The 57,671-nt window shown below is 65.1% G+C and carries 51 protein-coding genes and 2 pseudogenes (1 of these 53 running past the window's edge); 23 read left to right on the top strand and 30 right to left on the bottom strand.

The features are described from left to right. The 5 genes from K940_RS0108595 to K940_RS0108575 form a co-directional block, all read left to right on the top strand. A protein-coding gene (locus K940_RS0108595; RefSeq protein ID WP_051407011.1) for an ABC transporter ATP-binding protein crosses the window boundary here: on the top strand, positions 1-54 show its 3' portion. The gene continues 1,143 nt to the left of window position 1, outside the view; only the last 54 of its 1,197 coding nucleotides appear in the window; its start codon lies beyond the left edge, outside the window; it ends in the stop codon at positions 52-54. Positions 55-101: 47 nt separating this feature from the next. Continuing rightward, a complete protein-coding gene (locus K940_RS0108590) occupies positions 102-812 on the top strand; it encodes an ABC transporter permease (protein ID WP_081706246.1) in 711 nt (236 codons plus the stop codon). 13 nt (positions 813-825) lie between these two features. Next, positions 826-1,800, top strand: a complete 975-nt coding sequence (locus tag K940_RS0108585; RefSeq protein WP_028477195.1) for a glycine betaine ABC transporter substrate-binding protein — start codon at positions 826-828, stop codon at positions 1,798-1,800. A 335-nt stretch (positions 1,801-2,135) separates the two neighbouring features. Continuing rightward, positions 2,136-3,122 (top strand): IPT/TIG domain-containing protein, encoded by a 987-nt coding sequence (locus tag K940_RS27480; RefSeq protein ID WP_051407010.1) that lies wholly within the window; start codon positions 2,136-2,138, stop codon positions 3,120-3,122. 248 nt (positions 3,123-3,370) lie between these two features. After that, positions 3,371-4,432 (top strand): class I SAM-dependent methyltransferase, encoded by a 1,062-nt coding sequence (locus K940_RS0108575; protein WP_028477194.1) that lies wholly within the window; start codon positions 3,371-3,373, stop codon positions 4,430-4,432. 246 nt (positions 4,433-4,678) lie between these two features. Here K940_RS0108575 and K940_RS0108570 read toward each other — a convergent pair whose 3' ends face one another. Then, positions 4,679-5,074 (bottom strand): carboxymuconolactone decarboxylase family protein, encoded by a 396-nt coding sequence (locus K940_RS0108570; RefSeq protein ID WP_051407009.1) that lies wholly within the window; start codon positions 5,072-5,074, stop codon positions 4,679-4,681. A 171-nt stretch (positions 5,075-5,245) separates the two neighbouring features. On the opposite strand from K940_RS0108570, the gene K940_RS0108565 reads away from it, so the two are divergent. Beyond that, the gene (locus tag K940_RS0108565; RefSeq protein WP_028477192.1) at positions 5,246-5,506 is read left to right on the top strand and encodes a metal-sensitive transcriptional regulator; all 261 of its coding nucleotides are present in this window, start codon (positions 5,246-5,248) and stop codon (positions 5,504-5,506) included. A 37-nt stretch (positions 5,507-5,543) separates the two neighbouring features. On the opposite strand, the gene ychF is transcribed toward K940_RS0108565, so the two are convergent. From ychF to K940_RS0108545, 4 genes are all read right to left on the bottom strand, one after another. Next, positions 5,544-6,641 (bottom strand): redox-regulated ATPase YchF, encoded by a 1,098-nt coding sequence (gene ychF / locus K940_RS0108560; protein WP_028477191.1) that lies wholly within the window; start codon positions 6,639-6,641, stop codon positions 5,544-5,546. 111 nt (positions 6,642-6,752) lie between these two features. Beyond that, positions 6,753-7,607: a carbohydrate ABC transporter permease gene (locus K940_RS0108555; protein ID WP_036528032.1), complete on the bottom strand. Its 855-nt coding sequence runs from the start codon at positions 7,605-7,607 to the stop codon at positions 6,753-6,755. A 29-nt stretch (positions 7,608-7,636) separates the two neighbouring features. Next, positions 7,637-8,539, bottom strand: a complete 903-nt coding sequence (locus K940_RS0108550) for a carbohydrate ABC transporter permease (RefSeq protein WP_028477189.1) — start codon at positions 8,537-8,539, stop codon at positions 7,637-7,639. After that, positions 8,533-9,777 carry a sugar ABC transporter substrate-binding protein gene (locus tag K940_RS0108545; RefSeq protein ID WP_081706245.1) on the bottom strand — a complete coding sequence of 415 codons (1,245 nt, stop codon included), beginning with the start codon at positions 9,775-9,777 and terminating at the stop codon, positions 8,533-8,535. The genes K940_RS0108550 and K940_RS0108545 overlap by 7 nt, the downstream gene beginning before the upstream one ends. Positions 9,778-10,049: 272 nt before the next feature. On the opposite strand from K940_RS0108545, the gene K940_RS0108540 reads away from it, so the two are divergent. The 4 genes from K940_RS0108540 (at position 10,050) to K940_RS27475 (ending at position 14,836) form a co-directional block, all read left to right on the top strand. Then, the gene (locus K940_RS0108540) at positions 10,050-12,302 is read left to right on the top strand and encodes a carbon starvation CstA family protein (protein WP_028477187.1); all 2,253 of its coding nucleotides are present in this window, start codon (positions 10,050-10,052) and stop codon (positions 12,300-12,302) included. A gap of 134 nt (positions 12,303-12,436) precedes the next feature. Then, entirely contained in the window at positions 12,437-12,595 is a 159-nt protein-coding gene (locus K940_RS34105) for a YbdD/YjiX family protein (RefSeq protein WP_369797489.1), read from the top strand. A gap of 73 nt (positions 12,596-12,668) precedes the next feature. Beyond that, positions 12,669-14,237 carry a DNA-3-methyladenine glycosylase 2 family protein gene (locus K940_RS0108530; RefSeq protein ID WP_028477185.1) on the top strand — a complete coding sequence of 523 codons (1,569 nt, stop codon included), beginning with the start codon at positions 12,669-12,671 and terminating at the stop codon, positions 14,235-14,237. Then, on the top strand, positions 14,234-14,836 hold the full coding sequence (locus tag K940_RS27475; protein ID WP_369797484.1) for a methylated-DNA--[protein]-cysteine S-methyltransferase: 603 nt from the start codon (positions 14,234-14,236) through the stop codon (positions 14,834-14,836). The genes K940_RS0108530 and K940_RS27475 overlap by 4 nt, the downstream gene beginning before the upstream one ends. Here the strand turns inward: K940_RS27475 and K940_RS0108520 are convergent. Then, positions 14,812-17,880 (bottom strand): AAA family ATPase, encoded by a 3,069-nt coding sequence (locus tag K940_RS0108520; protein WP_028477184.1) that lies wholly within the window; start codon positions 17,878-17,880, stop codon positions 14,812-14,814. The two genes, K940_RS27475 and K940_RS0108520, sit on opposite strands and share 25 nt — an antisense overlap. Before the next feature lie 31 nt (positions 17,881-17,911). Then, positions 17,912-19,096, bottom strand: coding sequence for an exonuclease SbcCD subunit D (locus tag K940_RS0108515; protein WP_028477183.1), 1,185 nt, complete (start codon positions 19,094-19,096; stop codon positions 17,912-17,914). Positions 19,097-19,219: 123 nt separating this feature from the next. Here K940_RS0108515 and K940_RS0108505 point away from each other — a divergent pair, with 123 nt between their 5' ends. Further along, positions 19,220-20,008, top strand: coding sequence for a DUF6542 domain-containing protein (locus K940_RS0108505; protein ID WP_028477182.1), 789 nt, complete (start codon positions 19,220-19,222; stop codon positions 20,006-20,008). 42 nt (positions 20,009-20,050) lie between these two features. On the opposite strand, the gene K940_RS0108500 is transcribed toward K940_RS0108505, so the two are convergent. Then, positions 20,051-21,061: a 4-hydroxy-3-methylbut-2-enyl diphosphate reductase gene (locus K940_RS0108500; protein ID WP_028477181.1), complete on the bottom strand. Its 1,011-nt coding sequence runs from the start codon at positions 21,059-21,061 to the stop codon at positions 20,051-20,053. A gap of 299 nt (positions 21,062-21,360) precedes the next feature. Here K940_RS0108500 and K940_RS0108495 point away from each other — a divergent pair, with 299 nt between their 5' ends. From K940_RS0108495 to K940_RS0108485, 3 genes are all read left to right on the top strand, one after another. Beyond that, complete coding sequence (locus tag K940_RS0108495) at positions 21,361-22,023, top strand: lipid droplet-associated protein (RefSeq protein ID WP_028477180.1); 663 nt, start codon at positions 21,361-21,363, stop codon at positions 22,021-22,023. A gap of 95 nt (positions 22,024-22,118) precedes the next feature. Further along, positions 22,119-23,357: an exodeoxyribonuclease VII large subunit gene (gene xseA, locus K940_RS27470; protein ID WP_051407026.1), complete on the top strand. Its 1,239-nt coding sequence runs from the start codon at positions 22,119-22,121 to the stop codon at positions 23,355-23,357. A 62-nt stretch (positions 23,358-23,419) separates the two neighbouring features. Beyond that, complete coding sequence (locus K940_RS0108485; protein ID WP_028477179.1) at positions 23,420-23,635, top strand: exodeoxyribonuclease VII small subunit; 216 nt, start codon at positions 23,420-23,422, stop codon at positions 23,633-23,635. A gap of 28 nt (positions 23,636-23,663) precedes the next feature. On the opposite strand, the gene K940_RS0108480 is transcribed toward K940_RS0108485, so the two are convergent. Continuing rightward, complete coding sequence (locus tag K940_RS0108480; protein ID WP_081706244.1) at positions 23,664-24,230, bottom strand: DUF4245 domain-containing protein; 567 nt, start codon at positions 24,228-24,230, stop codon at positions 23,664-23,666. Positions 24,231-24,430: 200 nt separating this feature from the next. Between K940_RS0108480 and glpX the strand changes: the two genes are divergently transcribed. After that, positions 24,431-25,474: a class II fructose-bisphosphatase gene (gene glpX / locus K940_RS0108475; protein ID WP_028477177.1), complete on the top strand. Its 1,044-nt coding sequence runs from the start codon at positions 24,431-24,433 to the stop codon at positions 25,472-25,474. 106 nt (positions 25,475-25,580) lie between these two features. Next, complete coding sequence (locus K940_RS0108470; protein WP_028477176.1) at positions 25,581-26,984, top strand: class II fumarate hydratase; 1,404 nt, start codon at positions 25,581-25,583, stop codon at positions 26,982-26,984. Between the two features lie 48 nt (positions 26,985-27,032). On the opposite strand, the gene K940_RS0108465 is transcribed toward K940_RS0108470, so the two are convergent. From K940_RS0108465 to K940_RS0108455, 3 genes are all read right to left on the bottom strand, one after another. Further along, entirely contained in the window at positions 27,033-27,890 is an 858-nt protein-coding gene (locus K940_RS0108465; protein WP_028477175.1) for an acyl-ACP desaturase, read from the bottom strand. A gap of 115 nt (positions 27,891-28,005) precedes the next feature. Next, on the bottom strand, positions 28,006-28,557 hold the full coding sequence (locus tag K940_RS0108460; RefSeq protein ID WP_036528025.1) for an LGFP repeat-containing protein: 552 nt from the start codon (positions 28,555-28,557) through the stop codon (positions 28,006-28,008). 184 nt (positions 28,558-28,741) lie between these two features. Beyond that, positions 28,742-30,061 carry a PhoH family protein gene (locus tag K940_RS0108455; protein WP_036528024.1) on the bottom strand — a complete coding sequence of 440 codons (1,320 nt, stop codon included), beginning with the start codon at positions 30,059-30,061 and terminating at the stop codon, positions 28,742-28,744. 420 nt (positions 30,062-30,481) lie between these two features. On the opposite strand from K940_RS0108455, the gene K940_RS0108450 reads away from it, so the two are divergent. Further along, positions 30,482-30,754 (top strand): hypothetical protein, encoded by a 273-nt coding sequence (locus tag K940_RS0108450; protein WP_028477172.1) that lies wholly within the window; start codon positions 30,482-30,484, stop codon positions 30,752-30,754. Between the two features lie 6 nt (positions 30,755-30,760). Here K940_RS0108450 and K940_RS0108445 read toward each other — a convergent pair whose 3' ends face one another. The 3 genes from K940_RS0108445 to K940_RS0108435 all read right to left on the bottom strand — a co-directional run bounded on the left by K940_RS0108445 (position 30,761) and on the right by K940_RS0108435 (position 33,842). Then, the gene (locus K940_RS0108445) at positions 30,761-31,183 is read right to left on the bottom strand and encodes a limonene-1,2-epoxide hydrolase family protein (RefSeq protein ID WP_028477171.1); all 423 of its coding nucleotides are present in this window, start codon (positions 31,181-31,183) and stop codon (positions 30,761-30,763) included. A gap of 109 nt (positions 31,184-31,292) precedes the next feature. Then, positions 31,293-32,588, bottom strand: coding sequence for a serine hydroxymethyltransferase (glyA, locus tag K940_RS0108440; RefSeq protein ID WP_028477170.1), 1,296 nt, complete (start codon positions 32,586-32,588; stop codon positions 31,293-31,295). A gap of 54 nt (positions 32,589-32,642) precedes the next feature. Next, complete coding sequence (locus K940_RS0108435) at positions 32,643-33,842, bottom strand: hypothetical protein (RefSeq protein WP_028477169.1); 1,200 nt, start codon at positions 33,840-33,842, stop codon at positions 32,643-32,645. 177 nt (positions 33,843-34,019) lie between these two features. Here K940_RS0108435 and coaA point away from each other — a divergent pair, with 177 nt between their 5' ends. After that, complete coding sequence (gene coaA / locus K940_RS0108430; RefSeq protein ID WP_028477168.1) at positions 34,020-34,952, top strand: type I pantothenate kinase; 933 nt, start codon at positions 34,020-34,022, stop codon at positions 34,950-34,952. Positions 34,953-35,016: 64 nt separating this feature from the next. On the opposite strand, the gene K940_RS0108425 is transcribed toward coaA, so the two are convergent. Beyond that, entirely contained in the window at positions 35,017-35,832 is an 816-nt protein-coding gene (locus K940_RS0108425) for an isoprenyl transferase (protein ID WP_051407006.1), read from the bottom strand. Between the two features lie 120 nt (positions 35,833-35,952). On the opposite strand from K940_RS0108425, the gene K940_RS0108420 reads away from it, so the two are divergent. After that, the gene (locus K940_RS0108420; protein WP_369797488.1) at positions 35,953-36,636 is read left to right on the top strand and encodes a hemolysin III family protein; all 684 of its coding nucleotides are present in this window, start codon (positions 35,953-35,955) and stop codon (positions 36,634-36,636) included. 17 nt (positions 36,637-36,653) lie between these two features. Here K940_RS0108420 and K940_RS0108415 read toward each other — a convergent pair whose 3' ends face one another. The 6 genes and pseudogenes from K940_RS0108415 to abc-f form a co-directional block, all read right to left on the bottom strand. Further along, the gene (locus K940_RS0108415; protein ID WP_081706229.1) at positions 36,654-38,258 is read right to left on the bottom strand and encodes an NAD(P)/FAD-dependent oxidoreductase; all 1,605 of its coding nucleotides are present in this window, start codon (positions 38,256-38,258) and stop codon (positions 36,654-36,656) included. Between the two features lie 63 nt (positions 38,259-38,321). Next, positions 38,322-38,426 (bottom strand): annotated as a pseudogene (locus K940_RS32255) (IS5/IS1182 family transposase); the annotation flags it as partial. Between the two features lie 55 nt (positions 38,427-38,481). Next, positions 38,482-39,165, bottom strand: coding sequence for a hypothetical protein (locus K940_RS0108405; protein WP_028477164.1), 684 nt, complete (start codon positions 39,163-39,165; stop codon positions 38,482-38,484). Next, entirely contained in the window at positions 39,162-41,483 is a 2,322-nt protein-coding gene (locus tag K940_RS27465) for a hypothetical protein (RefSeq protein ID WP_051407004.1), read from the bottom strand. The genes K940_RS0108405 and K940_RS27465 overlap by 4 nt, the downstream gene beginning before the upstream one ends. Continuing rightward, entirely contained in the window at positions 41,483-41,791 is a 309-nt protein-coding gene (locus K940_RS27460; RefSeq protein ID WP_051407003.1) for a hypothetical protein, read from the bottom strand. Before K940_RS27460 ends, K940_RS27465 begins: the two co-directional genes overlap by 1 nt. 169 nt (positions 41,792-41,960) lie before the next feature. Beyond that, on the bottom strand, positions 41,961-43,598 hold the full coding sequence (abc-f, locus tag K940_RS0108390; RefSeq protein WP_036527981.1) for a ribosomal protection-like ABC-F family protein: 1,638 nt from the start codon (positions 43,596-43,598) through the stop codon (positions 41,961-41,963). Positions 43,599-43,733: 135 nt separating this feature from the next. Between abc-f and K940_RS0108385 the strand changes: the two genes are divergently transcribed. After that, positions 43,734-44,393 carry a TetR/AcrR family transcriptional regulator gene (locus K940_RS0108385; protein WP_028477162.1) on the top strand — a complete coding sequence of 220 codons (660 nt, stop codon included), beginning with the start codon at positions 43,734-43,736 and terminating at the stop codon, positions 44,391-44,393. Here K940_RS0108385 and K940_RS0108380 read toward each other — a convergent pair. The 3 genes from K940_RS0108380 to K940_RS0108370 all read right to left on the bottom strand — a co-directional run bounded on the left by K940_RS0108380 (position 44,390) and on the right by K940_RS0108370 (position 48,103). Continuing rightward, positions 44,390-46,444 carry a thioredoxin domain-containing protein gene (locus K940_RS0108380; protein WP_028477161.1) on the bottom strand — a complete coding sequence of 685 codons (2,055 nt, stop codon included), beginning with the start codon at positions 46,442-46,444 and terminating at the stop codon, positions 44,390-44,392. The genes K940_RS0108385 and K940_RS0108380 overlap by 4 nt on opposite strands. A gap of 163 nt (positions 46,445-46,607) precedes the next feature. Continuing rightward, positions 46,608-46,931, bottom strand: a complete 324-nt coding sequence (locus K940_RS0108375; protein ID WP_028477160.1) for a restriction endonuclease subunit S — start codon at positions 46,929-46,931, stop codon at positions 46,608-46,610. After that, complete coding sequence (locus tag K940_RS0108370) at positions 46,874-48,103, bottom strand: N-6 DNA methylase (RefSeq protein WP_028477159.1); 1,230 nt, start codon at positions 48,101-48,103, stop codon at positions 46,874-46,876. The genes K940_RS0108375 and K940_RS0108370 overlap by 58 nt, the downstream gene beginning before the upstream one ends. An 81-nt stretch (positions 48,104-48,184) precedes the next feature. Between K940_RS0108370 and K940_RS0108365 the strand changes: the two genes are divergently transcribed. From K940_RS0108365 to K940_RS0108355, 3 genes are read left to right on the top strand one after another with little or no spacing between them, the layout of a single operon-like run. Further along, the gene (locus K940_RS0108365) at positions 48,185-49,714 is read left to right on the top strand and encodes a class I SAM-dependent DNA methyltransferase (RefSeq protein ID WP_028477158.1); all 1,530 of its coding nucleotides are present in this window, start codon (positions 48,185-48,187) and stop codon (positions 49,712-49,714) included. Then, entirely contained in the window at positions 49,711-50,934 is a 1,224-nt protein-coding gene (locus K940_RS0108360) for a restriction endonuclease subunit S (protein ID WP_028477157.1), read from the top strand. The genes K940_RS0108365 and K940_RS0108360 overlap by 4 nt, the downstream gene beginning before the upstream one ends. Further along, positions 50,931-54,380: a DEAD/DEAH box helicase family protein gene (locus K940_RS0108355; RefSeq protein ID WP_028477156.1), complete on the top strand. Its 3,450-nt coding sequence runs from the start codon at positions 50,931-50,933 to the stop codon at positions 54,378-54,380. Before K940_RS0108360 ends, K940_RS0108355 begins: the two co-directional genes overlap by 4 nt. A 138-nt stretch (positions 54,381-54,518) precedes the next feature. Here the strand turns inward: K940_RS0108355 and K940_RS27455 are convergent, their stop codons facing one another. The 5 genes and pseudogenes from K940_RS27455 to K940_RS0108325 form a co-directional block, all read right to left on the bottom strand. Further along, positions 54,519-55,427, bottom strand: coding sequence for a nucleotidyl transferase AbiEii/AbiGii toxin family protein (locus K940_RS27455; RefSeq protein ID WP_051407002.1), 909 nt, complete (start codon positions 55,425-55,427; stop codon positions 54,519-54,521). After that, positions 55,427-56,041 carry a type IV toxin-antitoxin system AbiEi family antitoxin domain-containing protein gene (locus tag K940_RS0108345; RefSeq protein WP_028477155.1) on the bottom strand — a complete coding sequence of 205 codons (615 nt, stop codon included), beginning with the start codon at positions 56,039-56,041 and terminating at the stop codon, positions 55,427-55,429. Before K940_RS0108345 ends, K940_RS27455 begins: the two co-directional genes overlap by 1 nt. A gap of 137 nt (positions 56,042-56,178) precedes the next feature. Next, a pseudogene (locus K940_RS31505) lies at positions 56,179-56,343 on the bottom strand (DUF255 domain-containing protein); the annotation flags it as partial. Next, on the bottom strand, positions 56,340-56,780 hold the full coding sequence (locus tag K940_RS27450; protein WP_051407001.1) for a type II toxin-antitoxin system VapC family toxin: 441 nt from the start codon (positions 56,778-56,780) through the stop codon (positions 56,340-56,342). The pseudogene K940_RS31505 and the gene K940_RS27450, both read right to left, overlap by 4 nt. Positions 56,781-56,978: 198 nt before the next feature. Further along, positions 56,979-57,671, bottom strand: a 693-nt coding sequence (locus K940_RS0108325) for an IS256 family transposase (protein ID WP_028477154.1), incomplete at its 5' end; no start/stop codon positions are given.

Below are 57,671 nucleotides of genomic sequence, written 5' to 3'. Positions count from 1 at the left end.
TCGGCGCTGCGCGCCGAACACGCCGACCCGGCTGCGATGGACGGTACACCGTGACCGCAGCCACGTCCGCCGCTCCGCAGCGCGGAGCCGATCGCATCCGCATGGTCGCGCAGCCATGCCTGGTTCTCGCACTCACCGCGGGTGTCCTGGTATGGGCCTTCACCCGCGACCTCACCATTACGCAGCAAGCCAGTCTCAACGTGGACAACATCGCCACGGTCACCCGTCAGCATGCGCTGATCACTGCAACAGTGGCGCTGATCGTGGTGGCCGTGGCCGTGCCACTGGGTATTGCGCTCACCAGGACCGGATTCCGGCGACTGGCGCCAGTGTTCGTCGGTATCGCGAATGTCGGCGCGGCAGCCCCGGCGATCGGCCTGATCGTGCTGTTCTACCTCGCCACACGCACCACCGGCTTCTGGATCGGTGTCGCGCCGATCGCGTTCTATGCGCTGCTACCGGCACTGCGCAACACCATCGTTGGTTTCCAACAGGTGGATCGAACGCTCATCGACGCCGGCCGCGGCCAGGGAATGTCGCCGGTCACGCTGTTGCGCCGCATCGAATTTCCGCTCGCGGTCCCCTACATTCTGGCCGGATTGCGCACCTCGCTGGTGCTCGCGGTCGGCACCGCGACGTTGTCGTTTCTGGTCAGCGCAGGAGGACTGGGCATCCTGATCGACACCGGGTACAAGCTGCGCGACACCGTGACCTTGACCGTCGGCGCGGTACTCGCTGTCGCGTTGGCCTTGTTGGTGGACTGGCTCGGCGCGCTGGCCGAGCAGTTCCTCGGGCCGAAGGGGCTGAAATGACCGGAGGTGGCGCATGACCCGCAGGTGGCGCACGCTCGCGCTCGCGCTCGGGCTGTCGCTGGTGGCCGCGTGTGGGCTGGAATCCGGTAGCGCGGTGCCACTACAGGTGGGACCGGGGAGCATCCGCCCGGTGCCGGCACTCGAGGGCGCCCGCATCACGGTCGGTTCGAAAGATTTCACCGAACAGATCATTCTCGGATACCTGCTCGAGTTCGCGTTGTCGGCGGCCGGCGCCCAGGTACGCGACCTGACCAACATCCAAGGGTCCAACAGCGTGCGCGATGCCCAACTGCACGGGCAGATCGATCTCGCCTACGACTACACCGGAACCGGCTGGGTGAACTATCTCGGCAACGAGAATCCGGTGCCGGACGAGGTAGGGCAGTTCGAGGCGGTCCGTGCCGCCGACCTTGCCGAGCACGGCATCGTGTGGACCGCGATGGCGCCGATGAACAACACCTACGCTGTGGCGACGAGCATGCAGACCGCGCAGGAGACCGGGGTGCGCACTTTGTCGGACTACGCCGAGCTGGTCGACACCGACCCGGATGCGGCGTCGTTGTGCGTGGGCACCGAATTCAATGTCCGGCAAGACGGATTGCCCGGTTTGACCCGCGCATACGACATCGACGCCGACAGCGTGCGCAAGCAGATCGTCCAAGACCCCGTGGTCTACCAGGCGACCGCTGACGCCAAGCAGTGCCGCTTCGGCTCGGTGGCCGCCACCGACGGGCGCATTCCCGCACTAGGACTCGTTCTGCTGCAGGATGATCGCGGGTTCTTCCCGAAATACAATGCGGCGCTGGTGATGCGCAAGAGCTTCGCCGACCGGTATCCGCAGGTGAGCTCGATCATGGAGCCGATCTCGCAACGCCTCACCAATGAAACCATTACCGAACTCAACCGCCAGGTCGACGTCGATGGCCGCGAACCCGCCGAGGTGGCGCGTGACTGGATGGTCGCCGAGGGGTTCGTGACCGCTCGGTGACTCCGGTCCGGCGCCCGAGATCGCGCACGCCGACCACCGAAATCGCCACAGCGCCCACAGCGCCACAGCGCCACAGCGCCACAGCGCCACAGCGCCACAGCGCCACAGCGCCACAGCGCCACAGCGCCACAGCCACGATGCCACCGAAAGCCAGCGGCGCCACCGCCGGACGGCGGCGATGCTCCACGGTGATGTGAAAACGGACGAAAACGGAGTGCTGGGCATATTGCCCAGCCGCCGGTCCGGGGCGTTAATGGAATCAGCCGGGCCACCAACGGAATTGGGCACCCCCCGGTGCGGAGAACCCAACGCCACAGCAACAAGGAGCCGACATCATGGCCGCGCCAACCATTTCCACCATCTCCCCGACCTCGGGGCCCGCCACCGGGGGCACCAGTGTCGTCATCACCGGTACCGACTTCACTGCCTTCTCCACCGTCCGGTTCGATGCCACCGCGACTGCCTTCACCCTCGATTCCGCCACGCAGATCACCGCCATCGCGCCACCCGGACCGGTCGGTACCGCTTCGGTGACCGTCACCACGCCGGAGGGAACCAGTAACGGGGTGACCTACACCTACCTCGCGGTTCCGGTACTGACCAGCGCAAGCCCCAATCAAGGACCCACCTCGGGCGGGACGTCGGTCGTGCTGGCCGGATCCGGGCTGACGGGTGTCACCGCGGTCTCGTTCGGTGCGACACCGGCAGCCGGGTTCGTCGTCGACTCCGATACCCAGATCACGGCAACTTCCCCGGTCGGTACCGGAATCGTGAACATCACCGTGACCGGGCCCGGTGGCACCAGCAACCCGGTGGCGTTCGTCTATGTCTTCCTTCCCACCATCAGCAGCATCGCCCCCACCTCGGGACCTGCTACTGGAGGAAACAGCGTCACCATCACCGGCACCGACTTCGTCGGCCCGCTCACGGTACGGTTCGGAGCCACCGCAACCTTCTTCACCATCGACTCCGACACCTCGATCACGGCCACCGCACCACCTGGGACCGGAAGCGTTGCAGTCACCGTCACCGGCACCGGGGGAACCAGCAACGGCGTCACCTACACCTACCTCGTTGCACCGGTATTGGCCAGCATTACCCCCGCTACCGGACCGTCGGCGGGCGGAACAGTGGTGACACTCGCCGGAACCGGCTTCACCGGCGCCACCACGGTCTCGTTCGGGGCGACCGGGGTGGTTCCCACCGTGATCTCCGATATCTCGGCCACGGCCACCTCTCCGGCGGCCCCACCCGGCACAGTGAGCGTCACGATCACCAACCCGATCGCCACCAGTAACGCCCTCCCGTATACCTACACCTGACACCTGGCGTGACCGGGCCGTCGGCACACAGTGTCGGCGGCCCGGTCACGTTGTGGACGAGTCGCAGCAACCAGCGCTTCCGGAGTTGCACCCTGGGCACATCCCGTACCGGTCGGCAGGTCCGGGCCGGCTCGGTGCCGCTGCCGCGCAAACCATCTGGACAGCAGGCGCCAGCCGTGCTCGAGGTGTTCGATTACGCTGTCGCTATCCCCGGGTGGGGATATTTTTCTACACGAAGAAGGTTGAACATGAGCAGCGGCACGGTCACCACGGAGCAATTCGCCGATCGCCTGATGGCGTCGGCGCTCGGCGCCATGGACATGCTCGCGATTCATCTCGGTGACCGACTCGGGTGGTATCGAACTCTGGCCGAACATGGTCCGGTCGATGCCGCAGAACTCACCGAACACGCCGGCGGTGACACGCGCTACGCCAGAGAGTGGCTGGAGCAGCAGGCTGCTGCCGGAATCCTGACCGTCACCCCGGAGCACCGATTCGAGCTACCTCCCAGCGCCGCCGAGGTACTCACCGATCCGACCAGCCTGAGCTTCCTGGCTCCACTGGCACGAGTCCTGGCCGCGGCGGCGGCCAAGACGCCGAAGCTGGTTCACGCCTATCGGAACGGCGGCGGCGTCGGCTGGGCGGAATTCGGCGCCGACATGCGCGAAGCCCAATCCGACATGAACCGACCGTGGTTCGAGCAACGACTCGCCGCCGAGCTGGGCACCGTCGACGATATCGACGACCTGCTGTCGCGCCCGGGAACACGAGTCGCTGATATCGGATTCGGCGGTGGCTGGTCGAGTATCGCGCTGGCGAGGGCATACCCGAGCCTGGTTGTCGACGGCTTCGACATCGATGAGCCATCGGTCGCGATGGCGAAGCGCAATGCCACCGACGCCGGTCTGTCGGAGCGGGTTCGGCTACACCACGCGGACGCGGCGACCGCGCTCGGTGAAAACCTCTACGACGTGGTCTTCGCTTTCGAGTGCATCCACGACCTGCCCCGTCCGGTCGAGGTCTTGGCCGCCATGCGTCGCGCGGTCCGCCCCGGGGGTGCGGTGATCGTCATGGACGAGGCCGTGGCGCCGGACTTTCGGGCGCCCGCCGACGATACCGACCGATTCCTCTACGGGATCAGTCTGCTGATCTGCCTGCCCGATGGCCGCGCGCATCCCGATTCGGCCGGCACCGGCACTGTGATGCGCCAGGACACCCTGCGTCGCTACGCGCAGGATGCGGGATTCAGTGACGTCGAAGTGCTGCCGATCGACGATTTCGGCTTCTGGCGTTTCTATCGACTGACGTAACCACCTGCGACCGACGAGCCACCCGCCGTCCACTCGGGGCGGTGGGCCGCGAATGAGCCGTCAGCGGCTCAGTATTCGACGCAGCCAGGTGCTCCGCTCGTCGTCGCGATGACCGGAGCACCATTGCTCGGTGGGAACGAGAGCCTGGACCTGCGCGATGTGCTGGCCACAGCCGGCCCAGGTGGTCTTACCGCATGATCTGCAACCAACAGGTCGACACATGTGTAGCGCCCCTTCTCCCGATCGTCACGCCGGGCTGTCGCCGTCATCGACGGCGTCGGCGAATTCGCAGAAGGCATCATAGGCGCGGGCGCCGTGGATGGTGGCGGGACCGCCATGCATCAGGAACGTGACGCCGATGGCCTCGGCAGCCTCCTGACGGGTGGCTCCGGCGCGGGCTGCTGCCTGGCCGTGTGAGGCGATGCAGCCATCGCATCCACCGACCACACCGATGGCCAGCGCGATCAACTCTTTCGTCTTGCGGTCGAGCGCACCGGAGGTGAACGCGGCGTTGCTGAGCTCGCCGAAGCCTCGATAGACCTCCGGGATGGCGCGCCGGAGCCGACGATGTTGCGGCGAGAGCTCGCGCAGCACGGCTGTGCCATGGGTGGTGGTATGCGCGGGCTCGGTGAGTGGTGGCATCGAGTTGTCCTTTCACTTGCGCTGCGAGCACCGCGGCCCGCGCGACGACGACCAGGGCAGTATCCCCCAGGGGGGATAAGTCGAACAGTAGCATACCCCCAGGGGGATATACAATGGCCGTGCGGCGCGTAATCGATGCGGCCACTGGCCTACTGCTACGAGAGGACGACGATGCGGCTCGAACCCGAGGAGATGAAAGCTGTGATCACCCGAATGAAGCGGGCACACGGACACCTCGCTTCCGTCATACGCATGATGGAAGCGGGTTCGGAATGCGAGGACGTGCTCACCCAACTCGCCGCAGTGAACAAGGCGCTCAGTCGCAGCGGCTACGCCCTGGTCGCCACGGGCCTGCAGCACTGCATCGTCAATGATGGCCCGAACAGTGTGGACACCAAGAAGTTGGAACGGTTGTTCCTCGCCATGGCGTGAAGCCGCCAGCGATCAGCCGCTGCTGGCGCCCATGTCGTCAGCGTTTCGAGCTGGCGGCAATCCCGGTTCGGAACTCCACGACGTCGCCCTCTGCCATCACGTAGTCCTTGCCTTCCATCCGGACCTTGCCCGCGGCTTTGGCGGCTGCCAGCGAGCCGGCGGCAACCAGGTCGTCGAAGGCCACGACCTCCGCTTTGATGAAGCCGCGCTCGAAGTCGGTATGGATGACGCCCGCAGCCTTCGGCGCGGTGTCGCCTTGGTGAATGGTCCACGCGCGCGCCTCTTTCGGCCCTGCGGTGAGGTAGGTCTGCAGCCCCAGAGTGTGGAACCCGGCCCGCGCCAAAGCGTGTAGGCCGGGTTCGGACTGGCCGATGGATTCCAGCAGTTCGGCGGCGGATTCCTCATCGAGTTCGAGAAGCTCGGCCTCCACTTTGGCATCCAGGAACACCGCATCGGCCGGGGCCACCGAGGCCCGCAGCTGCGCAACCCTCGCCTCGTCGGTGAGTACCGATTCATCGGCGTTGAACACGTAGAGGAAGGGCTTGGTGGTCAGCAGCGACAGTTCCTTCAGCAATTCGACCTCGACCGCGTCACCGGCGGCGAACAAGGTGGTGCCGCTGTCGAGAATACCCACGGCGGCCTTGGCGGCCTCGGCGACGGGCCTGCGCTCCTTCTTCACCTTGGCTTCCTTGTCCAATCGGACGACCGCCTTCGCCAAGGTCTGCAAGTCGGCGAGGATGAGTTCGGTCTCGATCACCTCGATGTCGGCCGCCGGATCGACCCGGCCGTCGACGTGCACCACATCGTCGTCGGCGAAAACTCGAACCACTTGGCAGATGGCGTCGGCTTCACGAATATTGGCGAGGAACTTGTTGCCCAAGCCCGCGCCTTCGGACGCGCCCTTCACGATCCCCGCGATATCGACGAACGACACCGTGGCGGGCACGATCCGCTCGGAGGAGAAGATCTCGCCCAAGGTCTGCAGCCGGGTATCGGGCAATGGAACCACGCCGACATTGGGCTCGATGGTCGCGAACGGGTAGTTCGCGGCGAGCACGTCGTTCTTGGTCAACGCGTTGAACAACGTCGACTTTCCGACGTTGGGCAGGCCGGCGATTCCGAGGGTGAGACTCACGAGCACCAGAGTCTACGCGTCGCGTAGACTGCGATACCCCGCGCCCGCTACCACCGGTGCGGCGCTGCCCCTGCGCCGGCGTCCCCGGCCACCGGTCGCATGCCGGATCGCCTAGCGCCCACCGATGCCGGACAATGCAACGCCGCGAACGAACGCACGCTGAGCAATCGAATAGATCACTACCAGCGGCAAGAGCACGACAACTGCGGCAGTCATGAGAAGCGGCCACTGAGTGTGGTACTGGCCCTGCAGTCGGACCAGCCCCAGCGTTGCGGTGGCGATGTCGGCACGTTGGATCATGACCAGTGGCCACAAGAAGTCGTTCCACACCGTGATCCAGGTCAGGACGGCCAGCACCATCACCGCAGGACGGGCATGTGGCAGCAGGACGCGCCAGTAGACCTGCCACGGAGAACAGCCGTCGAGGATGGCCGCCTCCTCCAACTCGCTGGGCAGCGTGCGGAAGAACTGGCGCATCAGGTAGGTCCCGAACGCACTGCCGAACAGGCCCGGCACGATCATTGCCCATGGTGTGTCCACCCACCCGAACGCACGCATCAACAGGAACTGTGGGATCACCGTCACGGTCAGCGGTACCAACAGTGTTGCGAGGTAGGCCAGAAACAGCAGGTCTCGTCCGCGAAAGGTCAACCGCGCGAACGCATAGCCGGCCAGTGAACAGAAGAAGACCTGTCCTGCGGTGACGCAGAGCGCATAGACCATGGTGTTGAGCAACATCCGCCCCAGCGGCAACAACTCGAATACTTTCGCGTAGTTCGACCACTGAGGATCGTGTGGAAGCAGTGCGGCGTCGACGATTTCACCATTTCGCTTCAGCGACCCGGACACGGCCCACAGGATCGGTACGAGCGCGCACCACGCAATACCGACCAGCCCGACATACGCCGCAGTGCCCCGGACCACCCGGCGCCTGATCGCCCGGTCGGCCCGAGCGCGCGCGACCACCGCCCGCGCAGACAGCGCCGGACGGCGGGTCACGTCTCGACCTCCGCCCGTCGGGCCAGCCGCAGTTGCAGCAGGGTCACCAGGAACAACATCGCGAACATCGCCCAGGCCAACGCCGAGGCATACCCGATTTCGTAGAAGCCGAAGGCATGCTGGAACAGCATGATTCCCAGCAGGTAGGTACCGGTTTCCGGGCCACCGTTACCGCCGGTCAGCGCATAGGCCTGGTCGAAGGCCTGCACCGAGCCGATGATCGTGATGAGCAGGACGAACGACAGCGGACCCCGGATCAACGGCACGGTGATCGTACGAAATCGCCGCAGCGCACCGGCGCCGTCGAGCTCGGCTGCCTCATAGAGCGTCTCCGGCACCCCGTGCATGGCCGCGAGCAGGATCACCGCGGCGAACGGCACGCTCTTCCAGATGGTGACGATGCTCAGCGCGACCAACGCCCAGTCCGGGTCGGTCAACCAGGGCACCGCATCGATACCGATCCAGCCCAGCGCGCTGTTCACCAACCCGTCACTGGTGAACAGAAACCGCCAGACCACTGCCATGGCGACCGCCGACGCGGCCAGCGGAAGAAAGGCAATCGTCCGAAAGATCCCGATACCGCCCACGCGTCGATTCAGCACCGCCGCAACGGCGAGCCCGATCGCCACAGTGAACGCGACGGTCGAGACCGTAAAGACCGCGGTGTTGCGCACGGCGATCAGAAACAACGGGTCGGAGCCGAGCAGCCGGCGATAGTTACCCAGACCGATGAACCGCATCGGGCCGAACAGGTCCCACGAGTGAAAACTCATATAGAGGGAAAAACCCAACGGAAATACCGAGAACACTGCGACTGCAACGATATTCGGTGCGACAAACGCCCAACCGGCTCGTTCTCGCCGCCGCGCCGCTCGCAGTCGCCCCGGGCGGTTCACCATGCCCGCAGTAGAGCGTCGACCTCGGCGGCGAAACGACCGCGGAGTGACGCAGCCGTGGCGGCGCCGCGCAAGACCCGATTGCAGCCACGGTCCAGCAGGGCGGAAACCTTACCCCACGCAGGAGTCACCGCCAATGGACGCGAGTGAGCCGGACCGTCGGTGAAGACCTCGAGATTGCGGACATCACGATGCGCGGCGGCGAACCCCGGGGATTCCATGGCGGATTTGAGCACGGGAACGAACAACCCGGACGCGGCGATGATCGCCTGACCCACCGGGCCGGTCGCGAACTTGACGAACTCCCACGCCTGCTCGATCCGCGGACTGTCCGCGGCGATGGCCAAGCCGGTGCTGCCGACGTCGGTGATGGCGCCCGGACCGCCGTGCGGGCCGACGGGCAAGACTGTGACGTCGAGCGGCAGATCGTCGTGTCCGGCGAATTCGGAGAACAGCCAATGCCCGCCCAGAGCCATCGCGGCTCGGCCACTGCGGAACAGGTCCGGCGCCGAGATCGACAGGGTTTCGGCCGTCTTCGGCGCTACACCATGACGGACCGCGAGATCGGCATAGAACTGGAACCCGGCCGCGAACCGCGGATCACCCAGATTGGTCCTGGTCGGATCCACCGACGGGGTGAACCACTCGGCGCCGTTGTTCATGCCGAAACAGGCCGCGGAGAAATACGGAACCCAGGCATCCACGAAACCCCATCGGGTGCGGCCGCTCGAGTCGTACCGGGTCGCTGCGCGAGCGACCTGGAGAAACTCCTCGAACGACCAGGCGTCACGCCAACGCGAAGGTGGGACGACCCCGAGCTCGGCCAGCCGTTCCCGGTGGTAGTACACGAACACCCCCGACCACTGCTCGGGCAGAGCGTATTGACCGCCCGCATAACTGAAGGTGCGATACAGCGCCGGATAGCTGTCGGCGCGCAGTGCGGCAGCATAGTTCGGATCGCGATCCAGCAGCGTGTTCAGATCCAGGAGCACGCCGCGCGCGGCCAGTCCGGAATACAGCAGCTCCCACGCCATCAGAACGTCGGGGCACCGGCCACCCGCACAGTAGGTGAGCATCTGTTGAAGCGGATCCGGCCCGGACACGAGGGTACGGATCCTGATGTCCGGATGCCGTCGACGGAACTCGTCGATGATCCGCAGCCGTACCCGCGCTTCGTCCGGTCTGGCCTGGAAGAAGAAGGTCAGGGCATCATCGTCGGGCCCGCAGCCGCCGGCCGCCATCAGCGGAGCGGCCAGCGCCGACCCGAGTAGTGTCCGACGACGCACCCTGGCGCCGGGATCAGCCCACACAGCCCTCCTCCAGGACGGATTTCGAGCTCGCCGAACCGTATGGCAGCATACGTTCGGCTATCGATGATGACAGCCGACGTGCGCTCGATCACTATTTCACGCCGACCACTCGGCGAGCGGAATCGGCACGGCGGCGGTCACCGATCGGATAGGTTGACACGAGTTTCAGGAAGATCCTGCGCGTTTCACAGGAGAGTACGCAGATGGCGACAGTCGAATATCTGCGGACCAATGCCGATCTACCGCCCGTCGGTGTGATCGACCGGTCCCCGATCACACCGGCCAAGAAGGCGATATTCGCCGCGATCGCAGTGTTCGGAGCCATTGCCTGGGCAGTACTCGCCGTGTCGCGCGGCGAATCGGTCAATGCGGCATGGATCGTGGTCGCGGCGGTGTGCACCTACATCGTCGCCTACCGGTTCTATGCCAGGTTCATCGAGCGCAAGATCACCAAACCGCGTGACGACGTCGCCACCCCGGCCGAGATCCTGGAGAACGGCAAGGACTACCTGCCGATGGATCGGCGGGTGCTCTACGGACATCACTTCGCCGCCATCGCGGGCGCGGGTCCGCTGATCGGCCCGGTACTGGCCGCGCAGATGGGCTACCTGCCGGGGACGTTGTGGATCGTCGTCGGCGTCGTATTGGCCGGCGCGGTACAGGACTACCTGGTGTTGTGGGTGTCGATGAAGCGACGCGGCCGCAGCCTCGGGCAGATGGCCCGCGACGAGTTGGGCGTGATCGGCGGCTGGGCGGCCATCGGTGGCGTTCTCGTCATCATGATGATCCTGCTCGCGGTACTCGCGGTGGTGGTCGTCAACGCGCTCGCCCACAGCCCATGGGGCGTGGTCTCGATTGCCCTGACCATCCCGATTGCGCTGTTCATGGGGGTGTATCTCCGATTCCTGCGCCCGGGCAAGGTCGGCGAGGTGTCCACCCTCGGATTCGGTCTGCTCATCCTGGCCATCGTGGCCGGCGGGTGGGTGTCGGAAACCGAGTGGGGCGCGGACTGGTTCACCCTCTCACCGGTGACCATTTCCTGGCTGCTGATGGGCTATGGCTTCTTCGCCTCCGTGCTCCCGGTGTGGCTGCTGCTGGCCCCGCGCGACTACCTGTCGACCTTCATGAAGATCGGCACCATCGGGTTGCTGGCCGTCGGCATCCTGATCACGCTGCCGGTGCTGCAGGCGCCGGCGGTCTCGCAGTTCGCGACCTCCGGCAACGGGCCGGTCTTCGCGGGCTCGCTGTTCCCGTTCCTGTTCATCACCATCGCCTGCGGCGCGCTGAGCGGGTTCCACGCTCTGGTGTCGTCCGGAACCACCCCGAAGCTGCTGGCGAAGGAATCGCATACGCGGATGATCGGCTACGGCGGCATGCTCATGGAGTCGTTCGTTGCCGTCATGGCCATCATCACCGCCTCGATCATCGACCAGCACCTGTATTTCGCGATGAACGCACCGGTCGGGCTCACCGGCGGCACCCCGGAGACCGCCGCGGCCTACACCAACAACCTCGGCCTGGACGGTCCCGCGGTGACGCCAGCGGAACTGAGCCAGGCGGCCAGCGACGTCGGCGAAGCGAGCATGGTCTCCCGCACGGGCGGCGCGCCGACCTTGGCCGTCGGCATCTCCGAGGTGTTTCACCAGTTCCTCGGCGGCGCGGGGATGAAGTCGTTCTGGTACCACTTCGCGATCATGTTCGAGGCGTTGTTCATTCTCACCACTCTCGATGCGGGTACCCGCGTTGCGCGATTCATGTTGTCGGACACGTTGGGCAACTTCGGCGGAGCGGCGCGACGGTTCCGTGATCCCTCGTGGCGGGTCGGCGCCTGGCTGTGTTCGGCCGTGGTGGTCGCCGCGTGGGGGTCGATCCTGCTGATGGGCGTCACCGATCCGCTGGGTGGTATCAACACCCTGTTCCCACTGTTCGGCATCGCCAACCAACTGCTCGCTGCGATCGCGCTGACCGTGGTGCTGGTGATCCTGGTGAAGAAAGGCCTGGCGAAATGGGCGTGGATTCCCGGTATTCCGCTGCTCTGGGACCTGACAGTGACGATGACCGCGTCCTGGCAGAAGATTTTCTCCGCCGACCCCAGGGTCGGATACTGGAAGCAAAACGGCATCTGCCGGGCGGCCCGCGACGCCGGGGAGTTGTGTCTGACCGCGAAGTCCCCCGACGATGTCGGCGCCATTGTGCGTAATACCTTCATCCAGGGCACCCTGTCGATCGTCTTCGCGGTGTTGGTGCTGATCGTGGCGATCAGTGGCGCGATCGTCGCCTTCCGAGCCTGGCGCTCCGGAGACCGCACGACCACCGAGACACCGCAGCAGCCCTCGGAGATCTTCGCACCCAGCGGCTTCGTCGCCACAGCTGCAGAGAAAGAAGTTCAGAAGCAGTGGGACGAGTTGCTCGCGGCCGACAAGGCGCCCGTCGGCGCCGGGCGCACATCCGGATGACGGCCGATACCGAACCGTCCGCGGTCGAGGACCGGGAACAGGCACCGACCGCCGGCCGCGATGGGTGGTCACGGCCGGTCCGAGCCCGACTGCAGGCCGCGGCCGGCGCCTGCGGGACCGCAGTTCGCGCAAGTATCTGGTGGTTCGACTCGATCCTGGGCGGGCGGGACTACCAGCGTTACGCCGAGCATCTGCGCCGCCGGCACCCCGGCTGTGAGATTCCGTCCGAGCGGGAATACTGGCGCCAACGGTACGCCGAAGCCGATCGCAACCCGACCAATCGCTGCTGCTGAACCCTCGGTTTCGTTGACCGATTTTCGCTAGCATCGATTCGCCGCTGCTGCCATCGTGGTGGGGGTGAGCATTATGGCATTGGATTTCGAACGGTGCTACCGGGCGGTGTCGACCCGAGACGCTCGATTCGACGGGCAATTCTTCATCGCGGTGAAGACCACCAGAATCTACTGCCGTCCTTCGTGTCCTGCGATCACCCCCAAACGGGCCAATGTGTCTTTCGTCCCGACAGCGGCGGCGGCGCAGCAAGCGGGCTACCGCGCCTGCAGGCGCTGCCTGCCGGACGCGACGCCGGGTTCACCGCTGTGGAACACGCGCGCCGATCTTGCCGCTCGTGCGATGCGGCTGATCGGCGATGGTGTCATCGAACGCGGCGGAGTACCCGCACTGGCTTCCGTGCTCGGCTACTCCCAGCGCCAACTGACCCGGGTGCTGACCGCCGAACTGGGCGCCGGCCCCCTGGCCCTGGCTCGAGCTCACCGAGCGCACACCGCACGACTTCTGATCCAGACCACCGCGATGCCGATGTCCGATATCGCGTTCGCCGCGGGATTCGCCTCCATCCGTCAGTTCAACGACACGGTGCGCGAAATCTTCACCGTCAGCCCCACCACCATGCGTGCGGAGGCGCAGCGGACACCCTCCCGGACCGCGACGCACCCTGCGGCGTCGGTCAACGGATCGCTGACGCTGCGCCTCCCGTATCGACAGCCGCTGGACCGCGCCTGGTTGGAGTGGTTTCTGTCCACGCACATCGCCCCCGGCATGGAGTTGTGGGACAACGGTACCTACACCAGAAACCTGCGCACACCACACGGCCACGCCACTGCACGCCTGAGTTTCCAGCACCAGCACGTACGAGCGGAGCTCACCCTGCACGACATGCGCGATCTGGCCCCGACTGTGGCGCGGGTGCGGCATCTGCTGGATCTCGATGCCGACCCCGTCGGCATCGACGAGGCGCTGCGTATCGGACCCCTGTCGTCGATCGCGTACCCGCCCCTCGACGGCCCGTCGGACACCGATACTCCGACCGGTGGGCCGTTGACCAGCCACCCGGCAGTGCTCACCCCAGGGATTCGCGTGCCCGGCTGCCTCGACGCCGGCGAGTTGCTGCTGCGCACCATGATCGGGCAGCAGATCTCGGTATCGGCTGCCGCAACGCACACAGCACAGCTGGTCGACGCGTTGGGCGAACCGGTGAACGGGCCGCTGCCACTGCTGTTTCCCACACCGGAGGCGATCGCCGAACGTGGCCCCGAGGTCTTGACCGGCCCGGCACGGCGCGTGCGCGCGATCACGGCAGTCGCGGCGGCACTCGCCTCCGGTGAACTGCACCTGCATGCAGGGCGCACAGCAGCCGATCTGCGCCGCGAATTGCTCGCATTGAATGGCGTCGGGCCATGGACAGCCGACTACGTGATCATGCGACTGCTGGCCGACCCGGATGTCTTGCTCGGTACCGATCTGGTCGTTCGTCGGGGCGCGGTCCTGCTCGGCATCGACCTGGGCGACACCGCACGATGGGCGCCGTGGCGGTCGTACCTGTCGATGCACTTGTGGCGGGCGGCGCTGGGCCATCGAGTCGCCTCGTCGAACGACCTCGTTTCCACCAGTCCGAAAGGCAGTGCCGAACAGTGAACGCACGCAACGAAGACCACATCGAATTCGACGGATCAGCGGTTTCCACAGCCGATGTCGCGGTTGCCGACACCCCGGTCGGCCCGTTCACCGTGCTCGTCGACTCCGACGGGGCGGTCCTGGCCTCCGGATGGACTTCCGATGCACAACTCTTGCGCACCCTGATCCATCCCGCACTGCGCCCGACCCGGCTGCAATATCGCGATGCGCTCGGCACCGTGACTGCAGCGGTCACCGCCTATCACGCGGGCGAGGTCACCGCGATCGACTCGATTCCGGTTCGCCAGCAGTCCGGCCCGTTCTCGACGCATGCCTGGGAGGTGCTGCGCACGGTCCCGGCGGGCAGCCCACTCAGCTATGCCGAACTCGCCGCCCGCTCCGGCCGGCCGAAGGCGATTCGCGCCGCGGCCAACGCCTGTGCGCGCAACGCGGTCGCATTGTTCGTCCCGTGCCATCGCGTGCTGCGCACCGGCGGCGCGCTCACCGGCTTCCGCTGGGGATTGCCGGTGAAACGCTGGCTGCTCGACCACGAACACGAGGGTCCAGGGCAACTGATCGGCAGCGCTGCCCTGGGTCAGGTGACACTCGCCCGCAGGTGAGAGCCGGCGCGGCCGCGAACCACATGGAGTCGGTTGGGTATCCGTTGACGCATCTCGTCGACATGACTGACCACGCCGACCACCCGCCCGCCGGCGCGCAGGTCGTCGAGCACGCCCATCACGGCGTCGAGGCTGTCGGGGTCCAATCCGCCGAAACCCTCGTCGATGAACAGGGTGTCGAGCATGATGCCGCCGGATTCGGCGGCGACCGTGTCGGCCAGGCCGAGCGCCAAGGACAGCGCAGCCATGAAGGTTTCGCCGCCGGACAGCGTGTGCGCCGGGCGGACGGCGCCGGTGTAGTCGTCGCGGATGTCGAGGCCGAGCCCGCCGCGGCGACCGCGCGGCCCCGCTGCGTCGGAATGGACGAACTCGTAGCGACCGCCGGACATTCGGCGCAACCGCACCGAGCCCGCCTGCGCCACCTCCTCGAGCCGAGCAGCCAGAGCATAGGAATGCAATGACATGCGCCGATTGTTGGCACCCCGGCCGGCCACCACGTCGGCGAGGGAGTTCAATTCGTCGAATGCGTGCGCAACGGGGGCGATCCTGTCCACCGCGGCCCAGAGCTGGCTGCTGAGTTCCTCGAGCCGGTCGACCCGCGTACCGGCCTCGGCATGGGCGGCGACCGCGGTGTTCAGCGCCGCCTGTGCGGTCGCGACGTGCGCATCCAGCTCAGCCGGGTCGCCGGGCTCGAACGCCGCCACCGCCTGGATCTCCGGTTCGGCCAGTACGGCTTCGGCATGCGCTCGCGCCCGATCGGCCGACACGAGCTCGGCGTCGATCTCGTCTTGCCGCTGGGCCGTCCGTGAGGCCGCGGTCACGACCGTCGCGCAGGCGCGCACACGCGCCACCGCGTCGGTCGCCACATCGTCGGCTCCCGACACGTCCGGCTCGGGCGCCATACCCGCTGCAGCAGTGAGCTCCGCCACGCGGTCGGCCAGTATCGACACCTGCTCGCGGGCTGTCTTCGCCTGCGCGCGAACGTCCCGCACGGCGGTGGCCTCGGTGATCGAGGCGGTGAGCCGAGAGCGCCGGCGGTCGATGGTCTCGTCGGCGCCGGCCGCGGCGGCCAACCGCTCGGTGAGCTCGGTGCGCCGCATCTGCAAGGATGCGATGGTCGCGGCGGCCGCGGCGCGGCGACTCGCGCATTCGCGCAGCTCCTCGTGCAATCGCGCCTCGTCGGTACGCAAGCGAGCGAGTTCGATGGCCAGGCCATCGGCCTGATCGGCCAACGCGGCCGAGTCGTCGTAGCGCACGGTCGCCGCACGCAGCGCGGCGGCGACCGCTACGCGGTCGGTGTCGCCGCCGCGGGCGACCAACACTTCGATCGTGCGCTCGAGTTCGGCGATTCGAGCTCGCGCACGATCCCAGTCGGCTTCTGCCGAGCGCTCGGCCGCTGCCGCCTGTTGCTCCTGGTGTTCGGATACCGCTGTGGCGGCCGGCCGTGCGCGCGCGGGATGCTCCACCGAGCCACAGACCGCGCACGGTGCGTCGTCGACCAGCTCACCGGCCAGTTCAGCAGCCATTCCGGCCAATCTGCGCTCGCGGAGGTCCAGCACACGTTCCTTGGCAGTGAGATGAGCGCTACGGGCGGCATCGAATTCGGCCCTGGCCTGGTCGAATGTCTCTCGGCACATGGCCAGTTCGACTGCGGCGGTCGCAATGGTCTGCAAGCGCTCGACGTCCGCGTTCAGTCCGGGCAACGCCGCGGCCGCCTCGGTTGCTTCCCGCAGATCGGCGTCGGCCGTTGCCAGCGCGTCGGGCAACTGCTCACGACGTGCGGTGAGCTGGCGGATGCGGGTATCCAACGCCGCGTCCTCAGAGTGGAGAGCACGCAAATCGCCGTCGATGCGGGTGGCGCTGTCGGCGTCGGCACGCATCTCGTCCAGCCCACCGATCTGCCCGCTCCACCGTTGAATCGCCGCGTCGACATCGGCGTCGGCACGCACCTGGGTGTGGGCGCCGGGCTCGAGCAGTTCGCTCCCACCGAGTCCGGCACTCGCCGGTTGCGCGAGCCGGGCCGCCAAACGCTGCACGGCGTCGCGTTCTTCCCCGTCCGCGCGCTGCATGGTCCGGACGGCCGTGCGCGCCTCGTCGATGGCGGCGCCGACCTCTTCGGCGCGCCGCGCCAGGTCGAGTTCGACGCGCAGCGCCGTGCGCCGTTGCGCGCCGGCCGCGTGTTCATCGAGCTGGCGCCGCGCGGTGGTGGCACGGGTGTGCAGTTCGTTCAGTCGACGTTGCCGTTCGGCCTGTTCCCGGGTCCGCGTCACCGCTTGCTGACACCGGTCGACGTCCGCGACCGCAGTCTCCAGATCGGCGCGAGCGGCCGACAACAGATGCTGCGACCAGGTGGTGGATTCGGCCGCGCCCACTGCATCCGAGACTCCGGCGGCCGCGCCCACCTGGATGATCAGTCGTTCGATACCGTCGGTGCGCGCGTCCAGGTCGGCGCGAGCGGCGCGACGCCGATCGGCAAGCCACTGCTCGGCTGCGCCGAAGCGCGCGGTGTCGAACAACTTCTCGAGCAACTTTTCCCGGTCTTCGTTGTCCGCCCGCAGAAATCGCGCGAAGTCCCCCTGCGGCAGCAGCACCACTTGAAAGAACTGGTCGGCACTCATACCGAGCAGGCGGAGCACCTCCTCGCCGATATCGGTGATCCGAGCCAGATTTTCGCCGTGACCGTCCAGCCAGGCCAAGGTCGCTTTGGCGGGGATGGTGCGCATGCCGGTGCCGTCACGCTTGGGTCGCGCGAATTCGGGGCTGCGGGTCAGGCGTAGTCGGCGACCGCCCATGGTGGCCTCGAGCACCACCAGCGGCGGCGTCGTTTTCGAGGCGTGATCGGAGTGCAGCCGCTTGCCCTCGGCACGCGCGCCGGGCACTCTGCCGTAGAGCGCGAAGGCGATGGCATCCAACACTGTGGTCTTGCCTGCTCCGGTGCGGCCGTGCAACAGGAACAGCCCATCGGCGCCGAGCGCATCGAAATCGACGACGGTGGTGTCGGCGAACGGACCGAACGCGGTCATCTCGAGTGTGTGCAGCCTCATACTGCGCCCACCCCCGGCGTCGGTGCGACGCTCACGCGGACTGCTCTGCCGAGGCGGTCGCGGCCGAGTGTTCGCCTCCGTACTCGCCTTCGGCGACAGCAGCGCTCAGTGCGCGTTCCAGCCAGGTCACCTCGCCCGCACTCGGCGTTCGGTGCACATCGAGCAGAAAGCTTCGAGCGACATCCAGATCACGACGTCCGTGCACCCGCTCACGGTAGCGCAGTTGTGGGTGTCCCTGCGGGCGAGCCCATTCCATGTGCACGGCATGGGGAAACCGCTCGCGCAGCTTACGCATGGCATCGACCGGACGAGTGGTGTCGGTGAGCACCGCGGCGACGTAGTGGTCTTCGGCGGCAGCGTACTTCGCGTCGTTCACCAGCTCATCCAGGGTCCCGGTGAGTTTGCTCAGTTCCCGGACCGACGGCAGATCCCGCCGGCGCACCGACTGCAGGCCCGAGGCATCGAGGTCGACGATCCAGATCGCCTTGCGCTGCGCGTTCTCGGCGAACGAATACGGCAGCGGTGAACCACAGTAGCGCACCGCGTGCGCCACTGTCTGTGGCCCGTGTAGGTGCCCCAGCGCCACGTAGTCGATTCCGTCGAATGCGGCCAACGGCACCGTCTCCACCCCGCCGACCGAGATCGGCCGCTCCGATCCGGTGGCCTGGCCACCGACCACGAAGGCGTGCGCAAGCACCACGGTGCGCGCACCCGGCCGCTGCACGATGTCCGCGCGGACCCGGGCCATCGCCGCCGCCATGATCTCGGCATGCGAGCGGGCGTGCGGCACACCGAGTTCGGCGCGGGTGATCTCCGGTTCCAGGTAGGGGATGCCATAGCAGGCCACGACCCCGTGCTGGTCACGAAGAAGCACCGGGCGGTCGGCGTCGGCGACGGCAGTGCGCAGATGCAGTCCACCCGCCGCGGCGAAGCTCGCACCCGCACCCAGGCGGGCGGGTGAATCATGGTTGCCCGCGGTGACGACGATCTCGGCCCCGGCCGCGCGAATGGCCTCCAGCGCTCGGTTGCACACCGCGATCGCGGCGGCGCTGGGAATGGATCGGTCGTACACGTCGCCCGACACCAGCACCACGTCGACCGATTCCTCGGCCACCACCTGGGCGATCGTGGCGAGTGCGCGAGTCTGGTCGGCGAGCAGATCGACCCCGTGGAACGTCCGCCCGATGTGCCAGTCCGAGGTATGCAGCATCCGCATGCCGCGAACCGTAGATCAAGTCACCGACAGACTCCAGTCGTCGACCTGCTCGGCGCCGGCCGCCACCGGGCCGATCGCCGTGCCGTCCTCGTGCCGCACAGACCAGCAACTAGTGTGCACATTGTGGCTGCTTCCCAACGCGTGCGATCCCGGGTGCCCGCGCCGCACCGTTCGATCCTGCCGTCGATGCCGGGCATCCCGGCCGGTGGGGCGATCCTGCTCGCGGTCGCCTGCGCGTTCGTCGGGTTCATGATCGACGCAGCCGGCGGCGGCGGTGAACTGACCGGCACCTTTGCCGTGCTGTACACCATAGGCTGTGTGGTAGCCGTTTCCGTGGTGCGCTACCGGGGGCTGTTCAGCACGATGGCTCTGCCGCCCTTGCTGCTGTTCGTCGCGGTTCCCTCGGCCTACTGGCAGCTCACCGGACAGGCTTCGACCTCGGTGAAGGACATCCTGCTGAACCTGGCGGTCCCGCTGGTGAACCGATTCCCGACCATGATGGTGGCCACGATCATCGTCCTGCTGCTCGGCGGCGCACGCGTCGTGCTGCACCGGCAGACCGCGCCCGCGACGCCCGAGACCGGACGCAGGGCCGGACGGGGCACTGCGCGCGGCACCAAGGCCACGTCCGGCCGAACCACCAGCAACCGTGCAGCGGCTGCCCGCCGAGGCGGTCCCCGCTCGAAGGACTCGTCCCGGCGCGCCGACACTGCCACGCGCAGCACGCGTCGAACCAGCGACGCACAGCCACCCGCCCGAGCGCGCACCGGCCGCCCGCGGCCCGGCGGCGCACCGCAACAGACCCGGGCCGTGCCTCGTGCCGGCGGTGAACCAGCCCGCGGGGCCGGTCGCCGCGACCTGCCGCCGCGTCCTCAACCCACTGTGCGCTACCGCGACCGGCAGGAGCGGTAGGTAGTCGGTCTCACGACCGCCGGCAACCGCGCAGCGCCCGGTTCAGCGACGAGCGTCGCGCAGTTCTCGGGGAAGCGCGAAGACGAGGGTCTCGTTGGCCGTGGTGACCGGCTGGACATCGCCGAATCCGTACTCGGCCAACATGTCCAAGACACCGCGGACCAGCACCTCTGGAACCGACGCGCCGGAGGTGATCCCGATGGTGCGCACGCCGTCCAACCAGGCGGGATCGACCTCGCGGGCGTAGTCGACCAGATGGGCTGCCGTGGCCCCCGCCCCGAGCGCCACTTCGACCAAACGCACCGAATTCGAGGAGTTGCGTGATCCGACCACGATCACCAGATCGCATTCCGGCGCCATCGCCTTGACCGCTACCTGACGATTCTGCGTGGCATAGCAGATGTCGTCGCTGGGCGGATCCTGCAAATCGGGGAATCGCTCCCGCAGCCGCTGCACCGTCTCCATGGTCTCGTCCACGCTCAACGTGGTCTGCGAAAGCCAGATCACCTTCGATTCGTCGCGCACGCTGACCGTGGCGACCGCGTCCGGTCCGTCGACCAACTGAACATGCTCGGGCGCTTCGCCGGCGGTTCCCTCGACTTCCTCATGGCCGTCGTGACCGATCAACAGGATGTCGTAGTCGTCACGCGCGAACCGCTTGGCCTCCTGATGCACCTTGGTCACCAAGGGACAGGTCGCGTCGATGGTGTGCAGCCCGCGGGCCGCGGCGGACTCGTGCACCGCGGGGGAAACGCCGTGCGCGGAGAACACGACCACCGCGTTTTCGGGCACTTCGTCGGTCTCGTCGACGAAGATCACGCCACGCTCGCGCAGCGTCTGCACCACGTGCCGGTTGTGCACGATCTCCTTACGCACGTATATCGGCGCGCCGTGTTTGTCCAATGCCTTTTCCACGGTTTCCACCGCGCGATCGACGCCGGCGCAGTACCCGCGTGGCTCGGCGAGCAACACGCGCTTTTCTCCACCGGGGTCGGCGTTCGTGACGGCTGCCGAGCGGGCGATACCGACGTTCAAGGGAATGGCCGCTGACATGCACACAGGATACGTGCGACCCGGGCGGCCACCACGTCCGGGAGCTGCGCGTGCGGTCGTGTCGCGCCCGGGCAGATTCCGCGACCCACCGGCCCGGAGGCGTACCCCGATCTCGATGTCCACGACCACGGCGCGATGGGCCTGTGAAACGTGAAGGATATGGCCGAACGGATTATTCTCCCCCTATGATCACGGCGCCGACCAATTCCGGCCGATCCGTCGCACACCACCGCGACCGATTACCCGAACCGCGCATACACGTCCTTTGCATGGCACGCCTTTTCAGGCAGGCTAGGACCATGTTTCGACCACCCTTTCTGGCCCGCGTCGCCGTCGGCACCGCCGTATACGCGCTCGAGGAAACCCGCCGGCTACCCACGGCGGCAATGAATTTCCCGATCACGGCCGTCAGTCGGATGCTGCAGACGACGATGCACGCCCAACAGTTCGTGACCAGCCTGGCCCTGAAGGGCGATGCGGTTTTCGACCGACTCGCCGAACGCCCGGTCGAAAATCCGGAATGGGCCACATTCGACGACGATGTGTCCGACGCACCGAGTGCCGCCGCCCGTACCAGTCGCTTCGACAACTACTCGGTCGATGACGACCCCGAACCATTGCGCACCGCCGAATCCTTCCCCGTGAAAGATTCCGTTCGGGTCACCGAGACCAACGGCCACGCCCGTGCCGACACCGAGACGAAACTCACCGAGCCGACAATCGAATCCGCTCCCGAACCCGCCCCGGAACAGCCCGAAATCGCCGCACCGGAAATCGTCGCACCAGAAATCGCCGTCCGCTACGACTACGCCAATATGACCCTCGCTCAGCTACGCGCCCGACTGCGCATGCTGACCGTCGAAGACCTCGCTTCGCTGCTGGAGTACGAGCAGCACACCCGCGCCCGAGCGCCGTTCGTGACCATGCTGACGAACCGGATCGCCACTGTGCGAGCGCAGTGACCGATCCCCGGAACCCTCCGTCGTCCACGGTTGGCCGGCAGGCCCCCGGCCAACCCGTTGGCGCACCGGCCAATTCTGCCGAGCATCCCTGGCCGGTGCGCTCGGTGGCCGTCAAGGTCGCCCAGTGGATCGACCGACTCGGCAGCATCTGGGTGGAGGGGCAGATCACCCAGATCAACCTGCGGCCCGGCACACGCACCGCATTCCTGGTACTGCGCGACCCCTCCGCGGACATGTCGCTGTCGCTGACCTGCGATCCGAATCTCGTCCGCGACTCCCCCGTCCCATTGCACGAAGGCAGCCGGGTGGTGGTCTACGGCAAACTGTCCTTCTTCACCGGACGCGGCACGATTTCGTTGCGCGTCATCGAGATTCGCCCGGTCGGTGTCGGTGAACTGCTGGCCCGCATCGAACGCCTGAAAGCACTGCTGGACGCGGAAGGCTTGTTCGATCCCCGGCTCAAGCGCTCGATTCCCTTCCTGCCCGCGACGATCGGCCTGATCACCGGTCGCGCGAGCGCCGCAGAGCGCGACATCCTCGCCGTCGCGCGAAACCGTTGGCCCGCAGTACGTTTCGAGATCCGAAATACCGCTGTGCAGGGTCCCTCGGCGGTACCGCAGATCCTCACCGCGTTGACCGAGCTCGATCGCGACGCGACCGTGGACGTGATCGTGCTCGCACGCGGCGGCGGCAGCGTCGAAGACCTGCTGCCCTTCTCCGACGAGGCGCTGTGCCGCGCCATCGTGGCGGCCACCACCCCGATCGTGAGCGCGATCGGCCACGAACCCGACAACCCGCTGACCGATTTCGTCGCCGACCTGCGGGCGGCCACCCCCACCGATGCCGCCAAACGCGTGGTGCCGGACGCGGCTGCCGAACTGTCGGATGTCCGAGACCTGCGCGCCCGCGCCGCCGCGGCGTTGCGCGGCTGGGTGGACCGAGAGAACGCCACGCTCACCCACGTGCGATCTCGGCCCGTGCTCGCCGACCCGCTGCGCGATATCGGTCACCGCCACGACGAGATCGAGCGGTTGCGCACCGCAGCGCGCCGCAGCGCCGAGCTACTCGTGCGCACCGAATCCACCACCACGGCGCACCTGCGGGAGAAGCTGACCGCGGTGGGCCCGGCGGCGACGCTGGCCCGTGGTTACGCTGTCGTACAGCGCGTCACCGGCCCACAACGGCACGTGGTGCGCTCTATCGACGATGCGCCTCCAGGCAGCCAACTGCGCGTCCGGGTCACCGATGGCGCGATCACGGCTGCTGCGCTCGGCTCCGAGGCGCTCGGTGCACAGGCGGCGGGCGCAACGAACACCGATCCCGGGAGGAACTGATCGTGGCCGAGTCCGGCGAGTCCACCGATACCAGCGCGGCAGGAGCCGATCCGAGCGGTGAGCTGGCCGAAATCGCCGATTTCGGCTACGAACGCGCCCGCGACGAACTGGTCGAGGTGGTGCGACTGCTCGAACAGGGCGGTCTCGACCTGGACGAATCGCTCGCCTTGTGGGAACGCGGCGAAGCGCTGGCCAACCGCTGTGAACAGCATCTGGCCGGCGCCCGCAAGCGAGTTGCGGACGCGCTGCACCGTAGTGACCTGGAGCGACAGCAATAGCGAGCACGCCGACACCACGGCCGCAGGTTCAGGGTCGTAGCGGCTCGGCGGCGGTGATCGCCGTGGCGAGCGTGGTGAACGCTGCCTGGTCGCCCGCACCGGTGATCAGCACCCGAGACCGGCCGAAATCGGCGATCCACGCGGTCTCCGCACCCGGCTCGGCGTAGACCGTCCACTGCTGGGCGGCGATCTTCTCGGTACCGCTGGCATACCGCGACCCGAGCTCGAACCGCGACAGCGCCTCTTCGGTCGCGCTGCTCTGGGTGAATCGCATGTAGGTGCCCTGCTCGGTGAGGTATCCCACGGTGCTCACCGGTCCGCCTCCGGTCCCGCCGATGGACTCGCGGCTGCCGGAGTTGGGTGTCCATTCCGCGGGCACGACCGGATGTCGGATCGGGAACGGCAGGGTGCGCGCGTCGGCGGTGAGCGCCGCCCGCACGTCGAAGTGCGGAATCTGGCCTTGTGTCGGTCCGTTCGCCGCGAAACTGCACTGGCTGGCCAGTCCTGCGAACACCACGGCGAGCAACACCAACGGGATCAGGGACCAGAACAGATCCCGATAATCGTTCATGATGCGCGGCTTCTGGTTCGACACGCTCTCAGTATCCACTCCCCGCCAGCTGGAGGCCGAGCACCCCGTATCACTCGGAGCGGTGTACGCACCCGGTGCACTCAGGGCGCAAGCACCCGGTGCCACACAGGGGCGCAAGCACCCGGTGCCACTCAGGGGTGTACGACCGTGCCAAATCGAATGAGACAATCGATCGGTACCCACCGACACAGGAGGCACCCGCTATGACGGCAACTTCCCCGACAGCGAGCCGCCGCGAGGCGCCCGACCGAAATCTCGCGCTCGAGTTGGTCCGCGTGACCGAGGCCGGCGCGATGGCCGCGGGCCGGTGGGTCGGACGCGGTGACAAGGAGGGGGGCGACGGGGCCGCGGTCGATGCCATGCGACAGCTGGTCAGCTCGGTGTCCATGCGCGGTGTCGTGGTGATCGGCGAAGGGGAGAAGGACGAAGCGCCGATGCTGTACAACGGCGAGGCCGTGGGCGACGGCACCGGCCCGGAGGTGGACTTCGCCGTGGACCCGATCGATGGGACGACCCTGATGTCCAAGGGCTCGGCCGGCGCGATCTCCGTGCTGGCGGTCGCCGAACGGGGCTCGATGTTCGACCCGTCCGCGGTGTTCTACATGCACAAGATCGCCGTCGGCCCGGATGCCGCCGACGTCATCGACATCTCGGCTCCGATCGGCGAGAACATCAACCGGGTCGCCAAGGCCAAGAACTCGTCGAAGTCCGACCTGACCGTCTGTATCCTGGACCGTCCCCGACATGCGGAGCTCATTCAGCAGGTCCGTGATGCCGGGGCTCGCATTCGCCTGATCTCCGATGGCGATGTCGCGGGCGCGATCGCCGCCGCACGCCCGGACTCCGGCACCGACATCCTGGTCGGCATCGGTGGCACCCCCGAGGGCATCATCGCCGCGGCTGCCATGCGGTGTATGGGCGGCGCGCTGCAGGCCACGCTCGCCCCGAAAGACGACGAAGAGCGGCAGAAAGCCATCGACGCCGGGCACGACCTCGACCGCGTGCTGCGGACCGAGGATCTGGTCTCCGGGGAGAACGTCTTCTTCTCCGCCACCGGGGTCACCGATGGCGACCTGCTGCGCGGTGTGCGCTACTTCGGCGGCGGCGCCTCGACGCATTCGATCGTGATGCGCTCCAAATCGGGTACGGTCCGCATGATCGACGCCTACCACCGCTTGACCAAGCTGCACGAGTATTCGTCGGTCGACTTCATCGGCGACGAGCACGCGGTCCCGCCGATGCCGTAGATCTCGGACCCCGGGGGATGGTCCGGATTCACCGCACCGGGGCGGTAGCGCGAGTTGTTCAGGGTGGCGATCCGAGGGCCGATGGCCGCGGCATAGGGTCGGAGGTATGACCGAGCAGACGCAGTATCGCATCGAGCGGGACACGATGGGCGAGGTTCGAGTTCCGGTGGACGCGTTGTGGCGGGCGCAGACCCAGCGCGCAGTGGAGAACTTCCCGATCAGTGGACGCGGTCTGGAGCGTACGCAAATTCGTGCACTCGGCCTGCTGAAGGCGGCCTGCGCCACGGTGAACCGCGACCTGGGTTTGCTCGAGGGGGCGAAGGCAGACGCCATTGTCGCAGCGGCGAACGAGATCGCCGCGGGCATGCACGACGACCAGTTTCCGATCGACGTGTTCCAAACCGGGTCCGGCACCAGTTCCAACATGAACGCCAACGAGGTGATCGCGTCACTGGCCGAGGCGAAGGGCGTGGTGGTCCACCCGAACGACGATGTGAACATGTCGCAGTCGTCCAACGACACCTTCCCCACCGCGACTCATCTCGCGGCCACCGAAGCGATCATCACCGAGCTGGTTCCGGCGCTGGATCATCTGCGGCTGGCTTTGTTGGACAAGTCCGTCGAATGGCGCACCGTGGTGAAGTCCGGCCGCACCCATCTGATGGACGCCGTACCGATCACCCTCGGTCAGGAGTTCGGTGGGTACACCCGCCAGGTCGCCGCGAGCATCGATCGCATCATGGCGGCGTTGCCGCGCCTCGGTGAGCTGCCGATCGGCGGCACGGCGGTCGGCACCGGACTGAACGCACCCGACGGTTTCGGCGCGTTGGTGGTTGCCGAGCTGACGCGCGCCACCGGGATCGACACCCTGCGCGAAGCCGAGGATCATTTCGAGGCGCAGGCCGCGCGGGACGGCCTGGTCGAAACGTCCGGTGCGCTGCGCACGATCGCGGTGAGCCTGACCAAGATCGCCAACGATATTCGCTGGATGGGCTCGGGGCCACTGACCGGGTTGGCCGAAATCCAACTGCCCGATCTGCAGCCGGGCAGCTCCATCATGCCCGGGAAGGTGAATCCGGTTCTTCCCGAAGCGGTTACTCAGGTCGGCGCGCAGGTCATCGGCAATGACGCTGCGGTCGCCTTCGCCGGCGCCAACGGCGCGTTCGAGCTGAATGTGTACATCCCGGTGATGGCCCGCAATCTGCTGGAGTCGATTCACCTGCTGGCCACCGTCTCGCGACTGTTCGCCGACAAATGCGTGTGCGGTCTGGTGGCGAACGTCGAGCGTCTGCGTACGCTGGCCGAGTCCTCGCCGTCGATCGTCACGCCGCTGAACTCCGCGATCGGATACGAACAGGCGGCCGCGGTCGCCAAAGAGGCCCTGCGCGACCAGAAGACGATTCGTCGAACCGTCATCGACCGCGGCCTGCTCGGCGAGACGCTGACCGAAGCCGAACTGGATCGCCGTCTGGACGTGCTGGCGATGACGAAGGCGACCGAACGCGACTGAGCGCATTCCCTGGGCCGAGTGTTCCCCGGGCCGGGGCATTCGGGGCGCTCAGTCGCGCAATTCGCTCAGTTCGGCGCGCGCCAGTTCGCCCTCGGGTCCGAAATCGGTGCGGGTGAACACGTTCCACCGGCGCAACAGCGGTGCGAACACCAGCGCGCCTTCCTGCGCGCGATCGTAGACCCCGACCTCGGCCAACATCTCGTCACTGGTGCGGCCGTCGGCCAGCGTCACCGTGGGGATCTGGAAGTCGGCCACCCGATCGGCGACGGCACGCATGGTCTGGTCGGGCGCCCGGTCGAATGCCGCGGCGACCAGATCAGCGAACAACGCCGACTGAATTTCGTCATCGCGCGCAATCCGTTCGGCGATCGCGGTGACCTGAGGGTTCTCCCCGAGGGCCGCGATATTGCGGTGCCGAATCGCGCTGGCGGCCTCTTCGAACGCGCAGTTGGCGACCGCATCGAGAAGGTGCATCGCGGGGCGGCGGAAGCCCTTCGTCATGTGCACCATGCGCAGCCGCTCCAATTCCTCCGGATCGACTGCTCTGGTGACCACGAGGTAGTCGCGAATCATGATCGCGTGGCGGTTTTCCTCGGCCGTCCATCGGCCGACCCAGCGCCACCAGGGACCCGAACGCATGTGCTTTCCGACTTCACGGTGATATGCCGGCAGGTTGTCGGCCACCAGAACGGACACCGTCAGCGCGAGCTTGGCGGTATCGCTGAGCTCGGACTGCTCCGGCGTCCAGTCGTCGCCGCCGAGGAAGGCAAAGTTTCGCCCCTGGTCCCACGGCACGAAGTCGTGTGGCTGCCATCCCTCGGCGGTGTCGACATGTGTGCGCAGAATCACTTCGACGTCCACGGCCAACGTTTCGAGAAGTTCACGGTCGGTCAGGAGAGTGTGCACCGGAACAACCTAGCGGCTCGACTGGCATGACGGGAAGAAATGGACACGATCCATCGACAACCTGCACCGGAGGAGATGCGGCCGTGACCCGCGGCGGGGTATCCCCACCGCGGGGTCACAACTTCGGCCTGATGGTGATGTCGCCATCCACCCACATGATGATGCCGCCGGCGAAATCGCTGCGCTTACCGCCGGGGATGTCGTACTCGTCACTGATCGGGTGGCCGAGTTTCCCTTTCGCGCCGCCGATCTCCTCCCATGCTTTGCGAATCTCGCCCCAGACGATATACGGCTCGGCGCCCCGGGCCGCATAGATCGTGCCGCCGGCGAAGTGCTGGTATTCGCCGGCGTCGGGGCCACTCTCTTCGGCTCCCAGCGGCAGGCCGAGCGGACCTGCCGGACCGCCGCTGCGAACGAATTTGTGGTAAATATCACCTGAGACGGTGATTTCACCGTCCGCCGTCACGATCCTGGTCTCCTCCGCGCCCACGGCGCCGGGGGCGCCCGCTTCGCCCCCGGGTGTCGGCGCGGCAGCGGCTGCACCGGTGAGCACCAGGTCGGCCGGGCGGGCGGCATCGTCGTCGCCCTCCGCGCAACCAGCCACGACCAGCCCGGTCGCAGTCAGTGCCACAGTCAAGCCAGCCGTTCGTCGAGCGAAGTGGTGCATGTCCATCCTCTCGCACTGGGCTACTGGCACACCGCGATCGCCATGACGCGGCTCGTAGCCTGGGCAGTTGTCGGCGACAGCCCGGTGAGCGCCCATTGATCACCGGGCCATATCGAACAGCTATTGCGGCGGATACTACTCGCCGAACACGCCCTGCTACACGTCGCTGGACGACGCGCCCGAATCAGAGGTTGGGACCGTATTCCTCCAACATTTCCGTGACCAGCGCCGCGATCGGCGAACGCTCACTACGACTCAAGGTGATGTGTGCGAAAAGCGGGTGCCCTTTGAGCTTCTCGATCACCGCCGCGACGCCGTCGTACCGACCCACCCGGAGATTGTCACGCTGGGCGACATCGTGGGTGAGCACCACCCGCGACCCGGTTCCGAGCCGGCTGAGCACCGTGAGCAACACATTGCGCTCCAGTGATTGTGCTTCGTCGACGATCACGAACGAATCGTGCAGCGACCGGCCGCGAATATGGGTCAGCGGCAACACCTCCAACATGCCGCGACCGAGCACCTCGTCCATCACTTCGCGGCTCGCCAGCCCGTCGAGCGTATCGAAGACCGCCTGTGCCCACGGCCCCATCTTCTCGCTCTCGGTACCGGGCAGATAGCCCAGGTTTTGGCCGCCGACGGCGTACAGCGGACGGAAGACCACCACCTTGCGCTGCGTACGACGCTCCAACACCGCCTCCAGGCCAGCGGTCAACGCCAGCGCCGACTTGCCTGTGCCGGCCCGACCGCCGAGCGACACGATGCCGACCTTCTCGTCCAACAACAAATCCAGCGCGACCCGCTGTTCGGCGGAACGACCGTGCAAGCCGAACGCCTCTCGCTCGCGCACCAGCCGCACCCGCTTGTCCGGGGTGACACGACCGAGCGCGCTGGCGCTGCCCCCGAGCAACCGGATACCGGTGTGACAGGGCAATTCTCGGGCGTCGTCGAGGTCGATCACCGATTCGGCATAGAGCTGACCGACCTGGGCAGCGCTGACATCCACCTCCACCATGCCGACCCATCCGGAGGTGATCACGTCTTGCGCGTGGTATTCGTCGGCGGACAAACCGACCGCGCTGGCGGTGACCCGCAACGGGACATCTTTGGACACCAACACCACGTCGCGGCCCTCGGCTGCCAGATTGAGCGCGCAGGCCAGGATACGAGAGTCGTTGGTGTCGGTACGAAAACCGGCCGGAAGGACCGCGGGGTCGGTGTGGTTGAGTTCCACCTGCAATGTCCCCCCTTCGGTGCCGATCGGAACCCGCTGGTCCAATCGGCCGTACTGCAGCCGCAGGTCGTCCAGATTGCGCAGCGCTTCCCTCGCGAACCAGCCGATTTCATGGTGGTGTCGCTTGGATTCGAGCTCACCGATGACCACCAGGGGTAGTACGACGTCGTGTTCGCCGAACCTGGTGAAGGACCAGGGATCCGACAACAACACCGAGGTGTCGAGGACGAATGCCTTTCCGGGCCTGGGAGAGGGGCTGGCTCCCTTCACGGCGGCTGCGCCTGCTGCGGAGCGGGAGTGCGCCGAGGGAGCGGATACGGAGCGTGCATCAGTCACGGTGGGCTCCTCTGTGTTCGTGCGAACTCGCACGAACGGTCTCGCTGGACCGGTCCGTCCTGTCGACCCGACGGTGCCGTCAGTGCCGCCAGGGCCGGGCGCCGGCCCCTCGCACCGAAAGCTCAGCCACGGTCAGGACCTCCCGTACGAGCCACACCGCCGCGGCCCGCATACCCGACGCTACCTGTGAACCGCGCGTGTGCGCCCGGCGAAGCAAAAGCCGGTCCGTGAATTTGTCGTAAACCGCAGCGTTGCGCGGGCCGGGCTCGATCGGCGTCGGCGGGCAATCCTGCTATGGCGGCGCGATTCATCGCATGGTCGCGAGCGTCCGAGCCGACGGTTAGAGTCGCTGATATGCCCAGTGAACAGGAGCTGGCGGCGCTGTCGTCGAAAGAACTGCACGACCGTGCGATCAGGGTGGCCGTGCGCCGCGGCGATGTGAAATTTCTGTGGCGCCTGCTCACCTCGATCCCCGCCGCGGAGGCCGCTGCGGGCAATCTCGGCGAGAGCGAGGCGGACATCAAATTTGTTCTGCCCATGATCAACGACTACATCCACGCGGGCGACGGCGCGGTCGCCGAGGTGTTGCGACCGGTGTATCTGGAGTACCTCATTCAGCACTCCTGAGCCGGATCAGCGACGGCGGATCATCGCGTGCCAGAGGCCGACGAGGATACCCAGCGCCATGCTTCCCAGACTGAAGTGGTCGTACCAGAGGATGATTCGACCGTCGCGCACCTCGTAGGTGCCGGCCACCCAGAACTTGGCACGCACCCGGCCGAGCCGCAGGTAGTCGATGCGGTCGATGAGCACCACATTGCCGTCGGCAGCGACATGGCGCATGTCGAACTCGAACCCGAGCCAACCCAGGCGCAGACCACGCATGATCGCGCCGACCCAACGGATACCTTCGACGTCGGGCAGCGAGGTGTTCTTCCAGACGATATCCGGATGCAGCAGTTCGACCACCGCTTCAGGCTCGCCCTTCTCCAGCGCCACGAACAGCTCCCGCACCGTGGTGATCGCATCCCGGGTGGGCTCGGATTCGTCGGTCATAGCTCGAGCATAGGCAGCTCGCGCCATGGCCGCAGAAACTCGAGCGCGGCGCGCTCGCTGGCCGGACCATTCCGGCATGCGCTGCTGCGCAGGCCGGAATCGGATCGGGTCAGCCCAGCAGGCGCCAGTCTTCGAGGCCGTCGTAGAGCGGAACGGCCTTGGCCAGCGCACTCACCCGAGCCCGCAGCGTATCCGGGTCCGAGCCGCCGGCCAAGGCGGTGGCGACGATGTCGGCGACTTCGGTGAACTCGCTGTCACCGAAGCCGCGGGTAGCCAGCGCAGCGGTACCGATGCGCAGTCCGGAGGTGACCATCGGCGGGCGCGGGTCGAACGGAACGGCGTTTCGGTTGACGGTGATCCCGATCTGGTGCAGCAGGTCTTCGCCTTGCTGGCCGTCGAGCTCGGAGTTGCGCAGGTCGACCAGCACCAGATGAACGTCGGTGCCGCCGGTGAGCACGGAGATGCCCTTGTCGGCGACATCGGCGGCAGTGAGCCGCTCGGCGAGCAGCTTCGCGCCGGACAGGGTGCGTTCCTGTCGGTTCTTGAACTCCTCGGTCCCGGCGATCTTCAGCGCGACGGCCTTGGCGGCGATGGCGTGCATGAGCGGACCGCCCTGCTGACCGGGGAACACCGCACTGTTCAACTTCTTGGCGAACTCCTGTTTGGCCATGATCAGGCCGGAGCGCGGACCGCCCAGAGTCTTGTGCACGGTCGAGGACACGACGTCGGCGTAGGGGACCGGCGATGGATGCAAGCCGGCGGCGACCAAGCCGGCGAAGTGCGCCATATCCACCCACAGGTAGGCCCCGACCTCGTCGGCGATGGCGCGGAAGGCCGCGAAGTCCTGTTGACGCGGGTAGGCCGACCAGCCGGCCACGATCACCTTCGGGCGCGTCTCGAGCGCGGTGGCGCGCACTTCGTCCATGTCGATGCGGTGATCGCGTTCGCTCACTCCGTAGGAGTGCACCTCGTAGAGCCGACCCGAGAAGTTCAGCCGCATACCGTGGGTGAGGTGCCCGCCGTGGGCCAAGTCCAGGCCGAGCAATTTTTCACCGGGATCCATCAGCGCCATCAGCACCGCGGCGTTCGCCTGGGCGCCGGAGTGCGGCTGAACATTGGCGAATTCGGCGCCGAAGAGTTCCTTGGCACGCTCGCGCGCCAAATTCTCCACGACATCGACATGCTCGCAGCCACCGTAGTAGCGCCGGCCCGGGTAGCCCTCGGCGTACTTGTTGGTGAGGACGCTGCCCTGCGCCTGCAACACGGCCCGGGGCACGAAATTCTCCGAAGCGATCATCTCGAGGGTGTCGCGTTCGCGGGCGAGCTCGCCTGCCAATGCGGCAGCGAGCTCCGGATCGAGCTCGTCGAGAGGCTGAGAATTGACCGAAGCGATCGTCTGCGTCACGCACCTAGTCTATGGCCGCGGACCGAATGCTCGAGCAGGGGGTTCTCGAGTACGTCAGACCTCCGCGCGCACGGCGCCCGGCGTGAGCGGTTCGTCGAGCAGTCGACGGAATCGGTCGGCCCGGTCATCGGCGTCGAGGGCTCGTTCGAGCCACCCGCCCAGGAGCCGATACCCCTCCACATAGGTCGAGATATAGGCCCGCCACAGGGGCGAGGACAGGAACCGCAGTGTCTGTCGGGCTCGTTTCGGCGTCATCAATCCCCAGGTCTGCAGGAACTCCGCCACTTCGTCGGAGGTGCGCTGCCGATCGTGCAGCAGCAGTGCGGCGTCCTGCCGCACACTCAGCAGCGCGGCCGAGGCGTCCGAAAGCATCTCGGCTCGTTCGCCATCGAAGTGCAGACCGAGGTCGGCGTAGATTTTCTGCGCCCATGCGCCCCAGCCCGGCCCGATCAGGGAACGCAGCGCCAGATCGGCGAGGCCCTCGGCCATCAGGCATTGCGGGGTGTTCACCAAGAACAGGGCTTGCTCGAGCTGACCGTCGGCGACCAGACCCGCTTCCTTGCGGCAGTGCTCGGTGTGGTGGCCCGGATAGGACTCGTGCGCGATCAGGTGCGGCAGGTGCGCCATGTTCTGCTCGATGTCGGAGTTGATCGCGACTCGGGAGTGGTAGTTGCCCAGGTAGTAGTTGAACCCGGACCAGGGCTTGTCCCCGACCACCTCGTAGGTGACGTGCTCGTGATCGGGCAAGGGGTAGCGGGCGCGGACCAACTCGCGCAACGCGCTGGAAAACGCCTCCACGCAGACCGACAGGCGCTCCGGCGGGATCGCATCGGCCTTACGATGTCGGGCCAGCCGTTCGACCAACGAACCACTGCCGGCGAGCACGTCGTCCAACTGCCGGTGCGCCTGGCGATAGTCGGCCACATCGCCGGGCGCGATGTCGACGTCGAAGTAGGCGCGAACTTCGTCGACGAACCCGATGCGTTCGCCGGCGAACTTGCGGCCGGAGCACTCCAGCGCCCGCAGATGCACGTCGAGGAAAGCCACCCGCTGGGATGACAACCCGGCGTCCGGCACTGCCGCACGCAACTGCGCGGCCCGCTGGGCCAACTCGCGTGGTTCCGGCGTCGGCTCGTTCTGCACTGCCCGACGCAGTGCCGGGTCGGCGGTGTATGCGTCGACGAACCCTTCTTCGAGCCGGTCGAAGGCGAGGCCGAGCCGCAGGTATTCGAGCACGAGCGGATGCACTTCCATGGCAGCCGACAGTAGCGGGTCCGGGACATAGACCTGGTTACCGACGAGTAGCCCCACCCCGCTCCGCCCGTTCCGCCGAGACGGAGCACAATTTCGCCCATGCGGCGACACTTCGACCGAATCTCACCGAATCCGCACCGCGTTCGTGCGTGTTTGCCGACGAGGAGCGTCGGGTAAGTGCCACGAATGAGTGAGCCGAGTCCTTATGTGGAATTCGACCGAAAACAGTGGCGAACACTACGTAAGTCGACGCCCTTGGTGCTGACCGAGGAAGAACTGATCGGCTTGCGGGGCTTGGGCGAACAGATCGATCTCGAGGAAGTCGCGGAGGTCTATCTCCCACTCGCTCGTCTCATCCATCTCCAGGTGGCCGCGCGTCAACGCCTGTTCGCGGCGACCGCAACGTTCCTCGGCGAAACCCATCCGGACCGCCAGGTGCCGTTCGTGATCGGCGTCGCGGGAAGTGTCGCGGTCGGCAAGTCCACCACCGCACGCGTGCTGCAGGCGCTGCTGGCCCGCTGGGATCACCATCCGCGCGTCGACCTGGTCACCACCGACGGATTTCTCTATCCCACTGCAGAACTCGTGCAGCATGGCATCTTGCACCGCAAGGGATTCCCGGAGAGCTACGACCGCCGCAAACTGTTGCGTTTCGTCACCGAGGTGAAGTCCGGTGCGGCGGAGGTGTGCGCACCGGTGTATTCCCACATCTCCTACGACATCGTGCCCGGGAAGCTGCACTGTGTCCGCCAGCCGGACATTCTGATCGTGGAGGGGCTGAACGTGCTGCAGACCGGCCCCCGCTTGATGGTCTCGGACCTGTTCGACTTCTCGATCTACGTCGACGCGCGCATCGAAGACATCGAAACGTGGTACGTGCAACGGTTCCTCACCCTACGCGAGACCGCGTTCGCCGACCCGAACGCGCATTTCCACCACTATTCGGGATTCACCGACGAGCAGGCGACCTCCGCGGCGCGCGAGATCTGGAACAACACCAATCGTCCGAATCTGGTGCAGAACATTCTGCCGACCCGACCGCGGGCAACCCTGGTGCTGCGCAAGGACTCCGATCACACCATCAATCGACTGCGGCTGCGCAAACTGTGAGCCCGAACCAGCCATGAGCCCGCCCACATTCGGTGACGACAGCGCGTGGAACGTCCGCTCGACATCAGCCGCCGAAACGGCGATGACGCGCGGCGTAATCGCGCAGCGCCCGCAAGAAATCCACCCGCCGAAATTCCGGCCAATACGCCTCGGTGAACCAGATCTCGGAGTACGCGCTCTGCCACAACAAGAATCCGGACAGGCGCTGCTCGCCGGAGGTGCGAATCACCAGGTCGGGGTCCGGCTGTCCGGAAGTGTAGAGGTGCTGGCCGATCGCGTTCACGGTGATCGACTGAACCAGGTCCTCACCGGTCTCCCCGGCTGCGATCTCTTGCCGGACCAACGAACGGACCGCGTCGGCGATCTCTTGCCGGCCGCCATAGCCGATCGCGACGTTGACGTGCACCCCGGAGCGCCCGTCGGTGCGTTCGGCCGCAGTGCGCAGTCGCTTGGCGATCAGCTCGGGCAGACCCTCGAGCGAGCCGACGATGCGTACGCCCCAGTTCTGCTCCGGCGCGGAGAGTTCTTCGACCACGTCGGTGATCACTTCGAACAAGGTTTCGAGTTCGTCCGCGCCGCGCTGCAGGTTCTCGGTGGACAGCAGATAGACGGTCACCATTTCGATGCCCTCGGCTTCGCACCAACCGACCAGTTCGGCGATCTTCAGCGCTCCGACCCGATGACCGTGAGTGACGTCGGTGAAACCGTTCTCTCGCGCCCATCGGCGATTCCCATCACACACGACCGCGACGTGCCGGGGGTGCTGCTGGGCGGTCAGCCGCTTGGACAGCCGGGCCTCGTAGACCCGATACGGCAAGCTCCGCACCTGACTCGGGAGTTCCACGCGGGCAACCCTACGCCTCGTGGCCACACGCGGCATCGACGCCGCTACACCGGTACAGTGACCGAGAGACCATAAGTTACGGTGACGTAGGTTACCGGCGGGTCAAATAGGAGGTAACGCGTGTCCGAATCGGGCGGCGCGGTCGACGCGGCACTGATCCCAGCAGCGTCACCATCCCACAGCAAGACGCACTCCGTAGCGCTGGTCAAACCACGCATGCGCGGCTGGATCCACACCTGGGCCGTCGGCATCGCAGCCGTCGCCGCGGCCGTGCTGATCACGACGGCCGCGTCGATCTCCGCCACAGCCGGGTGGTCGACGCTGGTCTACGGCCTGACGGTGTGTGGGCTGTTCGGCATCAGCGCCACCTATCACCGGGTGACGTGGCAGACGACCCGGGCGCGGATCTGGATGAAACGGGCAGACCACTCGATGATCTTCCTGTTCATCGCGGGCAGCTACACGCCGTTCGCTCTGCTCGGGCTACCCGGACGCACCGGGCAGACCTTGCTGGCCGTGGTCTGGGCCGGCGCATTGGCCGGGGTGGCATTGAAACTGCTGTGGCCGACCGCGCCCCGCTGGGTCGGCGTTCCCCTGTATCTACTGCTGGGTTGGGCCATCGTGCCCGTCGCTGGGCAATTGACCGACCAGACCAGCACCGCACCTTTGCTCCTGCTGCTGATCGGCGGCCTGCTCTACAGCGGCGGCGCCATCCTCTACGCGACCAAATGGCCGAACCCATGGCCGGCCGTCTTCGGACACCACGAGTTCTTCCACGCCGCCACGGTGCTCGCGGCCCTGACCCACTATGTGGCGGTGTGGCTGGTCATCCTGCGCTGAACACGAGGATTCCACACCTATTCGTCAGGACGGCTTCCGACTACAGCGAAGTCGATCCCAAGGTCTGCATAGATTATTTGCGCCGCGTTTCGGCCTGGCGCCATTGTCACTCCCGGACCGGGGTGACTGCCGGATCCGCATAGATAGGCATGAGTGACCGGTGAGCGATAGAACCCCATCTCCGGTATCGGCCGCATGGCGCCGACCTGATATGGGACGAACGCTCCGTGGGAAAGCGTCCCCTGAAGGGCGCTTGGTATCTTCCGTTCCATATCCCGCGGGCTGAGAACGACTCGCTTGATGATGTTGTCCCGGAGATCCGGGATGTACTTGTCGGCCAGTAGGCCGATCACCCGATCCGCAACGAGCTCTTTCGCATCGTCCCATCGTGTTTCCTCGATCGTGCCGCCGGCATCCCCTGTGATCTCGTACGGAACAGGCTGGACCACAAGTTTCATCAATCCCGCACCCGGCGGCACACGGCTCGGATCCGCGGCAGCTTCGTTGCAGATCAGCGCAAATGGCTCTTCGGGTAAGAGACCGCTTCGCGCTTCGTAGAATATGCGGGAGAAATAATCTGACAGCCCCGGGCTCGGGTGCACATAGACGGACTGCCCGGGGATCGGCCCGGCCCTATAGTTCACCGGACTGCGCAGAGCGATATACACAACCATGACCGATTCGCCCAATTCGTACTGTCGGATCTTCGTGGTGACGGCGGTTTCGACCCGCTGCCGCCCGAGCAGGTCGAGCACCAGATTCCGGGGGTGTGCGCTCGACGCGATCAACCCTGCTCGGATCTGTTCACCGTCCCGAAGCTCGACACCGCAGGCTCTTCCGTTCTCGACGACGATCTGCTCGACGTCCGTATTCACCCGAATCTCACCGTTGTGCGCTTCGAGAAATCCAGCCAGTGCAAGCGAGAGATTTCGCATGCCGCCTTCGACGATATTGTTCCCATAGTGCTGAATCAGCATCGAGAAGAGCCACGAAATGCTCGCACCGCCGACCTCGTCGGGAGAGACACCGACGTGTACCCCCCATCCACCCAGGAGAGTCTTGGCCTCCTCCGATTCGAAGGTTTCATTACACCAGGATCTGATATTCTGCATCTGAAATCGATACTCGTCCAGGCCTCCGGGGAGGGTCCGCAGAGCTGCCGCTTCCTCGGTGAACGATGGCGGGGGGTTGTTGAAGGAAGCGCAAATCGATTCCTTCTGTTTCAAGAATTTCTGATAGAGGACGCGCCACATATCTGCATCTCTCTGTGAGTAACGCGCTATACTCCGACAAGTATCATCGAGGTTGCGATGCACAGAAACCGAGCGACCGTCGGGGAAAACATGGGATAGACCGGGATCGGGATGGATCAGCTCGAACCCATATTCCTCCAGCTGAAGTTCCTCAGGAACGGGAGAAAAGTTTGCGAATTGAATACAGCTCGCGTGCGTATCCGACTGGAACCCGGGAATGGTTGTTTCTTCTGTATTGGTCATTCCGCCAATGGAATGATATTTCTCCAGAACAAGAACTTTCAGGCCGGCTCTCGCCAGATAGCATGCGCACGTCAGTCCGTTATGGCCACTGCCGATTATGATGGCATCGTATCTGGCGGGTATCATGATCTATCCCTCCGAGCCGACGGCGAGACGGTGCTTCTTCAAATTCTACAGGCAGTGTCTTCAGGTCTCGATCTGGGCGTTTGCGCGTTCGCCCTGGCCGCGTAGCCGGGCGTGGGTCCGCTTGGCGGCCTTCTGCGATTGCGGCTTGTTGCGACCCTTGTAGTCGGACACCACGAATTCTTCCACGCCGCCACGGTGTTCACGGCCTTGACGACAGAATGAATCAGCCTCCTGGAGTGGTCGTCGGCTCGGTCGGGTCTGGCATCTTCTGGATGAACGGGTCCGGTTTGAAAGGCTCACACACCCCGACTTTGATCTCATCGGTCATACTCAAGTCAACACCATCATCCACAAACAGCCACCTCGGACCGTCCGGCACAGACCCATCCGCTGCAGGGCGGTCCGTCCACTGCACCCGAGGCCGACGCAAATGGTACGGCTTCACTGCTTCGCCAATCGAACCATCTATATGCAGCGTATACTGGCCAGGAGTGTTGTATATGCAGACAGATACTTCGACAACACCCTCCTCGGGTTCACGCACCTCTACTGCGCGCAGTGTCACCCCACCTGTCTTGTCAACATAACCGATGGAAAGAGAGGGATCGCGATTGTTGTCTACTTCGGGTGCTACCTTTGCACGGAATTCTTCACGAATGGCATGAAATTCCTGCGGATCGAGCATCCGAAGATCATTGGCCTTCATATCCAGGGCGAACTCGACCGCGGACAGCCGCGGCTCCTCCAAGGGTATCGCGATCTCGGTGTAAAATTGGAGTGCTGGGTACGGGAACGCTATTGTCGTGGAAGTAGCAGTAGAGGAATCCTCGGGGTCCGGTGCATCGCAAGCCGCTAGGGGCAGGACTATCAGCGCACCAGTGACGGCAGCGACATAGGCCCGCCTCATGAGTCGTCTCCCCCACTATCCTGAGCCGACCGTTGTGCACCGAGATCGATAGCGTACGACTGCCGGTAATTGTCAAGGTATTGACTCAAACGATGCGAGTCCAAGAAATCGTTGAATGCTTCTTGGGCACTCGCATCGCCTTCCATCGTAGAAGCTTCGATCGGCCCATCGCTGATGTGCAGTTCCGCCGGGAGAAATCCAGACATATAGGCGGCGTTGAGTATGGCCTGCTTTGCATGGAGGCTGGCTTCGGCTCTCAGGCTCGCGTCGCTGGGTCGTTCGAGGAATTCGTATTCGGGCTTGCCCAACCATTCTTGAAGCTGGTTTTCCACGGCATCTCCGTCGAAACCGGTGATCCCAGCACCGATATCGCCACCAGGAATCCGGCCGATCGCTTCATCGGTGAGTGCACTGGCGATCGAGGCGCCGAGCATCTTTGCTCTATACAACGCGTCGGTAGGGTTGAGCGCTTCGTCACCTTTCACCTGGTCTTGATGGATCATCGCGTCCCAGATCGCGTTGTCGATCCGCCCCGACAGGGTGCCCGCATCGCTGCGAGCAAGCGGCACTGACATATCGTCCGGATTGGTCCGCATCACATGGGCGAGTTCTTCGATACGCCGCTGCTCGACCGCGGCCGTCAGATTCACTCTGCCTTCTTCGGAGTACCCACCCAGCTGCAGCAATCGGTTGGACTCCTCCGCCTCCAGAGCCACCCGACCATCCGACCATACCGCACTATTGGTGAACCCATCCTGGGTGCCGGGGACACTCACGGCGTCGAGGTTCGCGGCTATGCCGCGACTGACCGATGTGGCGAGTTCGGGGTTTCTGGCGAAACTGTCTTGCTGCTGCTGCCAGACCTCGTCGTCGTCGCGCGGCGCGAGCATTTGCCCGAGTCCGGCAAGTGCCTCCCGTCCTCGCATACCGCGCGGGTCTTCCGGGGGCAGTTGGGATTCTTCGGTGATGCGGTCGATCAGCGTTGCCGCACCTCGCCCGTTGTCGGATTCCGACCAGTCGTAGCCGGTCAACGTCCGCACCGTTTCTTCCGGATCGTAGCCTTCGGGCATACCTTCACCGGTCCAGATCTGGTGCGCGGCATCGTTGTTACGGCCAGCGAACTCGGCAAAGCCAGCAGCAGCGCTATCGAGTTCACTGCGATAGAGATCTTGGACGGCGAAGCCCCCATAGGGGTGTTCCACCATATCTGCTGTCTTGAGGTACAGCTGGGTGCCCAGCTCGGTGCCGGGGGCATAGCCCGGATTGGCCTCGTTGAGCAGATCAGACAGCTGCGATACCCCCTCCATGTGTAGCTGTGCGGCCAGGTCTGGAGAGTACTGGGTCCCGTGGCCCGGCAAGTTCGGGAGTCGGGATTCGATGAGTTCGCGAATGTCCTCGGGCACCGCCTGATAGCTGCCAGCGTCGATGAGTTCGCCGTCGGCGTTGCGTCCGGAGCCGATGTCCTCGTTGCTGATGATCGCCAAACCATTGGCCAACGAATCCCGCTGTGCCGCAGCAACCGTGTTACCAGCTTCTTCCTGAGCTTTCAAATGCTCACTCAACGCCAGAATTCCGTCTTTACCTGCAGCATTGTAGAATTCGCGATAGTAGTCTTGGACTTCCGCCGGAAGCGAATCCACCTCACCACCCGCAGCAAGAGCATTCAACTCCGCATCCGTCAGCGGATGCGGGGGCAACTGGCTGGCGATCCGGTCGAATGCCGCCGGATCACGTCTGGACGGATCTTCATCTGCCAATTCGGCCAGCACACGACCGTCCTGCTGGCCGAGTCTGCTGGTTTCGTCCTCGGCCGCAGTGACATCCAGGCCCGAGCCCAGCAAGTCACCGGCCGAGCGCACGATGTCGGCCTGGGTGGTGACGCGGCGGGCGATATCCTGCACCGCGTTGTTCAGGTCGTAATACGCGCTGTTGATCAACTCCTGGTGGGCGATCACGGACTCCTCCGGGGCGCCGGAGACCTGCCAGTCCTCGGCCACCGCCAATGCCGCGTCTTCCGCATCGGCGACCCGGCCCAGCAACACACTGCGATACGACGCCACCGTCTCCGCGGCCCGACTCAACTCGACCGCGAGATCCTCGACCTCCACGGTCAGTTTGCGCCCCTGATCGTGGTCTTCGAGCACCCGGTCGTAGGCGGCGTCATAGGCCGCTCCCGACCAATCGTCGCGCACATCGGTGAAGTGAGCACGCACCTTCCCCAAGTACTGCACACAATCATTGCTGCTCTTGGTCAATGTGGCAGCCCACCGGTCGAGCGCACCAATGTCCCACCTGCCGAGCTGCGTACGAGTGGGCATCAGCGCCGCCCCACCGCAACCACATCGAACTCACGCATACGATCCGCGAACTCGGCATCTGTCGTCTCCAGATTCCGCGAGCATTCCCTCGTGATCGACGCGACCTGGCGCATACGCCCGGCGACCCGTAGGTAGGCTCCCTCCACGAATTCTCCTGCCTGACCACACGCAGGCACGAGTGCACACCCTGGCAACAGATCGGCCAGCGAATCGGCCTCTGTACGCACATCGATGCCATCCACCTCGTCACCCACGCCATCCAGCATCGATGACAGCCTGTTCAACTGGTCGATATCCGCCCGCAGCATGCACCCCCCTTTGACTCCATCGAATGGCTTATGGTGACTCGGATCGTAACCCGCGCAACAAGATCCCTCCAACACTCGAGCACTCGGTATCGCACCGACCGCAACCAACCTCGCCTACATCGACCAGTCCTCGAAGTCACGATGAACATCGAAGAGCCGGCCCTGAAGATCATCGACCAGGTCGGGCCGAGACCGGTGCACGCATATCGAGCCGGGCGCCACGCCAGTGATCTCGAAGTTGGCGATCGTGGCTGACTACAACCAGGGCGCCTCGATAGTCGACCAACGCGGCTTCCAACTCCTCGACGAGTCCGGGCGAGAGGTGGTTGGTGGGCTCGTCCAGGAGCAACAGCTCCGACGGTTCGCTGACCAGTCGCGCCAGTTCGAGCCGCTGCCGCTGCCCGCTGGACAGATTCTCCACCCGGTTCGTGAGCTGGGCGCGTGTGAACAGACCCAGTGACAGCAGGCGTTCGGTGTGATCATCGGGCAGCCCTGACTTGCCCTGGGCAAAGGCGGACAGCACGGTCTGACCGGGTACGGCGGGACCCGGTTCTTGAGCGAGGTAGCCGGCTCGGCCGCGACGGATCACCGTGCCGCAGTCGGGCGTGAGCTCGTCCGCCAACACGCGTAACAGTGTCGACTTGCCCGCGCCGTTCGGGCCGGTGATCAGCAGCCGTTCTCCCGCGGACACCCGCACACTCGTAGGTGCGAGCCTGCCGTCCACCGCGATATCGATGGCATCCAGGACGACCCCCGTCGCGCGTCCCGCCGGGGGCACCGCTTTGAACTGCAACGGTTGCGGGGGTGGCGGTACCGGATCGGCCAGGAGCCGCCGCAGGCGTTCCTCGGCATTGCGGACCCGGCCTGCCAACGACTTCTGAACGCGGCCACCTGCCCGGTGGTAGGCCAACGTGTTGTTGTCCTTAATGGGGCGCCCCGGTGCGACCTGTCGTGCTGTGGTGGCTATGGCTTCGCGCAGGTCGTCGGTCTCGTTCTGCCAGCGCAGATGGGTTTGGATCCAGCGTTGCCGCGCCGCCTCGCGTTCGGCGAGGTAGCCGCGGTATCCATTGCCGTGGCGCACGACGCAACGACGATCGGAATCCACTTCGAGCAGGGTGGTTGCCACCCGCTCGAGGAAAGTGCGGTCGTGGGAGACGGTGACCGAGGTGCCGCGCCGAGTTCGCAGATGGTCCTCCAACCAGGTCAACGCATCGTCGTCGAGATGGTTGGTCGGCTCGTCCAGCAGCAGCACCTCGGGCGCCGCGGCGAGGAGGGCCGCCAAGCGCAGACGAACCTGTTCCCCACCGGACAGTTCACCGACCGCTCGATCCCGCGCAACCACGCCCAACCCGAGTCCGTGCAGGGCTCGCTCCACCCGGGCATCGGCGTCGTAGCCGCCGCGCAGCTCGAAAACCGTTGTCAATTCGGCATATTCGTCCAGGTGAGACTTGCCGCCGGTAGACATCTCCCTTTCGAGATGACGCATCCGACCTTCGATCCAGCGCAGCTCGTGCAGCGACTGGTCGATGACCTGCCCGACACTCAGGTGCGCAGGCAGTTGCTCGTCCTGAGCCAGATAGCCGACACCGCCCTCTGCGTGCACGACGATCTCGCCCTGATCGGGCTGCTCGCATCCGGCGAACAGACGCAGCAGCGTGCTCTTGCCGGACCCGTTCTCCCCGATGATGCCGGTGCGTTCACCCGCACCGAGTGAACAGTTGACCGCATCGAGAACCGTGCGGTCGTGGAAAGACTTGCTGACCGCGAGCGCGGTGATCTGAGTGGGCACGAAATACCTCCGAAGCATTCGAGGACAACGCGGTCAGGGGTGACCGCTGAACCTGGTGAACACTTCGAATGAGCATTGGCGACCTCCGTAGTGCGACAAATGTTGCGTTAGTATTGTGGCGCATCCTGTCCCGCCGAGCAACCGGATATTCCCATGACCCCTGCCACAGAGCGCGCTGCCGGGCCGCAGTCGCGACCGGGCGGCCGCACGGCCCGCATTCGCGCTCAGGTCCTCGCAGCCGTTGAGACGGAACTGCTCGAAAACGGCTACGACGCATTGACCGTCGACACGGTCGCCGCTCGTGCGGACGTGCACCGCACCACCGTGTACCGCCGCTGGCGCGATGTCGGTGGCCTGATCGCCGATGTGTTCGCCGCTGCAGGCGATCTGGATTGGCACCCGCCCGACACCGGTTCACTATGCGGTGATCTCGCGGAGCTGAACCGCGAGATCCAGGATTCGTTCACCGAGGATTCGTCGATCGCGATGGCGCTGATCGCGGTATCTTTCCGTTCCGAGGATGCGGCGCGAGCACTGCGGCGCCTGTTGGAGGACCGCTATCTGCAGTGCGAGATCATCGTGAAACGTGCGATCGAGCGCGGCGAGATCCCGGCCGAAGTCGATACGCGCGCACTGCTCGTCGCGGCGACGGCACCGGTGTATCACCAGTTGGTGCTGTTGCGCACTCCGGCCGACGCCGGTTTACCGGAGCGCGCGGCCACGGCCGCGATGCTGGCCGCACAAGCCGGTGCTTTCGAATCGCTGGTGGCCGAGGCCACCGGCCGACGCGCAACTCCAACTCCTACCAGCTAATTGCGGCGCAGCGCCTCGCGAAGTTGCTCCGCGGTCGAGACCGGAAGGTCGCACACGGAGCCGCGGCACACGTATGCGGCGGCAGCGTCGTGCACCAAGGGGCGATCCGCCAAGAGCGGGACGGCCCCGGGCGCGGCCGCCAGTACGACCGAACCACCGGGCGCGGCGGCGCGGGCCGTGGCGAGCAATTCGATAGGACGGGAGGGGGATTCGGTGGTGGCGATGGCGATCTGCACCGGCCCGCGCACGGCGGCTTCGGCGACCGCCATCCACTGGCCCGCGGATCGGGGCGCTTGGGCCAGGATCGCCACGGCGCTCTGTAGCGTGCGCTCGGCGAGGTCGCGGTAGCGTGCCGCGCGGTCGGGGTCGCTTGCGGCGGCGGTGGTGAGCAGCGCTTCGGCCAGGGCGGACGCACCGGCGGGGGTGGCGCCGTCGATCGGGTCACGCGGTCGGGTGAGCAGGGTTTCGGCGTCGTCGGCGGTGTCGAACCAGCCGCCGGGCTGATCGGGGTCGGCGAAATGTTCGATCGCGGTGTCGAGCACCTGGTGTGCGTGCTGGAGCCAGTCGAGTTCGCCGGTGGCCTGGTGCAGGGCGAGCAGTCCGGTGGACAGCCAGGCGTAGTCCTCCAGGATGCCGGGCGCCGCACCGACGACGCCGCCGAGCGATGCGCGGCGCAGCCGGCCGTCCACGATGTGCTCGGTGAGCAAGAAGCGCGCGCACTGGGTGGCCGCGGCCACCCATTCCGGCTCGTCCAACGCAGCTGCGGCCTCGGCGAGAGCGGTGATCGCCATCCCGTTCCACGCGGTGACCACCTTGTCGTCGCGCTCCGGTTGCGGGCGACGGTCACGGGCGGTGCGCAGCGTGGCGCGCACACGATCCAGGCGCGCGATCTCCTCCGCGGTGGTCGGCTCGGCGTAGCGGGTCAACACGGAGGTGCCTTGTTCGAAGTTTCCGGCGGTGGTGACGCCGAAGAATTCCGCGGCCCATGCCCCGTCGATCGGCCCGATCTCACCGGCCAGTTCGGCCGGCGTCCACACATACGTCGCTCCCTCGACGCCGGGTTCGCCCGGGCGCATATGGGTATCGGCGTCCAGCGCCGAGGCGAAACCGCCCTGTGGTGTCCCCAAGTCGTCGAGCAGGAATCCGATGATCTCTCGGGTGACCCGGTACGGCAACGATTCCGGTTGCACCGCGGAGATGCGCCGCGCCAGATGGGCATACACGCGCAGCAGTTGCGCGTTATCGTAGAGCATCTTCTCGAAATGCGGTATCATCCACGCGGCATCGACCGAGTATCGCGCGAAACCTCCGCGCAGCTGGTCGTAGATTCCGCCGCGCGCCATGGCGTCGGCCGTGCGCGTGACGGCGGCGAACACCACGGGGTCGCCGGTGCGCTCCCAGTGCCGCAGCAGGCCCTCGAGCAGCGCCGATGGCGGAAATTTCGGTGCGCCGCCGAATCCGCCGTAGGTGTCGTCCACATCGCCTAGGACGGCTGCGGCAGCGTGATCGAGCAGGTCGGGGGTGATCGTCGCGTCGCTGGCGGGCAGTCGCGCGGTCTGGGCGCGCAGCGCCTGCGCCACCTGGGTCGAGGCCTGGTCCACTTCGTCGCGCCGGGTGTGCCAGGTGTCGGTGATCGCGGTGAGCAGTTGGGTGAACGACGGCATGCCGCCGCGCGGATGTTTCGGGTAGTAGGTACCGCAGTAGAACGGTTCACCGTCGGGGGTGAGAAAGCAGGTCATCGGCCAGCCGCCCTGCCCGGTGAGCGCGACGGTGGCATTCATGTACACCGCGTCGAGATCGGGCCGCTCCTCCCGATCGACCTTCACGCACACGAAGTTGTCGTTCATCTGGGCCGCGATCGTCGCGTCCGCGAACGACTCGAAAGCCATGACATGACACCAGTGGCAGGAGGCGTACCCCACAGACAGCAGAATCGGCACATCCCGCGCCGCGGCCTCGGCCAGCGCATCGGCATCCCATTCGCGCCAGTGGACCGGGTTGTTCGCGTGCTGACGCAGGTACGGAGAGGTGGCACCGGACAGACGGTTCATACCCTCCAACCTTCCACAGTCACCCGCGACCGCGCCCCAGCAAACCGGTGCACGATCTCTCGACAGCCGGGTCTCGCTGATCGGCTGTCCACCACTGCGGATTCGACAGCCTGGCCGCCTCTTGCCCACCTTCCCGCGCCCTGAAGCCCGTTGAAAACGGGTTTCAGTTTATTGCGGGATCGCTGACTGTTCCCGAAGGAACAGGCGGGCCACCCAACCCTACGACCCCGGCAGCCAAACCATCTGTCAGTACCGCACGGACTTGCGCAGCGGCATCCGCGAGTGTGCGGAGCCCGGCGACCTGATCGTCGACGGCATTCATGGTTGTGCCGATCCAGCGTTGTTCCTCCAAAGAAGGAAGGATGATCGTCTGGCAACCCAGCGCATCCTTGCTCAGGGTAGCGACCGCAGTGCCGGTCGTACGGGCGGCTATGTCGGCCAGAATCCGCGGACTCGACAGGTAGGCGAGCAGGTAGAGCGGATCCACCTCGGCATTGCCCTGGACTCGAATTCGAACCAGGTTATTACCCAACAACATCCGAGACTGATCGGCGTCGACAATGGCCGGGGGATCATGGAACCGGAGCGGGCCAGCAGAATATCGTTCGGTTCGAGGAGGTACTTGCCGAGCCGGTCGGCCGCCCTCTCACTGATCGCCTCGGCTGAGGTGGCATCGACCCGGAAGTCGCGCAGATGTTTCCGCTTCACCACCGGCACCGAGCGTTCCTCAGCAACCTCTCCATTCGGCATGAGGTCGTGCGAGAGTCCAGGTTGAATGTCACAGATCGCGTCCAGCCGGACTACTCGCCGGGCCTCCGGATCGTCTCGTAGAGGTCCGTCATCTGAACACAGCCGATCGAGCACGGCCCGCGGCGCGGTCGATTCCCGCGATCGCCCGAATTCGGCGATTGCTCGATCGATATCGTCCAGCAGAGCATCGGTCCCGTTCTGCGCCGCACGACGGATATAATCCGCGGGGCGCAGCCCGAACCCTGCCTCACCGATCGTGTCCAGGTCCGCGTTGATCGCCGACCCACCCCCCGCCAGTTCCACGACGTGCTCCGGCGGCAGGGAGCGCCGGTTACGGAAGCAGTCGGTGATCGCTGCCACCGCCTCGTCCGGCAACCGGATACGGTTACCATCCCGCACACCCATGTTCCCCGCGTCCACTAGAAACACAGCTTCGAAGTCCGACACGCCACGGGCGACGATCCACACCGATGCCGCGATATCGGTGTTCGGGAATATTCTGGCCGGCAAAGTGACCACTGCGCGTACCGCGCCCGCTGCCACCATTCGACGACGGATTTCCATCTCGGAGCGGTCGGCGGAGACTGCTGCCTGCTCCGGCATAAGCACCACTGCCACGCCGTCCGGCGCCAGACTCGCCACAGCGTGCTGCAGCCAAGCGAAGTTGTCATTGTGTGACGGCGGAACACCGAAATCCCAGTCTTCGGGTCGATAGTCCGAGCGGCGTTCGGTCCGATTGTTGAACGGCGGATTCGTCAGGACTATGTCCGCGCGGACACTGTCGGAGTCCTCATCTTCCCACGGCGCCGAATCCCCCTGCCGAAAGTCGCCGGTTCGGCCCGCGATCGCGGTCCGCATGGCAGCTATCCGCAGTGATTGCATGGCCTGACCGATATGAGCACTGCCCATGGTCAGTGTGTCAGTTCGTCAGTAACTCCGGACCGATTGCTCTCCGTACCGCTCTTACCGCCCCTTCGATAGGGTTCACCGGTGATCACCGGCGAACTCCGCACCAAGATAGACAGCCTCTGGGATGCCTTCTGGTCTGGCGGCATCTCCAACCCCCTCGAAGTGATCGAGCAGATCACCTACCTGATCTTCCTGCGGCGATTGGATGACATCCAGACCGTCAAGGAGCGCAAGGCGAATCGCACATCCAGCCCGATCGATCGGCCGATCTACACCGACGAGACCGACTCGCTACGGTGGTCGAACCTGAAGAACCTCCACCCGGACCTGATGTTCCCGCGGTTCCAGGACGGGGTGTTCCCCTGGCTGCGCGATCTGAGCGGCGCGGACGCCAGCGACGAATCCACCTACGCCCACCACATGCGCGACGCCCGCTTCACCATCCCTACCCCGGGCCTGCTCGGCAAGGTGGTGGACCTGATCAACGAACTTCCGCTCGACGCAGGCGACACCAAGGGCGATCTGTACGAGTACATGCTCGGCAAACTCGCCACCGCCGGCCAGAACGGCCAGTTCCGCACCCCTCGCCACATCATCGAACTGATGGTGCGCATGATGGCCCCCGGCCCAAACGACGAGGTCTGCGATCCGGCCTGCGGCACAGCCGGCTTCCTAGTCGGCGCGGCCGAGTACATCGCCCAGACCCACCATGAGGATCTGCTCGATCCGGCCATCCGCGACCACTACGACCACGGTATGTTCCACGGCCTCGACTTCGACCGCACCATGCTACGCATCGCCAGCATGAACCTGCTCATGCACGGCGTCGACCAACCCGATATCCGCTACCGAGACTCCCTGGCCGAAAGCGCCGCCGGCGAGGCCGACAAGTACTCCATGATCCTGGCCAACCCACCCTTCGCCGGCAGCCTCGACTATGCGACCACCGCCAAGGACCTCCAGGCCATCGTCAAAACCAAGAAGACCGAGCTGCTCTTCTTGGCCTTGTTCCTGCGCCTGCTCAAACCCGGCGGCCGGGCCGCCGTCATCGTCCCCGACGGCGTGCTTTTCGGATCAACCAAGGCGCACAAAGAACTTCGCAAGATGCTCGTAGAGGGCCACAAGCTCGATGCCGTGGTGAAACTGCCCAGCGGGGTGTTCAAACCCTACGCGGGCGTGTCCACCGCCATCCTGTTCTTCACCAAAACCAACAGCGGCGGCACCGATACCGTGTGGTTCTACGAGGTCACCGCAGACGGCTTCAGCCTCGATGACAAGCGCACCCCATTGCTGCCCGACACCCAACTCGGCGCGGCCCCCGCCACTGCTCTTACCGAAGAGGAACACACTAAGAACAACCTCCCCGACGTGCTGACCCGCTGGGCGCTGCGCAATGGCAGCGAACACGACCGGCCCCGCACAGCTCAGAGCTTCTGCGTACCCAGGGCCAATATCTCCGCCCAGGACTACGACCTGTCACTCAACCGGTACAAGGAGATCGTGCACGAGGAAGTCGAACACCGGCCGCCGATGGAGATCATCGAGGAATTGGAGCGGATCGAGGCGGAAATTCAGCAGGGAATGTCGGAGTTGAAGGGGATGCTCGGGTGACCGTCTACCATTCGGTTCCAATCGGCGATGTCACGACAGTGAGGGGTGGCGGAACTCCTACTCGGTCCAACGCGGACTACTACGGCGGCGGCATTCCTTGGGTTACGCCGAAGGACATGAAATCCTGGAGCATCGATCAATCACAGGTAACCCTCTCAGAATTTGGTGTCCAAAATAGCCCGGCAAAGCTCATACCAGAAAACAGCGTCCTGGTAGTGGTGCGTTCGGGCGTGCTGAAACATACGATCCCGGTTGGTATCAACAAGGTACCCGTAACCATAAACCAGGATATGAAAGCAATAATATGCGATGACTCGATCCTCCCCGAGTACCTTGCGAGGTTCATCAAGGAACGATCGGGGGTCATCCTCAAATGGGTCCGAGCGACGACAGCCGACAACTTTCCATTCGATGCGCTTCGATCCCTGCCCATACCGCTACCGCCCTTCAACCAACAGCGGCGGATTGCGGAGATACTGGATCAGGCAGATGCGCTGCGGGCGAAGCGGCGACAGGCTATTACCCTCCTCGACGAGCTCACTCAGTCCCTCTTCATCGACATGTTCGGCGATTCACACACAATTGCAACGAGGTGGGGAACAAGACCGGCTGAAGAAGTCTGTAGCCATGTAGTCGATTGCATCAACAGAACAGCCCCGATCGTCGACTATCCGACTATCTACAAGATGATCCGCACTACCAATGTCAAGAATGGTGAGGTTAACCTTACCGACGTCAAGTGCGTATCCGAGAAAGTATTCCGTCAATGGAACAGGAGACTCACACCCCAGCAAGGAGATGTGCTTCTAACACGGGAGGCACCGGTGGGCGAGAGTGGAATTATCGAAACAAACGACAATATATTTCTCGGACAACGGTTGATGCTTTACCGAGCCAATAATTCCATTGTCACTAGCGAATATCTTCTCGCAGCCTTCCGAAGCTCGTTTCTGGCGCATCAATTTGCAAGACATGGGTCTGGCTCGACCGTCAAACACCTACCCCTTCCAGCTTGCCGAAGCTTCGAAATTCCCACCCCGCCTCTCGACCTGCAATCAAAGTTCACCGACGCGATGCGAACGATCCGGGCACTCAAGCAGCAACACCGGATGCAGATCGTTGCGCACGACATCCTCTTCGCCTCCCTCCAGTCCCGTGCCTTCCGCGGCGAACTCTGGCACACTGACCTCGATCACCTTGAGGGGGAAGGATTGTCGTGAGCAACTTCGCGTTCCTGCGGGCAGAGTGGCCGAATCTGTTCGAGGAGGCCAAGCGGGCCGAGCGGGCCGGGGTGGCCGATCCCCGGGTGGCGTGCATCTGTGCCCGCAGGACGCTGGAGTTGACCGTCGAGTGGTTGTACGACGCCGATTCCACGCTCAAGAAGCCGTACTACAACGATTTGAACGCCAAGATCAACGATCCGTCCATGGTGGCGCTGGTCGGTCTCGATATGCGGACGAAGATGGAGCTGATCCGCAAGACCGGCAATAGCGGGGTGCACGGGAAGAAGCCCATCGCCGAGAAGTCCTCGATGGAAACTCTGGGTGAGTTGTTTCAAGTGATGTACTGGGTGGCCCGGCGCTATGCCCGCAACCCCGCGAATCTTCCTCCTGCGGCATTGGCTTTCGACCCGAACCTGGTGCCCCGGCCGGTACCCGCGGAGGTACGGCGCAAGAAGCAGGCCGAGATTCAAGCGATGCTGGCCGAATTCGAGCAGCAGCGCAAAGATCTTGCCGCCCAGCGAGCGGCGAACGCCGATCTCGAGGCGGAACTGGCCGAGTTGCGGGCGCAGGTCAAGGCGGCCAAGCAAGTCAACCAGAAGATTCCCGACACACACGACTACACCGAGAACCTCACTCGGAAACGGTATATCGACCGTCTGCTGGCCGAGGCCGGATGGCAGCTCGACAGTCTGGAGGATCGGGAGTATCCGGTTACCGGGCTGCCGACGCCGAGCGGCAAGGGCCGAGTCGATTATGTGCTCTGGGACGACAACGGTAAGCCGTTGGGGCTGGTCGAGGCCAAGCGGGCATCGAAAGATCCGGATATCGCCGGCAAGGAGCAGGCCCGCCAATACGCCGACGCCTTGGAGCGGCAGACCGGCCAGCGTCCGATCATCTTCTACACCAATGGTTTCGAGACCTGGGTTTGGGACGACCGGCTCTATCCGCCGCGCCGGGTGCAGGGTTTCTACACGAAAGACGAGCTCCGGCTGCTCATTCAGCGGCGCGTCGGCCGTAAGAAGCTGGCCACCGAAACCATCAACGAGCAGATCGTCGACCGGCATTACCAGACTCGCGCCATCCGCCGGATTGCGGGCAGCTTCGAGTCCGATAATCGACGCCAAGCCCTGTTGGTGATGGCGACCGGAACGGGCAAGACCCGCACGGCCATCGCCCTGGTCGATCTGCTCGCCCGAGCGGGCTGGGTGAAACGGGTGCTGTTCCTGGCCGACCGGCAGGTCCTGGTGAATCAGGCCGCCAAGGCGTTCAAGACCCATGTTCCGGGCCTGACCACGGTGAATCTGCTGGACGAAAAGAAGGCCACCGGCCGGGTGTACGTGTGCACCTATCAGTCGATGATGGCACTGGCCGACGAAGCCGACTCCAACGACGTCAACCGTTTCGGACCGGGCCATTTCGATCTGGTCATCATCGACGAGGCACACCGGTCGGTGTATCAGAAGTACGGAACCCTTTTCATCTACTTCGATTCACTGCTGGTCGGATTGACCGCCACCCCGCGCGACGATATCGACCACAACACCTACCAGCTGTTCCACCTCGAAGACGGGATGCCCACCGACCACTACGACCTCGATGAGGCAGTGGCCGACAAGAACCTGGTGCCGCCCACCGTTGTGGATGTGCCCCTGAAATTCCCGCGGCTGGGCATCAGGTACGATGAACTCCCACCCGACGAGCAAGACCAGTGGGAATCCACGGACTGGGCGCCCGACGACGGCGATATCCCCGACGTTATCGAGGCCGACGACCTCAACAAATTCCTGTTCAACGCCGACACCATCGACAAGATGCTGGAAACGGTGATGGAATTCGGGTTGAAGGTCGATACCGGCGATCACATCGGCAAGACCATCGTATTCGCCCGTAATACCAAACATGCCAAGCTCATTGCTGAACGCTTCGATACCCTGTACCCGCATTACCGGGGTGACTTCGCGACCATCATTACGAGCAAGGCAGACAATGCGCAAAGCCTCATCGACAAGTTCGAGAAGCCCGGCAGCGCGCCCTATCTCGCTATATCGGTCGATATGCTCGACACGGGGTTGGATGTGCCCGCCGTAGTAAACTTGGTATTCGCGAAGCGAGTGCGCTCGAAGACCAAGTTCTGGCAGATGCTCGGACGCGGGACCCGCCTGTGCGAGAACCTTTTCGGCCCCGGACAGCACAAGACCGGATTCGTCGTGTTCGACCTGGGCCAGAATGTCGAGTACTTCAACCAGAACCTTCCCACCACAGCCGGCCGGTCGACGCTCTCCCTGCGCGAGAAGCTGTTCCGGCAACGTGCTGACCTGTTGTTGGAGCTGGATCAGCTGGAGAATCCCGGCGATACACCGGCCGAAATCCCGACAGGTGAACCGGAAAGCACCGGTGATGTGCGTTGGCAGTTCGCGCAGGCACTGCACCAGCAAGTGGCCGGAATGAATCCCGACAGCATCGAAGTCCGCCACAAATTGCAGCATGTCGAAGCCTTTGTCGATCCCGCCACCTGGCAGCGGATCACACCGCAGAAGCGCAGGGAACTCGATGAGATAGCCGGGCTGCCGACCGAATTCGTGGAGGATGGCAACAGCCCTCAGGCCAAACGCTTCGACTACCTCATGCTGCGGCTGGAGTACGCGTGTCTCACCGGAGAGCCAAGCTTCACTGCGCTGCAAGAGCAGGTGCGCGATATCGCCACAGAATTGCTCAGCCCGGCGTTGCAGAACATCCCGGCAGTCTCGAAGCATCATGACTTCCTCGAGGACGTCTGCTCCGATGCCTGGTGGGATGATGTCACCCTGCCCATGCTCGAGACCGTGCGCCGACGCCTGCGTGCCCTGGTCGCCAATATCAAGCCAACACGGCGCAGCCCGGTCTACACCGACTTCACCGACGAGCTCGGCCAACTGCACATCCAGGAACTCACCGCGCTCAGCGGCATTCGTGGCAAGTCACGATTCGAGGCGAAAGTCCGCGCTTACCTCACCGAACACACCGACCAGATCGCGGTGCAGAAGCTGCGCCGTAACCGGCAGATCACCACGATGGACGTCGCCTTTCTGGAGCAAGTATTCCTCGCCGAGGGCTTCGGCACGGCCGAGGACCTGGAGCAGGCGAAGTCCGAGTACGACGGGCAGCTGGGCCTATTCGTACGCGCGATCGCGGGCCTCGATGAAGAAGCCGCCATCGCCGCGTTCGACAAGTTCCAGGCTGGTCGCACACTCTCGGCGAATCAGCTCGACTTCGTCAAGCTGTTGATCAAAGTGATCACCAAGAGCGGTGTCGTCGATGTCGGCGCCCTCTACGATCCCCCGTTCAGCAGCATGGCTCCACGCGGCCCCGAGGAGTTGTTCTCCGACAAAGATCTCGACGCGATGCAGGAAGTGCTCACCCACCTGCGTACTACAGCCATACCCGTCGATACGCAGACAGCTTGACAGGTTCCATGCTCAGCACGGACCGGCTACAACCCTGGATGTGGCGCATTGGCAACTATCGACGTGACACTCCTACGATCACGCCGTAACTACGCTCGTAGGGCCGGAACTGGCGATTGGAACCAATCCGATCATGCGCTATGCACCGGGCTCCCATCGCCGAGCTCCGGCCACCCATGTTCCGCCGATCACTCTGCCTTCGATAAGTGGGTCCGCAAACTCGGCGACCAGTTCGAAAACGTGGAGGAATAGGTCGGGGTAACCAGCCCCCGCTGGGCCCTGACGACGGCGCCAAGCCGCGTACGAGCGCTGACGGAGCTCGGGAAGCCGGGTTACCGAACTACTGAGTGATCTCAATGTGATTCCTCGGTAGGTAGCGGTGGCCTCCAGCGCGTCCGTCAGTTCGTTGCCGGGGAGGTCATTGGAGGAGATCAAGCGATGCAGGTCTGCGTAGTCGCGATCGCGGGTGTTCAGGTCGCCCAGTGCCACCGCGGTCGACAGCTTCTCGGCGATAACCGTGGCGAGCGGATATCCGAAAAGCTGAAAACTGGTGCCATCGAGCTGTTGCGGATACTCGATGAGCATTGGCTCCGGAGTGACCGGATCTCCGAAACTGACATCGAGCTGGAGCTTGAGGCGCGCCCGAGAAATGGATGCGGCCATCGTCATACGTAGCCCGTGGTACTCGTCGTCCTCCCGGATCTGAACAGTCTTCAGTGTGCTGGGATCGAAAAGGACCCCATCATCTATCTCAGTCGCTGCGATCATCGAGATCCGCCGAACGATCTCATCCTCATCGCCACTGAAGAACCGGCCGAGGATGTCGATATCGCGGGTCATCCGGCGAGCACCGAACTGAGCCAGCAGTAGGCCACCCTTGAGAACGAAGAACCGCCCGCCCATCGGTGACACCGCAAGCCGGAACAGGAAGCGCTCGAGTACATACTCGATCATGAGCTCGTCGGTTGACCGTGCAGTGCGGCGAGCCAGATTGCGCAGGTCGTTGTAGATACTGCCTGCTGTGCTGTCACGTGCCGGATTGGGCATCAGGCGATCACCGCTTCGACAGCGGGGCGAATGATCGATATCGCATTGAGTTCACCTGCGATGCGCTGCATCTCGGCCACGCCCGCGGAGCCGGCACGACGTAGGTAGCGGCCGAGTGCGACCAACGCGAGAGTTTCACCGATGCGGTGGCGATGACGCATTGCGTCGACCACGGAGCGAGCGGCGTCATACACCGGGATGGTTTCGCCCGGCGCCGCCTCGTAACGCTCGACATTGAGTGCAAAGGTCCTTGCCGAATACTGGGAGACGACAACAGGAGGAAACGAGATCGAAGGGCGACGGGCGCCCCGCGCCACAGCGATATGCACCGCCCAAGGAATATCGTCGATCAACTCGTGCAGCGCGAGAGCGGATTCACCACATACAACCGCATGCGGCGCGCGTGTACACACCGCGAGAAGATCGATGTGCGCGGACTTCGGGGCATCGGTGCGGCGATGGACACCGCGTGATAGCTCGTCCACCTCCCCGCGGTCCAGTAAGAGCGACAGGTCTCTGGAAGAAAGCCCGGCCTGACGCGCCTGCGCCGAAGTGAAGGTCGGCGGCAGCCCACCCAACCTGGCCGACAGTCTCGAAGACCCAGTAGAACCCATGCATTAAATCGTACCCACAGGACAGGGCTATGGGTACGAATTGATACAAGTCGACCTATTGCCGACCCGGACCCAGCTTCCACCCGTACCCAACGTACCGCCATCTATCTGCATGAATGCCACTTGTAACCCTAAACCATCACATGACACCAGTGGCAGGAGGCGTATCCGATCGAGAGCAGGATCGGCACATCCCGTTCGCGGGCTTCGGCCAGCGCCTCGGTATCCCATTCCCGCCAATGGACCGGGTTGTTCGCATGCTGACGCAGGTACGGCGAGGTGGCACCGGACAGACGGTTCATGTCCTCCAGCCTTCCTGATCATCGGTCATCCGGGTGCGACACCCGCAGATCTCCACCAGATCTTCGAGTCCTGCGAAATCTTTCGGGTTGACCGTATACAGCGGCAGACCGTTCGCCGACGCTATCGATGCGATCATGAGATCGACACGGCGCGGCTTCGGATTGCGCCCGCTGGACAGTACCGAGACAACCACATGACCGAACCGCCGAGCCGCACGGGTATCCATCGGCAACGGGTCGAACAACGCTTCGGCAGCCTGTACCCGCTCGATCCGGACCGCCCGCTCGGCTGCATCGACCGCATAGTGCGGCCCAGCAGCCAACTCGGCCATCGTGATCGAACTGATCAGCGTCTCCTGCGGTAGCTCCGCCCGGTCGAGCCGGTCGAGCAGGATGATGACCTCGGTGTCGACGAGACCACGCACACCCGCGGACATCAGCTGTCACGCTCGGAAGCGAACCCACCCCGGCGGTACGCACGGTCGTACGGGTCATAGAGCGAATCGTCTACCATATCATCGGCTGCGGAACGCCGGACACGCCCCGAGGCCGACAACCCGGCGAACGCCGCCACGACCTCGGTCAAGTCCAAATGCGTGGTGTAAAGAGAATGGTTGCTGCGTGATCCTTGTTGGTCAGGCGGTGAGTGCTTCGGGGTTTTCCTCCTGTTCGGTGGTGGGGTCGGTGAGCCCGCGTGAGCGGGCCAGGACGTCGAGGCCGAGGTAGCGGCGTCCTTCGATCCATTCGTCGTGTTGTTCGGCCAGGACTGCGCCGACGAGACGGATAATGGCCTGGCGGTCGGGGAAGATGCCGACGACGTCGGTGCGGCGCCGGATTTCCTTGTTCAACCGTTCCTGGGGGTTGTTAGACCAGATCTGGCGCCAGATCTGTTTCGGGAAAACGGTGAACGCGAGCAGGTCGGCACGGGCGTTGTCGAGGTGCGCGGCAACCTTCGGCAGTTTCTCACCCAGGGCGTCGAGCATCCGATCATATTGGGCAGCAACCGATTGCGGGTCTGCCTGATCGAAGACCGAGTGCAACAGGGTACGAACCCAAGGCCAGGAACTCTTCGGGCATACCGACATGAGATTCACGGTGTAGTGGGTTCTGCATCGTTGCCAGGACGCGCCGGGCAGTGTCGCACCGATCGCCGCGACCAATCCGGCGTGGGCGTCGCTGGTGACCAGGGCGACGCCGGAAAGCCCGCGGGCGACCAGGTCGCGGAAGAACGCCAGCCATCCGGCTCCGTCCTCGCCGCTGGTGACCTGGATACCGAGGATTTCGCGGTAGCCATCGTTGTTGACCCCGGTGGCGACCAGGGTGTGGAC

Origin of the sequence: Nocardia sp. CNY236 (assembly GCF_000482385.1) — a bacterium.
GTDB lineage: Bacteria > Actinomycetota > Actinomycetes > Mycobacteriales > Mycobacteriaceae > Nocardia.
The sequence above is the reverse complement of the archived record's forward strand: the minus strand, read 5'-3'. Positions and strand labels throughout refer to the sequence as shown.

Excerpts from the sequence above, each read along its gene's own strand:
- K940_RS0108590 (WP_081706246.1), top strand. The coding sequence starts at position 102 with ATGGTCGCGCAGCCATGCCTGGTTCTCGCACTCACCGCGGGTGTCCTG.
- K940_RS0108585 (WP_028477195.1), top strand. The coding sequence starts at position 826 with ATGACCCGCAGGTGGCGCACGCTCGCGCTCGCGCTCGGGCTGTCGCTG.
- K940_RS27480 (WP_051407010.1), top strand. The coding sequence starts at position 2,136 with ATGGCCGCGCCAACCATTTCCACCATCTCCCCGACCTCGGGGCCCGCC.
- K940_RS0108575 (WP_028477194.1), top strand. The coding sequence starts at position 3,371 with ATGAGCAGCGGCACGGTCACCACGGAGCAATTCGCCGATCGCCTGATG.
- K940_RS0108570 (WP_051407009.1), bottom strand. The coding sequence starts at position 5,074 with ATGCCACCACTCACCGAGCCCGCGCATACCACCACCCATGGCACAGCC.
- K940_RS0108565 (WP_028477192.1), top strand. The coding sequence starts at position 5,246 with ATGCGGCTCGAACCCGAGGAGATGAAAGCTGTGATCACCCGAATGAAG.
- K940_RS0108550 (WP_028477189.1), bottom strand. The coding sequence starts at position 8,539 with ATGGTGAACCGCCCGGGGCGACTGCGAGCGGCGCGGCGGCGAGAACGA.
- K940_RS0108545 (WP_081706245.1), bottom strand. The coding sequence starts at position 9,777 with ATGGCGGCCGGCGGCTGCGGGCCCGACGATGATGCCCTGACCTTCTTC.
- K940_RS0108540 (WP_028477187.1), top strand. The coding sequence starts at position 10,050 with ATGGCGACAGTCGAATATCTGCGGACCAATGCCGATCTACCGCCCGTC.
- K940_RS0108530 (WP_028477185.1), top strand. The coding sequence starts at position 12,669 with ATGGCATTGGATTTCGAACGGTGCTACCGGGCGGTGTCGACCCGAGAC.
- K940_RS0108520 (WP_028477184.1), bottom strand. The coding sequence starts at position 17,880 with ATGAGGCTGCACACACTCGAGATGACCGCGTTCGGTCCGTTCGCCGAC.
- K940_RS0108515 (WP_028477183.1), bottom strand. The coding sequence starts at position 19,096 with ATGCGGATGCTGCATACCTCGGACTGGCACATCGGGCGGACGTTCCAC.
- K940_RS0108500 (WP_028477181.1), bottom strand. The coding sequence starts at position 21,061 with ATGTCAGCGGCCATTCCCTTGAACGTCGGTATCGCCCGCTCGGCAGCC.
- K940_RS0108495 (WP_028477180.1), top strand. The coding sequence starts at position 21,361 with ATGTTTCGACCACCCTTTCTGGCCCGCGTCGCCGTCGGCACCGCCGTA.
- glpX (WP_028477177.1), top strand. The coding sequence starts at position 24,431 with ATGACGGCAACTTCCCCGACAGCGAGCCGCCGCGAGGCGCCCGACCGA.
- K940_RS0108470 (WP_028477176.1), top strand. The coding sequence starts at position 25,581 with ATGACCGAGCAGACGCAGTATCGCATCGAGCGGGACACGATGGGCGAG.
- K940_RS0108460 (WP_036528025.1), bottom strand. The coding sequence starts at position 28,557 with ATGCACCACTTCGCTCGACGAACGGCTGGCTTGACTGTGGCACTGACT.
- K940_RS0108450 (WP_028477172.1), top strand. The coding sequence starts at position 30,482 with ATGCCCAGTGAACAGGAGCTGGCGGCGCTGTCGTCGAAAGAACTGCAC.
- K940_RS0108445 (WP_028477171.1), bottom strand. The coding sequence starts at position 31,183 with ATGACCGACGAATCCGAGCCCACCCGGGATGCGATCACCACGGTGCGG.
- K940_RS0108435 (WP_028477169.1), bottom strand. The coding sequence starts at position 33,842 with ATGGAAGTGCATCCGCTCGTGCTCGAATACCTGCGGCTCGGCCTCGCC.
- K940_RS0108425 (WP_051407006.1), bottom strand. The coding sequence starts at position 35,832 with ATGCCGCGTGTGGCCACGAGGCGTAGGGTTGCCCGCGTGGAACTCCCG.
- K940_RS0108415 (WP_081706229.1), bottom strand. The coding sequence starts at position 38,258 with ATGATACCCGCCAGATACGATGCCATCATAATCGGCAGTGGCCATAAC.
- K940_RS0108405 (WP_028477164.1), bottom strand. The coding sequence starts at position 39,165 with ATGAGGCGGGCCTATGTCGCTGCCGTCACTGGTGCGCTGATAGTCCTG.
- K940_RS27465 (WP_051407004.1), bottom strand. The coding sequence starts at position 41,483 with ATGCCCACTCGTACGCAGCTCGGCAGGTGGGACATTGGTGCGCTCGAC.
- K940_RS27460 (WP_051407003.1), bottom strand. The coding sequence starts at position 41,791 with ATGCTGCGGGCGGATATCGACCAGTTGAACAGGCTGTCATCGATGCTG.
- abc-f (WP_036527981.1), bottom strand. The coding sequence starts at position 43,598 with ATGCTTCGGAGGTATTTCGTGCCCACTCAGATCACCGCGCTCGCGGTC.
- K940_RS0108385 (WP_028477162.1), top strand. The coding sequence starts at position 43,734 with ATGACCCCTGCCACAGAGCGCGCTGCCGGGCCGCAGTCGCGACCGGGC.
- K940_RS0108380 (WP_028477161.1), bottom strand. The coding sequence starts at position 46,444 with ATGAACCGTCTGTCCGGTGCCACCTCTCCGTACCTGCGTCAGCACGCG.
- K940_RS0108370 (WP_028477159.1), bottom strand. The coding sequence starts at position 48,103 with ATGGGCAGTGCTCATATCGGTCAGGCCATGCAATCACTGCGGATAGCT.
- K940_RS27455 (WP_051407002.1), bottom strand. The coding sequence starts at position 55,427 with ATGCCCAATCCGGCACGTGACAGCACAGCAGGCAGTATCTACAACGAC.
- K940_RS0108345 (WP_028477155.1), bottom strand. The coding sequence starts at position 56,041 with ATGGGTTCTACTGGGTCTTCGAGACTGTCGGCCAGGTTGGGTGGGCTG.
- K940_RS27450 (WP_051407001.1), bottom strand. The coding sequence starts at position 56,780 with ATGTCCGCGGGTGTGCGTGGTCTCGTCGACACCGAGGTCATCATCCTG.